49 protein-coding genes (2 of these 49 running past the window's edge) are annotated in these 56,978 nt (G+C 72.2%); 28 read left to right on the forward strand and 21 right to left on the reverse strand.

From position 1 onward, the window contains the following. The 3 genes in view from OG385_RS28890 to OG385_RS28900 are tightly spaced (each overlapping or abutting the next) and all read left to right on the forward strand, a layout consistent with a single transcriptional unit that may run on beyond the window. Positions 1-271 carry the 3' end of an ABC transporter permease gene (locus OG385_RS28890; RefSeq protein WP_266859065.1) on the forward strand. It extends 665 nt beyond the left edge of the window, so the window shows 271 of its 936 coding nt (coding positions 666-936); its start codon lies off the left edge, out of view; its stop codon occupies positions 269-271. Beyond that, positions 268-1,365 carry an ABC transporter ATP-binding protein gene (locus OG385_RS28895; protein WP_266859066.1) on the forward strand — a complete coding sequence of 366 codons (1,098 nt, stop codon included), beginning with the start codon at positions 268-270 and terminating at the stop codon, positions 1,363-1,365. The genes OG385_RS28890 and OG385_RS28895 overlap by 4 nt, the downstream gene beginning before the upstream one ends. Next, complete coding sequence (locus OG385_RS28900; protein ID WP_266859068.1) at positions 1,362-2,381, forward strand: ABC transporter ATP-binding protein; 1,020 nt, start codon at positions 1,362-1,364, stop codon at positions 2,379-2,381. The genes OG385_RS28895 and OG385_RS28900 overlap by 4 nt, the downstream gene beginning before the upstream one ends. 43 nt (positions 2,382-2,424) lie before the next feature. Here the strand turns inward: OG385_RS28900 and OG385_RS28905 are convergent, their stop codons facing one another. From OG385_RS28905 to OG385_RS28915, 3 genes are all read right to left on the reverse strand, one after another. After that, positions 2,425-3,255, reverse strand: a complete 831-nt coding sequence (locus OG385_RS28905) for a right-handed parallel beta-helix repeat-containing protein (protein ID WP_266859070.1) — start codon at positions 3,253-3,255, stop codon at positions 2,425-2,427. A 78-nt stretch (positions 3,256-3,333) separates the two neighbouring features. Beyond that, positions 3,334-3,852: an FHA domain-containing protein gene (locus OG385_RS28910; protein ID WP_266859072.1), complete on the reverse strand. Its 519-nt coding sequence runs from the start codon at positions 3,850-3,852 to the stop codon at positions 3,334-3,336. A 276-nt stretch (positions 3,853-4,128) separates the two neighbouring features. Beyond that, the gene (locus OG385_RS28915) at positions 4,129-6,033 is read right to left on the reverse strand and encodes a serine/threonine-protein kinase (RefSeq protein WP_266859074.1); all 1,905 of its coding nucleotides are present in this window, start codon (positions 6,031-6,033) and stop codon (positions 4,129-4,131) included. Between the two features lie 358 nt (positions 6,034-6,391). Here OG385_RS28915 and OG385_RS28920 point away from each other — a divergent pair, with 358 nt between their 5' ends. Beyond that, the gene (locus OG385_RS28920; protein WP_266859076.1) at positions 6,392-7,033 is read left to right on the forward strand and encodes a TetR/AcrR family transcriptional regulator; all 642 of its coding nucleotides are present in this window, start codon (positions 6,392-6,394) and stop codon (positions 7,031-7,033) included. A 63-nt stretch (positions 7,034-7,096) separates the two neighbouring features. Here OG385_RS28920 and OG385_RS28925 read toward each other — a convergent pair whose 3' ends face one another. After that, complete coding sequence (locus OG385_RS28925; protein ID WP_266859078.1) at positions 7,097-8,374, reverse strand: glycoside hydrolase family 18 protein; 1,278 nt, start codon at positions 8,372-8,374, stop codon at positions 7,097-7,099. 304 nt (positions 8,375-8,678) lie between these two features. On the opposite strand from OG385_RS28925, the gene OG385_RS28930 reads away from it, so the two are divergent. The 3 genes from OG385_RS28930 (at position 8,679) to OG385_RS28940 (ending at position 12,640) form a co-directional block, all read left to right on the forward strand. Beyond that, a complete protein-coding gene (locus OG385_RS28930) occupies positions 8,679-9,851 on the forward strand; it encodes an acyl-CoA dehydrogenase family protein (protein ID WP_266859080.1) in 1,173 nt (390 codons plus the stop codon). 476 nt (positions 9,852-10,327) lie between these two features. Further along, positions 10,328-11,392: a hypothetical protein gene (locus OG385_RS28935; protein ID WP_266861242.1), complete on the forward strand. Its 1,065-nt coding sequence runs from the start codon at positions 10,328-10,330 to the stop codon at positions 11,390-11,392. A 111-nt stretch (positions 11,393-11,503) separates the two neighbouring features. Continuing rightward, on the forward strand, positions 11,504-12,640 hold the full coding sequence (locus OG385_RS28940; protein WP_266859082.1) for a phosphotransferase family protein: 1,137 nt from the start codon (positions 11,504-11,506) through the stop codon (positions 12,638-12,640). Here the strand turns inward: OG385_RS28940 and OG385_RS28945 are convergent. Further along, on the reverse strand, positions 12,596-12,997 hold the full coding sequence (locus OG385_RS28945; RefSeq protein ID WP_266859084.1) for a hypothetical protein: 402 nt from the start codon (positions 12,995-12,997) through the stop codon (positions 12,596-12,598). The genes OG385_RS28940 and OG385_RS28945 overlap by 45 nt on opposite strands. Positions 12,998-13,201: 204 nt before the next feature. Between OG385_RS28945 and OG385_RS28950 the strand changes: the two genes are divergently transcribed. The 4 genes from OG385_RS28950 to fxsA all read left to right on the forward strand — a co-directional run bounded on the left by OG385_RS28950 (position 13,202) and on the right by fxsA (position 17,269). Next, positions 13,202-13,642, forward strand: a complete 441-nt coding sequence (locus tag OG385_RS28950) for an Lrp/AsnC family transcriptional regulator (RefSeq protein ID WP_164266613.1) — start codon at positions 13,202-13,204, stop codon at positions 13,640-13,642. 66 nt (positions 13,643-13,708) lie between these two features. Further along, a complete protein-coding gene (locus OG385_RS28955) occupies positions 13,709-15,349 on the forward strand; it encodes an amidohydrolase (RefSeq protein WP_266859087.1) in 1,641 nt (546 codons plus the stop codon). 533 nt (positions 15,350-15,882) lie between these two features. Continuing rightward, positions 15,883-16,650, forward strand: coding sequence for a polyprenol monophosphomannose synthase (locus tag OG385_RS28960; RefSeq protein ID WP_266859089.1), 768 nt, complete (start codon positions 15,883-15,885; stop codon positions 16,648-16,650). A gap of 46 nt (positions 16,651-16,696) precedes the next feature. Further along, positions 16,697-17,269, forward strand: coding sequence for an FxsA family membrane protein (fxsA, locus tag OG385_RS28965; protein ID WP_266859091.1), 573 nt, complete (start codon positions 16,697-16,699; stop codon positions 17,267-17,269). A gap of 136 nt (positions 17,270-17,405) precedes the next feature. Here fxsA and OG385_RS28970 read toward each other — a convergent pair whose 3' ends face one another. The 4 genes from OG385_RS28970 to OG385_RS28985 all read right to left on the reverse strand — a co-directional run bounded on the left by OG385_RS28970 (position 17,406) and on the right by OG385_RS28985 (position 20,829). Further along, the gene (locus OG385_RS28970) at positions 17,406-17,780 is read right to left on the reverse strand and encodes an RNA polymerase-binding protein RbpA (protein ID WP_161311542.1); all 375 of its coding nucleotides are present in this window, start codon (positions 17,778-17,780) and stop codon (positions 17,406-17,408) included. Positions 17,781-18,035: 255 nt separating this feature from the next. After that, positions 18,036-19,403, reverse strand: coding sequence for an MFS transporter (locus tag OG385_RS28975; RefSeq protein ID WP_266859092.1), 1,368 nt, complete (start codon positions 19,401-19,403; stop codon positions 18,036-18,038). Between the two features lie 17 nt (positions 19,404-19,420). Then, the gene (locus OG385_RS28980; RefSeq protein ID WP_266859094.1) at positions 19,421-20,185 is read right to left on the reverse strand and encodes a glycerophosphodiester phosphodiesterase; all 765 of its coding nucleotides are present in this window, start codon (positions 20,183-20,185) and stop codon (positions 19,421-19,423) included. Beyond that, positions 20,182-20,829 carry a YitT family protein gene (locus OG385_RS28985; RefSeq protein ID WP_266861244.1) on the reverse strand — a complete coding sequence of 216 codons (648 nt, stop codon included), beginning with the start codon at positions 20,827-20,829 and terminating at the stop codon, positions 20,182-20,184. Before OG385_RS28985 ends, OG385_RS28980 begins: the two co-directional genes overlap by 4 nt. 105 nt (positions 20,830-20,934) lie before the next feature. Here OG385_RS28985 and OG385_RS28990 point away from each other — a divergent pair, with 105 nt between their 5' ends. Next, positions 20,935-22,434, forward strand: coding sequence for a PLP-dependent aminotransferase family protein (locus OG385_RS28990; RefSeq protein WP_266859096.1), 1,500 nt, complete (start codon positions 20,935-20,937; stop codon positions 22,432-22,434). A 52-nt stretch (positions 22,435-22,486) separates the two neighbouring features. Here the strand turns inward: OG385_RS28990 and OG385_RS28995 are convergent, their stop codons facing one another. Then, complete coding sequence (locus OG385_RS28995; protein WP_266859098.1) at positions 22,487-24,142, reverse strand: ATP-binding protein; 1,656 nt, start codon at positions 24,140-24,142, stop codon at positions 22,487-22,489. 39 nt (positions 24,143-24,181) lie between these two features. Continuing rightward, positions 24,182-24,376 carry a hypothetical protein gene (locus OG385_RS29000; protein ID WP_266859100.1) on the reverse strand — a complete coding sequence of 65 codons (195 nt, stop codon included), beginning with the start codon at positions 24,374-24,376 and terminating at the stop codon, positions 24,182-24,184. 228 nt (positions 24,377-24,604) lie between these two features. On the opposite strand from OG385_RS29000, the gene OG385_RS29005 reads away from it, so the two are divergent. Together OG385_RS29005 and OG385_RS29010 are read left to right on the forward strand one after the other, a co-directional pair. Beyond that, the gene (locus tag OG385_RS29005) at positions 24,605-24,997 is read left to right on the forward strand and encodes an ankyrin repeat domain-containing protein (RefSeq protein WP_266859102.1); all 393 of its coding nucleotides are present in this window, start codon (positions 24,605-24,607) and stop codon (positions 24,995-24,997) included. 200 nt (positions 24,998-25,197) lie between these two features. Beyond that, complete coding sequence (locus tag OG385_RS29010) at positions 25,198-26,616, forward strand: HEAT repeat domain-containing protein (RefSeq protein ID WP_266859103.1); 1,419 nt, start codon at positions 25,198-25,200, stop codon at positions 26,614-26,616. Between the two features lie 204 nt (positions 26,617-26,820). Here OG385_RS29010 and OG385_RS29015 read toward each other — a convergent pair whose 3' ends face one another. Genes OG385_RS29015 through OG385_RS29025 form a run of 3 tightly spaced genes read right to left on the reverse strand, consistent with a single transcriptional unit; the run spans position 26,821 to position 29,202 of the window. After that, entirely contained in the window at positions 26,821-27,783 is a 963-nt protein-coding gene (locus OG385_RS29015; protein ID WP_266859105.1) for a biotin-dependent carboxyltransferase family protein, read from the reverse strand. Next, on the reverse strand, positions 27,780-28,400 hold the full coding sequence (locus OG385_RS29020; RefSeq protein ID WP_266859107.1) for an allophanate hydrolase subunit 1: 621 nt from the start codon (positions 28,398-28,400) through the stop codon (positions 27,780-27,782). The genes OG385_RS29015 and OG385_RS29020 overlap by 4 nt, the downstream gene beginning before the upstream one ends. A 49-nt stretch (positions 28,401-28,449) precedes the next feature. Beyond that, entirely contained in the window at positions 28,450-29,202 is a 753-nt protein-coding gene (locus OG385_RS29025; RefSeq protein WP_266861246.1) for a LamB/YcsF family protein, read from the reverse strand. A 322-nt stretch (positions 29,203-29,524) separates the two neighbouring features. Here OG385_RS29025 and OG385_RS29030 point away from each other — a divergent pair, with 322 nt between their 5' ends. From OG385_RS29030 to OG385_RS29040, 3 genes are all read left to right on the forward strand, one after another. Then, positions 29,525-31,051, forward strand: a complete 1,527-nt coding sequence (locus OG385_RS29030; protein ID WP_266859109.1) for a hypothetical protein — start codon at positions 29,525-29,527, stop codon at positions 31,049-31,051. 61 nt (positions 31,052-31,112) lie between these two features. After that, on the forward strand, positions 31,113-32,012 hold the full coding sequence (locus OG385_RS29035; protein WP_266859111.1) for a hypothetical protein: 900 nt from the start codon (positions 31,113-31,115) through the stop codon (positions 32,010-32,012). 48 nt (positions 32,013-32,060) lie between these two features. After that, the gene (locus tag OG385_RS29040; protein ID WP_266859113.1) at positions 32,061-36,902 is read left to right on the forward strand and encodes a hypothetical protein; all 4,842 of its coding nucleotides are present in this window, start codon (positions 32,061-32,063) and stop codon (positions 36,900-36,902) included. 110 nt (positions 36,903-37,012) lie between these two features. Here the strand turns inward: OG385_RS29040 and OG385_RS29045 are convergent, their stop codons facing one another. Then, a complete protein-coding gene (locus tag OG385_RS29045; protein WP_266859115.1) occupies positions 37,013-37,441 on the reverse strand; it encodes a hypothetical protein in 429 nt (142 codons plus the stop codon). A gap of 377 nt (positions 37,442-37,818) precedes the next feature. Between OG385_RS29045 and OG385_RS29050 the strand changes: the two genes are divergently transcribed. From OG385_RS29050 to OG385_RS29065, 4 genes are read left to right on the forward strand one after another with little or no spacing between them, the layout of a single operon-like run. Then, on the forward strand, positions 37,819-40,629 hold the full coding sequence (locus tag OG385_RS29050) for a nitrate- and nitrite sensing domain-containing protein (RefSeq protein ID WP_266859117.1): 2,811 nt from the start codon (positions 37,819-37,821) through the stop codon (positions 40,627-40,629). Next, the gene (locus OG385_RS29055) at positions 40,626-41,063 is read left to right on the forward strand and encodes a roadblock/LC7 domain-containing protein (RefSeq protein ID WP_266859119.1); all 438 of its coding nucleotides are present in this window, start codon (positions 40,626-40,628) and stop codon (positions 41,061-41,063) included. Before OG385_RS29050 ends, OG385_RS29055 begins: the two co-directional genes overlap by 4 nt. 10 nt (positions 41,064-41,073) lie before the next feature. Then, positions 41,074-41,472: a DUF742 domain-containing protein gene (locus tag OG385_RS29060; RefSeq protein WP_266859120.1), complete on the forward strand. Its 399-nt coding sequence runs from the start codon at positions 41,074-41,076 to the stop codon at positions 41,470-41,472. Beyond that, positions 41,453-42,058 (forward strand): ATP/GTP-binding protein, encoded by a 606-nt coding sequence (locus tag OG385_RS29065; protein WP_266859122.1) that lies wholly within the window; start codon positions 41,453-41,455, stop codon positions 42,056-42,058. The genes OG385_RS29060 and OG385_RS29065 overlap by 20 nt, the downstream gene beginning before the upstream one ends. Before the next feature lie 68 nt (positions 42,059-42,126). On the opposite strand, the gene OG385_RS29070 is transcribed toward OG385_RS29065, so the two are convergent. Genes OG385_RS29070 through OG385_RS29080 form a run of 3 tightly spaced genes read right to left on the reverse strand, consistent with a single transcriptional unit; the run spans position 42,127 to position 44,181 of the window. Then, entirely contained in the window at positions 42,127-43,317 is a 1,191-nt protein-coding gene (locus OG385_RS29070) for a lipid-transfer protein (RefSeq protein WP_266859123.1), read from the reverse strand. Further along, positions 43,314-43,775 (reverse strand): Zn-ribbon domain-containing OB-fold protein, encoded by a 462-nt coding sequence (locus OG385_RS29075; RefSeq protein ID WP_266859125.1) that lies wholly within the window; start codon positions 43,773-43,775, stop codon positions 43,314-43,316. The genes OG385_RS29070 and OG385_RS29075 overlap by 4 nt, the downstream gene beginning before the upstream one ends. A gap of 58 nt (positions 43,776-43,833) precedes the next feature. Next, a complete protein-coding gene (locus tag OG385_RS29080; RefSeq protein ID WP_266859127.1) occupies positions 43,834-44,181 on the reverse strand; it encodes a DUF962 domain-containing protein in 348 nt (115 codons plus the stop codon). 379 nt (positions 44,182-44,560) lie between these two features. Here OG385_RS29080 and OG385_RS29085 point away from each other — a divergent pair, with 379 nt between their 5' ends. From OG385_RS29085 to OG385_RS29095, 3 genes are read left to right on the forward strand one after another with little or no spacing between them, the layout of a single operon-like run. Next, positions 44,561-45,454, forward strand: a complete 894-nt coding sequence (locus tag OG385_RS29085; protein WP_266859129.1) for an ABC transporter permease — start codon at positions 44,561-44,563, stop codon at positions 45,452-45,454. Next, positions 45,427-46,170 (forward strand): ABC transporter ATP-binding protein, encoded by a 744-nt coding sequence (locus OG385_RS29090; RefSeq protein ID WP_266859131.1) that lies wholly within the window; start codon positions 45,427-45,429, stop codon positions 46,168-46,170. Before OG385_RS29085 ends, OG385_RS29090 begins: the two co-directional genes overlap by 28 nt. A gap of 45 nt (positions 46,171-46,215) precedes the next feature. Continuing rightward, the gene (locus OG385_RS29095; protein ID WP_266859133.1) at positions 46,216-47,208 is read left to right on the forward strand and encodes an ABC transporter substrate-binding protein; all 993 of its coding nucleotides are present in this window, start codon (positions 46,216-46,218) and stop codon (positions 47,206-47,208) included. A gap of 137 nt (positions 47,209-47,345) precedes the next feature. On the opposite strand, the gene OG385_RS29100 is transcribed toward OG385_RS29095, so the two are convergent. Then, the gene (locus tag OG385_RS29100) at positions 47,346-48,155 is read right to left on the reverse strand and encodes a M15 family metallopeptidase (protein WP_266859134.1); all 810 of its coding nucleotides are present in this window, start codon (positions 48,153-48,155) and stop codon (positions 47,346-47,348) included. Between the two features lie 63 nt (positions 48,156-48,218). Between OG385_RS29100 and OG385_RS29105 the strand changes: the two genes are divergently transcribed. Continuing rightward, a complete protein-coding gene (locus OG385_RS29105) occupies positions 48,219-48,755 on the forward strand; it encodes an NUDIX domain-containing protein (protein WP_266859136.1) in 537 nt (178 codons plus the stop codon). Positions 48,756-48,849: 94 nt separating this feature from the next. Here the strand turns inward: OG385_RS29105 and OG385_RS29110 are convergent, their stop codons facing one another. Then, the gene (locus OG385_RS29110; RefSeq protein ID WP_266859138.1) at positions 48,850-51,201 is read right to left on the reverse strand and encodes a glycoside hydrolase family 31 protein; all 2,352 of its coding nucleotides are present in this window, start codon (positions 51,199-51,201) and stop codon (positions 48,850-48,852) included. Between the two features lie 216 nt (positions 51,202-51,417). Between OG385_RS29110 and OG385_RS29115 the strand changes: the two genes are divergently transcribed. Next, positions 51,418-53,391 (forward strand): acetoacetate--CoA ligase, encoded by a 1,974-nt coding sequence (locus tag OG385_RS29115; protein WP_266859140.1) that lies wholly within the window; start codon positions 51,418-51,420, stop codon positions 53,389-53,391. Positions 53,392-53,456: 65 nt separating this feature from the next. Here OG385_RS29115 and OG385_RS29120 read toward each other — a convergent pair whose 3' ends face one another. Next, positions 53,457-54,776 (reverse strand): aminotransferase class I/II-fold pyridoxal phosphate-dependent enzyme, encoded by a 1,320-nt coding sequence (locus OG385_RS29120; protein WP_266859142.1) that lies wholly within the window; start codon positions 54,774-54,776, stop codon positions 53,457-53,459. A 45-nt stretch (positions 54,777-54,821) separates the two neighbouring features. On the opposite strand from OG385_RS29120, the gene OG385_RS29125 reads away from it, so the two are divergent. After that, complete coding sequence (locus OG385_RS29125) at positions 54,822-56,126, forward strand: MFS transporter (RefSeq protein ID WP_266859144.1); 1,305 nt, start codon at positions 54,822-54,824, stop codon at positions 56,124-56,126. Positions 56,127-56,148: 22 nt separating this feature from the next. After that, on the forward strand, positions 56,149-56,978 hold the 5' portion of the coding sequence (locus OG385_RS29130; protein ID WP_266859146.1) for a hypothetical protein. Its footprint extends 55 nt past the window's final position; the window shows 830 of its 885 coding nt (coding positions 1-830); the start codon lies at positions 56,149-56,151; its stop codon lies beyond the right edge, outside the window.

Here is a 56,978-nt window from a genome sequence, read left to right on the forward strand (position 1 = left end):
CGCGGTCAGCTGGGGCACGATGATCCAGCAGGCCAACCAGCAGTCGGCGTTGCTGCGCGGAATGTGGTGGTGGTTCGTGCCGCCGGGAGCTTGCATCGCCCTGCTCGGCCTGGCCGCCGGTCTGGTGAACTTCGGCATCGACGAGATCGCCAACCCCCGTCTCAAGGCAGCACGGCGCAGCCTCGTCCGCCAGGTCGACCGGCGCGCCGGGGCGGCTGCCCGGCCGGGCCCGACACCGGCCGCCCCGCGCACCCAGGAGGTCCCGTCATGACCGGCGCCGTACACCCCGACAGCACGGGCGCGGTCGACCTCGCACAGCGCCCGCACGACCTCCTGCTCGAAGTGAAGGACCTCACCGTCGAGTACGTCAGGCCCGCGCCCGACCCCGGCGTCGTGGCCTGCCGTGAGCTGACCTTCCATCTGCGCCGGGGCGAAATCCTCGGTGTCGCAGGTGAGTCAGGATCGGGCAAGTCGACGCTGATCACCGCGTTGACCCGCTTGCAGCGGATGCCGGCTGTGACCACGAACGGCTCGATCCTCCTGCACCGAGAAGGCTCCGACCCCCTGGACCTGGTGGCGCAGCCGGAGCGCGTGCTGCGCCGCCTGCGGTGGAGCGAGATCGCGATCGTGATGCAGTCCGCCATGGACGCTCTCAACCCGGTGATGCGGCTCGGCGCGCAGTTCGCCGATGTCCTGCGGGCCCACGATCCGACGATGGGCAGGAAGGCGGCGTGGGAGCGGGCAGCCGAACTGGTCGCCCTGGTCGGCATCTCCGCGGACCGCCTTCGCGCCTATCCGCACGAGCTGTCCGGCGGCATGCGCCAGCGCGCCTCGATCGCGCTCGCCCTCGCCTGCGAGCCGTCCCTCATCGTGATGGACGAACCCACCACGGCCGTCGACGTGGTGATGCAGCGCCAGATCCTGTCGCAGGTGCTCCGGATGCGCGAACGGCTCGACTTCGCCGTGGTCTTCGTCACCCACGACCTGTCCCTGCTGCTCGAACTCGCCGACCGGATCGCGATCATGTACGCGGGACGCATCGTGGAAGAGGGCCCGGCGAAGGCTCTCTACGCCGACCCGCAACACCCCTACACCCGTGGTCTGCGGGACTCGTTCCCACCGCTCTTCGCGCCCAAGCGGCAGCTGACCGGAATACCCGGCGTTCCACCGAGCCTGCTGTCTCCTCCTGCGGGATGCGCCTTCCACCCGCGCTGCGATCGGGCGTTCGCACCGTGCGACACCCGCACCCCCGAACTCGTAACGGCGGGAGACCGCCAGGTTGCCTGCCATCTGCATACGAGCGACGCGCCGCCGGTGGCCGAGCGCGCGGAACAGTCCGCCCCACACGAGGAGTTGAACCGGTGACGACCGCCGTTCCCGCGCAGGCCCGTGGGCTGGTGCCCGTACTCGAAGCGGTCGGGGTGAGCCGCCACTTCGACGTCACCCGTGGCCTCGGCCGGCACCAGGTGGTGCGCGCCGTGGAGAATGTCCATCTCACGCTCCACCGGGGTGAGATCGTCGCGCTGGTGGGCGAGAGCGGCAGTGGCAAGACCACACTCGCCCGGCTCCTCGCCCTTTTCCACGGTGCCACCGCGGGGGAGATCCGGCTGAACGGCACTGCCGTGCAACCGGATACCAAGGCTGCGCGGGCCTATCACTCGGCCGTGCAGATGATCTTCCAGGATCCCTTCGGCTCGCTCAACCCGCAGCGCAGGGTCCGGCACAACCTGGAACGAGCACTGCGGCTGCACGGCCATGCGGCGGCCTCGAAGAGCGAACGCAGGCTCCAGGTCCTCGATCTCCTGGAGAAGGTCAACCTTGCACCGGCCGGGCAATTCATCGACAAACTGCCCCACGAACTCTCCGGCGGCCAGCGTCAGCGCGTCGTGATCGCCCGCGCTCTCGCGGTCCGTCCGAGTGTCCTGATCGGTGATGAGCCGATCTCGATGCTCGATGTGTCGATCCGCCTGGACATGCTCAATCTCCTTGCCCGGTTGCGGGACGAGGAAGGGCTCAGCCTGCTGTACATCACCCACGACATCGCCAGCGCCCGCTATCTCGCGGACCGTATTCATGTGATGTACGCGGGACAGGTCGTCGAGTCCGGGCCCACCGAAGACGTCATCCAGCACCCCAAACACCCCTATACGAAGCTCTTGCTGGATTCCTCTCCCGACCCGGAGCGGCTCCTTTTCCCCGACGCGGTCAGCGCCTTCGACATCACCTCGTCGCAGGGGGAACCACCGAGCCTCATCACCCCGCCGTCGGGCTGCCGTTTCCACCCGCGCTGCCCGTTGGCGCATGCCGAGTGCGGGCAGGTCGCACCGCCCCGGGTCACCTTTCCGTCCGGGCAGGAGGTGGACTGCGTCCTGCACGCCTGAGACCGTCCGGCCCCCGGTGACCTCCACCTGCTGCGACGAGTGGTCAGGGGGCGCCGCCCGGCCGCGGGCCCCGGTAGCCCGGCAGGGAAGACCGGTCGATGCCGACTTCGTAGCGGATGCGGGAGCTGACCTTGTTGCCCCTGACCTGGGCGCCCGTGGAATGGATCGCCAGGCCGATGGCATGGTCGGGGGCGGCGGCGAAGACGTTGCCGGTGACGGTGGCGTGCTGGACGTCCTCGAACATCAGGGTCTGTGAGGCCTTCAGGGTCTCGCAGTAGTTGTTCCTGACTCTGATGTCGTACGTGTGGCCGCGGCCGTCGCCCTCGCCGTCGTTGGGGCCCTCGGCCATCAGGCACATGTTGTCGATCCGCTCGCACCGGTTGCCCTCGATCAGGACGTGGTGGCTGGGCGGGGTGTCGCTGGCGAAGGTCTGCATGCAGTCGGCGTGGCCGTACCGGTTGGAGGCGCCGGTGATGGTGTTGTGCTGGATCTTCAGGTCGTCGCCGAAGAAGCGCAGGCCATCACCGTCGCCGCCGTGCGGGCGGGTCACGGTGTTGTTCCGTACGGTGATGTCGTGGCCGGTCATCTCGATGCCGGGGGCCTGCGGGGTGTCGACGGCGTACCCCTCGACCACGACGTGGTCGGCCTCGACGGTGATGCCGTCGACGGTGCGGCCGTTGCCGCGGTGGACAGCCGGGTGCCCGGCGGTGCCGCCTTCGGTGATGACGAGCCGTACGGATCGTGACACCACGGAGTCTGCGGCGGAGGCCGGGGCCAGGGGCTGTGCGGTCGCGGCCGTGAGCGTCGCCAGCAGGGCGGCTCCGGGGAGGAGCCGGCTGCGGATGCCGTTCGGGCGGCGGGTCGTGGTCGTCATGGTGCGTGAGCGTAGGAGCTGTCCCGGGGAGGGGTCCCGAGGAGGGGCGCGGGCCCGGTGGCCGGCGTCAGCGGGGCATCAGGCGGCGTCGATCAGCGACAGGTCCATCGGTACGAGACTGGTCGACACCATCAGGGCGCGGATCAGGTGGTCGTTGAGCGCGTTGCCGACCGGCTCGCCCACCTCCTCGCGGGTCAGCCAGGGCACCCCGTCGCGGGACAGCCGCAGACGTACGGCGTTGACCAGGTGCTCGACGCGTTTGTCGGTCCAGCCCGCCCCCGGCTGCAACTCGGCGAGCTGGGCGGCTGTCTGCTTCCACGTCAGCGGCTGCGGGCGGGGCTCGTGCAACAGGTAACGGCGTCCCAGCGCGATGAGGGCCAACTTCTCCTGTTCAGTGAGCAGCCACACCCGGGGCGGCCGGGTGACGTCACCGTGGCGCGGTACCGGACGCTCGTCCTCGGGACCGGTGACGAAGGCCTCCAGCAGGTGCTCGCGGCCTCGCGAACCACCCGCGAACAACGGGGTGTAGCCGGTCGCGAGGGGAAACGGCTCCTCGCCCCCGAACAGCAGCCGGGTCCCGGCGCAGCGGATCGGCAACCGCCCGTCGTTCCGTACCCACCACTGCCCGGTGGGTGAACGTGCCCTGGTGACGGCTCACCCGGGCATCGTCCTCGCCCAGACAGATGTGCACATCGGGCCGGTTGCGGCCGAACAGCACCTCACGGCCCTCACCCGGGCCCAGTGCCATGCCGCCGGTGAGCGCCAGTGCGTAGAGCGTCCCGGGCACGGGGCCTGAGGCGCCCCTGGCCAGACTGCCGTAACCGGCGGGCAGGGTGCGCCCGTCGGCGGGGCGCGCCGTCGTGGGGGGCACGGTCACTTGCTCTCCGGCAGCTGCTCGGCGAGGTTCTGCACCACGGTGGCCGACAGCTTCTTGGCGGTGTCGCAGAGCCGGCCGGCCGACTGCGGTGCGTATACGGTCAGTTCGACGAACTCGACGATGTCGTCGCCGACGGCGGTCGTATACGTACGGTGCGGGGTGCGCACGACACAGCTGTCGTCGCCGGATTCCCCCGGGGACACATAGCTCTTCCGCCCGGCGACCCGTGCCGGCTTTCCGTTGTCCGACAGTTCGTTGTCCCGGTTGAACAGGACGTCCACGCCCGCGTCGCCGGTGGACGAGGACCACCCGCACTGCCAGTTGCCGAAGCCCCGCTCCGGGTGCTGCGTCTCGACACCGGCCGCCTTCTCGATGGCGGACGCGTCCAGCAGTGAGCATGCGTCGCGACGGGCCAGGGAGGCCGCGGCGGCGGTTGAGGAGCGCCGCGGAACCGCGCCCCGGTCCAGCACACCCACCGCCACGTCGGTGCCCGCGTCGGCCAGTTCGCACGGTTCGGGTGCCCCCGCCGCACGCCGCTTTGCCACGATCACGACCTGTTCGTGGTCAGCGGTCGCGATGTGCCGCTCGCACTCGTCCCCGTCGCGTGCGTACGACCCGACGGTGACGTTGCCGACCCGCCGGGTGGGCACGTCGCCACCGAACTGTGCCGGGGCCCTGTCGAAGGCGAGTTCCAGGTCCGCGAGTTCGTCCCCGTTGCCGGTCTCCACCACGACGTCGCAGCGGTTGAACTCTCCGTAGGCCGGGTCGAGCCGGGTCTCGCCGAACCGGCTCAGCGACGCCGCGTCGAGCAGTCCGCAGGGGGCCGCCGTAGCGGCGTCGCCGATGGTCCCGGCCCTGCCCGCGCCGGCCGTGGCCGAGGACCTGGCACCGTCCGTATGCGTCCGGCTGTCTTCCCCCGCGGTCCACGGGTGCAGGCCGGCGGCCGCGATCGCCGCCGCCGCGACCAGCGCCCCCGACGTGATCGCGAGCGCTCGGCGCCGACGGCGTACGACCCGTGGCAACCGGCGTGTGACGGACAGGAGGGGGCCGATCGGCAGAGTGCGGCCGTCGTTCAGCTTCGCCGTGATCTCCGGCGGAGGCGGGGCGGCCCGGGTCAGCAGCTCGTACGCCCCGGTGGCGTCGGGCCGGTTCCGGGGCTCCAGCTCCAGCAGCGCGGCCAGTGGCCCGGTGAGCAGGCCGGCCCGGACCGCGGGTTCGAGGTGCCCCTCGATCGCCCGGGCCACATACGCCATGGGGTGCTCGGCCTGCCCGTACGGCGACTGGCCCTCGACCGCCGCGTACAGGGTCGCGCCCAGGGAGAACACATCGGACTTCTCGTCTCCCCGCTTCCCCCTGACCAGCTCGGGCGCCAGATAGCGGGGCTTGCCCCGTACGACACCGGTGGTCGTCCGGGTGGCCTCGCTCCACAGCGCCCGGGAGATCCCGAAGTCGGTGAGCCTGGCGATGCCTTCGTCGGTGACCAGGATGTTCTCCGGGGTCACATCGCCGTGCACCACGCCCGCGCTGTGGGACTTCGCGAGCGCGGCCGCGATCTGGCTGCCGATCGCCCCGGCCTCCTGGGGCGGGAGCAGACCCCGCTCGTGGACGATCTGCGCCAGGCTCTGCGCGGGCACGTACTCCATGACGATCCAGCAGGTGTCGGCGTCGTGGTCGTAGTCGAAGACCCCCACGATGTTCGCGTGGTGCAGCCGCCCGGCGTTGCGCGCCTCCTTCATGAGCTGCTGCGTGGACCGGTCGTCGTCCGGGTGGGCGAACTTGACCGCGACCTGCCGCTCCAGCCGTTCGTCCCAGGCCCGCCACACGACGCCCATCCCGCCCTTGCCGATGGTCTCCTGCAACAGATACCGGCCTGCGACCTTGATTCCTGCCTCTGGCGTCATCAGCACCGCCCCGTCCTCACCCCTCGCGCCGCATGACACCACACGGTCCTCCGTCGGTCACGGAGTGTACTCGGCGGTGATCTGTCCAGCAGGGCTTCCGGCGGACCGGCACAGGATCCCCCCAGGGCACGGCGATTACCTCCCCGTTGACCCAACTGGGGCGCGGCGCAGAGCATTTGAGGTGTCGTTTGATGCCGTGCCTCACCTGCTGCCGTCCCTTCGGCGGCGTCGCATCCGGCGGGCCGTTCCCAGGTCAACGGCTCCACGGCCTGAAGAACTTGGCCCTGAGCGGTCTGCCATACTTCGGGCCTACGAGGGCAGTGGCAACCTCCTGAGCAGTGGCGGAACAGGGCCGGACGTGAACCAGAGCGGACCGTACATACATCAGCGCACCCCGACCGAGCGTTCCCAGCTCCGTCGCACGGACCTCATCGCCACCGGGCGGAGACTGTTCGCCGACACGTCGTACGACGCACTGTCGATGGACGACATCGCCCGGCACGCGGGGGTCGCGAAAGGGCTCATCTACTACTACTTCAAGAGCAAACGCGGCTACTACCTCGCCGTCGTCGAGGAGTCGGTGGCCGAGCTGGTCGCCCGCGCGGCCGGCGAGACCGAGCTGCCCAGGGCCGACCGCGTGCACCGCACCGTCGAGGGCTATCTGCTCTACGCCCAGAACAACCGGGCGGCCTTCCGCACCATCGTGACCGGCGGCGTCGGCTTCGACACCCAGGTGCAGGCGCTGCGCGGCGCGGTCCGTGAGGAACTCATCGCCACCATCGCGGATGGCGCCTACGGGCACCGGGACATCCCGCTCCTGGCCAGGCTCGCGCTGCTGGGCTGGCTGAGCGCCGTGGAGGGCATCACGCTCGACTGGCTCGGCCACCAGGAACTCGACCGTGCGCAGATCCGTGAGCTGCTGGTGCGGATGCTGCGCAACACCCTCGACACCATCGGCGAGTTCGTCGCCGAGTGCCCGTCGCCGCCGCCCCCGGAGTGAGACCGGGGGACGCGCTCAGGGGGTGGAGGCCGGCCGGCCTCCACCCCCTGATGCGGACAGGAACTAGCTGACGGCGTGGATCAGTTCACCGTTGGAGGTGTCGCCGCTCAGCTCCCAGAGGAAGGTGCCGCCGAGGCCCTGCTGGTTCTTGTAGGCCATCTTCCCCGCGATGGTGGCCGGGGTGTCGTAACTCCACCAGTTCGAGCCGCACTTGGCGTACGCGGTCCCGGCGACGGTCCCGGTGGCCGGGCAGCTGGTCTTGAGGACCTTGTAGTCCTCGATCCCCTGCTCGTACGTGCCGGGGGCCGGGCCGGTCGCGGTGCCGCCGGGGGCGTCCTGGGTCACACCGGTCCAGCCGCGGCCGTAGAAGCCGATACCCAGCAGCAGCTTGTCCGCGGGCACGCCCAGGCCCTTGAGCTTGGTGATCGTGGCGTCGGTGTTGAAGCCCGCCTTCGGGATGCCGGTGTAGGAGGTGAGCGGGGAGTGCGGGGCGGTCGGCCCCTGTGCGTCCCAGGCCCCGAAGTAGTCGTACGTCATCGGGTTGTACCAGTCGACGTACTGCGCGGCCCCCGCGTAGTCGGCGGAGTCCATCTTGCCGCCGTCCGAGGCGTCGGCCGTGATCGCCGCGGTGACCAGCGACGACGAGCCGAACTTGGCGCGCAGCGCGGCCATCACGTTCTTGAAGGCCTCCGTTCCGCTGGTGTCGCAGGAGAGGCCGCAGTTGTTCGGGTACTCCCAGTCGATGTCGATGCCGTCGAAGACATCCGCCCACCGCGAGTCCTTGACCAGGTCGTAGCAGGACTGCGCGAAGGCGGCCGGGTCCTTCGCGGCCTCACCGAAGCCGCCGGACCAGGTCCAGCCGCCGAAGGACCAGAGGATCTTGAGGTTGGGGTGCAGCTTCTTCAGCTCGCGCAGCTGGTTGAAGTTGCCCGCCACCGGCTGGTCCCAGGTGTCGGCGGTGCCGTCCACGCTGGAGGACGCGTCGTACGTCTTCTGGTAATCGGCGTAGGCGTCGCCGATGGCGCACTTGCCGCCGGTGACGTTGCCGAACGCGTAGTTGATGTGGGTGAGTTTGTCCGCCGAACCCGAGGTCTGGATGTTCTTGACCTGGTAGTTGCGCTGGTAGACGTCCCAGTCTGCGAAGTACCCGACGACCTTGCTGCCCGCGGCCGCAGCGGTGCCCGTCTCGGTACTCGCGGCCGTCCTGGTGGCCGCCCCGGCGCGGTGCTCGCCGGCGGACGCCGTGCCGGCGCCCGCGAGCAGGGAGACGCCGAGGGCTGCCGTACAGGCGGCGGCGAGCAGGGACCGGACCCGGGCCCTTGGGTGGAATCGTCCGAACATGCTGTCTCCTCGTGGGGGAGGGGGGCGGAAGGTGGGGGGAGCTGTCTGGTGCATGTGTTTGGCATGAACGCGGAAAGCCGATAGCGGGAAGATAGAAGGACTAGACCAGTGCGGTCAATGGTTCGGACCAATTTCCGCCCCGTGACGGAAGTCCGCCGATCGGGCATACTCAAGCCGCCACAGCCTCTGGTCAGCCTCTTCCGCGATCCGGGAGGGCAGCATCGGCTGAAGGCGAGATCCGGCGGCGTTGCCACACCCTGGCCACGCGTACGCCGCAGCGCCCGACAGGGAGGAGAGCGTCGCCATGTCCGACCGCGCCCCGCAGTTGGTGGACCGTCAGTTGCCCACCGAGGAGTCCCGGGACCTGCTCGCGCTGGTGCGCGACATCGTCCAGCGGGAGATCGTGCCCGGTGCGGCCGCCGAGGAGGAAGCCGGCCGGTTCCCCCGCGAGGTCTTCACCCTGCTCTCGGATGCCGGACTGCTCGGCCTCCCCTACGACTCCGCGTACGGCGGCGGTGACCAGCCGTACGAGGTCTACCTCCAGGTGCTCGAAGAGCTGGCGGCGGCGCGGCTCACCGTCGGCCTCGGCGTCAGCGTCCACTCGCTCGCCTGCCACGCCCTCGCCGGATACGGCAGCAAGGAGCAGCGGTCCGCGCAGCTGCCCGCGATGCTCGGCGGGGGACTGCTCGGGGCGTACTGCCTCTCCGAACCCGCCTCGGGCTCGGACGCCGCGTCGCTCCGCACGAAGGCCGTGCGGGACGGCGACGACTGGGTCATCACCGGCACCAAGGCGTGGATCACACACGGCGGGATCGCCGATTTCTGCACGGTGCTGGCGCGCACCGGCGGCGAGGGGGCGCGCGGGATCTCGGCGTTCCTGGTGCCGGGCGACGCCGCGGGGCTGTCCGCCGCCGTCCCCGAGAAGAAGATGGGGATGAAGGGCTCGCCCACCGCCCAGCTGCACTTCGACGCCGTACGGGTGTCGGGCGACCGGCTGATCGGGGAGGAGGGCCAGGGCTTCGCCATCGCCCTCTCCGCGCTCGACTCCGGGCGGCTGGGGATCGCCGCCTGCGCCATCGGCGTCGCCCAGGCCGCGCTGGACGAGGCGGTGCGGTACGCCACGGAGCGGCAGCAGTTCGGCCACCCCATCGCGGACTTCCAGGGGCTGCGCTTCATGCTCGCCGACATGGCCACCCAGATCGAGGCGGGCCGGTCCCTCTATCTCGCGGCCGCCCGGCTGCGGGACGCCGGGCGGCCCTTCTCGCGGCAGGCGGCCATGGCCAAACTCTTCTGCACGGACGCGGCGATGCGGGCCACCACCGACGCGGTCCAGGTGCTCGGCGGCTATGGCTACACCGCGGACTTCCCGGTCGAGCGGTTCATGCGGGAGGCCAAGGTGCTGCAGATCGTCGAGGGCACCAATCAGATCCAGCGGATGGTCATCGCCCGCCACCTCGCGGGTCCGGAGTCCCGCTGAACTGACCCGGCTGGACGGTCGTCGCGGTCAGGCGTGCCCACTCCTGGTCGCGGCGGCCCGGGAGGGTCCGGCCGGCCCGTCCCCACTGGCTGACCAGGGCCTGGTAGATCGGCGCTTCCGCGCTCTGCGGAAGGGATTCTTGAGGGGCGGACGGGAGGAGCCGGCGCAGTCCGGTCCCGGTCCGGGTCCCGTAGTGCAGAAGAGTCATGCACGGTCAACGCGGAGCGGCGGCGCGCGGTCACCGCCCCGCGCCGTCGGGCGTCTGTTCGCGCCGTCAAGGGCGGTGCGCACGCCGCCCGTCCGGGGCCGGCCGGATCCCGCCACTCCGCGGGCCGGCCGGATCCGGTGCGATCCGGGTCTGGCAGTACGTGCCATTTCTGACGTACCGTCATCTTCCCTGTCAGCAGGAGGATGCCGTGACCGACGACCGTCCCATCGCGCTCGACGAATACCCCGTCCATCAGGTGCCGTTGTCGATGAAGCATGTCGCGACGGGAGACCGTAACGCCTATGACCGCTGCATCTTCCATGTCTTCGACCACCGGGGCCGGGCGCTGCTCGTGGTGGGACTCGGCGTCTACCCCAACACGGGTGTGATCGACGCGTACGCGACCCTGCGCACCGGCGACCGGCTGCACGCCGTCCGCGCGTCGGACGCACTCACCGACGACCGGATGAACCTCTCCGTCGGCCCCTTGCGTATCACCGTCGACGTCCCGCTCCAACGGCTGACGCTGCACTGTGCGGCCGACCCGGCCGACCCGGACTCGCTCTCGTACGACATCGAGTGGACCGCGGACTTCCCGGCTGTCTGGGAACCGCACCATGTGCAGCGGCGCGGCGAGCGGCTGATGCTCGAAGGCCGCCGCTTCGTGCAGGCCGGCAGCTGTTCCGGGGTCATCCGCGCGGGCGGCGAGGAGATACGGGTCGGGGCGGGGGAGTGGACCGGCACCCGCGACCGGAGCTGGGGTGTGCGGCCCATCCCCGGCGAGGAGGGCGGGCGCGCCGAGGCCGAGTACCGGCCCGAAGGGTTCCACTGGCTCTGGATCCCGGTCCGCTTCGACGACCGCTTCGTCCTGGTGATCGCCCAGGAGGACGCCGACGGCTACCGGACGCTGAACGAGGCGCTGCTGGTCCGCGACGGGGGCCATGACGTCCAACTCGGCTGGCCGCGCACGGAGATCGAGTACCGGCCCGGCACCCGCCACCCCGAACGAGCGGTGATCCACCTCACAGGACCGGACGGGCGGCCGATGGAACTGACCGCCGAAACACTCTGCTCGTCGCCGCTGGCGCTCGGCGCGGGCTACCCGCCGGCCACCGACTGGCAGCACGGCACCTGGCAGGGGCGCGGCTGGACCGACCGGCGCAGCTACGACATGAGCGACCCGGCGGCCCATCCGGCCGCCGCCTACGGCGTCACCGACCACGCCGCCCGCTTCACCCTCGACGGCCAGGTCGGCCACGGCATCTTCGAGCACGGCAGCTTCGGCCGCCACGACCCCAGCGGATTCACCGGATACGCGTCGGTCGCCCCCTGAACGTACGCCCAACGGCCTTGTCCGGCGGCGCTGTACGCCGGCCGGGCGCCGCGGGCAGCCGCGCGTCCGCACTCCCCCTCCGCACGCCCTTCCCGAGCGAGGAGCACCGCCATGACCACGGCACCACGCCCCCGCACCACCACCCGAGACCCGCAGGAACTGGGCCGCAGGCTCGCCGTCTGGCTCGGCACCCGGCTGCCCGGCGCCCGTGTCGGCGACCTCACGACCCCCGCGTCGAACGGCATGTCAAGCGAGACCCTGCTCTTCGGCATCGACGGCCCCGCCGCCCCGGTGGACTCCTGCGCCCTGCGCCTGGCCGCCGACCCCGCCGCGTACACCGTCTTCCCCGCCTACGACATGGAGCGGCAGTACCGGGTGATGAGCCTGGTCGCCGCGCACACCGACATCCCGGTGCCGCGCGTCCTGTGGCTGGAAACGGACCCGGGGCCGCTGGGCGCGCCGTTCTTCGTGATGGAACAGGCCCACGGCAGGGTCCCGCCCGACGTCATGCCCTATACGTACGAAGGGAATTGGCTGTACGCCGCGACCGACGCCGAACGCGCCGCGCTGGAGGAGGGGACCCTGCGCGTCCTGGCGGGGCTGCACCGGCAGTTCCCCGCCACCGAGGCGGAGTTCCTGCTGCCCGCAGGGGAAGGCAGTCCGCTGCGCCGCCATGTGGACGAGCAACGGGCCTACTACGCCTGGGTGGTGGACGGTCTGCCGCCCTCACCGCTCATCGAGGCGGCCTTCGAGCGGCTGGAGGAGCTGTGGCCCGGGGACGAGGGGCCCGCCGTGCTGTGCTGGGGAGACGCCCGGATCGGCAACATCGTGTACGACGGCTTCGAGCCCGCCGCCGTGCTCGACTGGGAGATGGCCGCCTGCGGCCCGTGCGAACTGGACCTCGGCTGGACCGTCTATCTGCACCGCTTCTTCCAGGACCTCACCGAGGGGTCCGGGCTGCCGGGCCTGCCCGGCCTGCTGCGCCGGGAGAACGCCGAGCGGCGGTACGCCGAACTCACCGGCCACACACCGCGCGACATGGACTTCCATCTGCTCTACGCGGCGCTGCGGCACGCGATCGTCATGCTGCGCATCGCCTACCGGCAGGTGCACTTCGGCGAGGTCCGGGTCCCCGCGGACCCGGATGCCATGATCCTGCACCGGGCGTCTCTGGCCGCCCTGGTGGAGGGAACGTACGACTGGTCAGGCGGCTTCGCGCACCGGCCGGGCGGCCTTGACGGGGCGTGAGCCCGGCCCGCCGACGTGCGAGAACGGCTGCTTGCGCCAGTCCAGCCCCTGAGGGAGCGTCAGCAGGAGTGCGGTGTCCTGCTCCTGGGCCTCCAGGGACTCGTCGGCGGGCTTGGCGTCCGACGCCGCACGGCCGGTGCCCACACACGCGGTCAGCCCGAACGGATTCCAGGGGCTCGCGCAGAGCGCGTGCTCGGGCAGGACGACCTCGCCCGCGAGAAGGGCGATCGGCTGCGCGCAGTCCGGGCAGATCACCCGGTACATCTCATAGGTGTCGTAGGCCGCGAGACCTGGATCGTTCTCGATGGCCGCGAGCTCTGCGGGCTCGATGGAATCGACGCTCTTCAGCTTGTGCATGGAGATTCTCCCCCTCGGGTGGGCCGACCAGATAACTGTGGTCTCGACCACAGCAAGCACTTCCCGCCCGGTGTCCGCGGTAACCGCGCGTTCCCCGCGGACACGGCTCCAGGCCTGTGGCCTTCGTCACACGAACGCGTCACGGGACCCTTACCGGCCCTCTCCAGCTGTGCCGGAGAGGGCCGGGGCCATAGGTTGATCCGTATGGAGGAGCTGGATCGCCGCATCGTGGAATTGCTCGTCAAGGACGGGCGGATGAGCTACACCGACCTGGGCAAGGCCACCGGCCTGTCCACATCGGCGGTGCATCAGCGCGTACGCCGTCTCGAACAGCGCGGAGTCATCCGCGGTTACGCCGCCGTGGTCGATCCGGAGGCCGTGGGACTGCCGCTCACCGCGTTCATCTCGGTGAAGCCCTTCGACCCGAGCGCCCCGGACGACATCGCCGAGCGGCTCGCCGGGGTCCCCGAGATCGAGGCCTGCCACAGCGTGGCGGGCGACGAGAACTACATCCTCAAGGTGCGCGTCCCGACACCGCTCGCCCTGGAGAACCTGCTGACCAGGATCCGCTCGCTGGCCGGGGTCTCCACCCGTACCACCGTCGTGCTCTCCACCCCGTACGAGGCACGGCCCCCGGAGATCTGAGCCGCCCCGCCGCCCGGGGTGCCCCCCTGCGCGGACCGGTGCTCCGCAGGCGGGAGACTGTTCTCCATGACCGAGAGCACCGCCCCCCAGGCCGACCACCGCACCGTACTGCTGCGCGGTGGGGACATCCACAGCCCCGCCGACCCCTTCGCCACCGCGATGGTCGTGGAACGCGGGCACGTCGCCTGGGTGGGCTCCGAAGGGGCGGCCGACGCCTTCGCCAAGGGCGTCGACGAGACCGTCGACCTCGAAGGGGCCCTGGTGACCCCGGCGTTCACCGACGCACACGTCCACACGACATCGACGGGACTCGCCCTCACCGGCCTCGACCTGTCGGCCGCGCGGACCGCGCAGGAGACCCTGCGGCTCGTCCGGGAGCACGCGGCGGACCGCCCGGGCGACCGGGTGCTGCTCGGCCACGGCTGGGACGAGTCCGGCTGGCCGGACGGGCAGCCGCTGTCCCGCACCGCGCTCGACGAGGCGGCCGGTGGCCGGCCGGTCTATCTGCCCCGGGTCGACGTCCACTCGGCCGTGGTCTCCAGCGCCCTGCTCGATCTGGTCCCGAGGGTCACCTCGCTGCCCGGCTACCGGGCGGACGCCCCGCTCACCGGCGCGGCGCACCACGCCGTGCGTGCGGCGGCCCACGCGCAGATCACCCCGGAGCAGCGCACCGAGGCGCAGCGCGCCGCCCGCGAGCGGGCCGCCTCGCTCGGTATCGGCTCGCTCCACGAGTGCGGCGGGCCCGACATCTCCGACGAGGACGACTTCACCGGGCTGCTCCGCCTCGCCGCACAGGAGAAGGGGCCGCGCGTCTTCGGCTACTGGGCCGAGCGTGTCGCCGACGCCAAGGACGCCCGGCGCATCAGGGAACTGGGCGCGGTCGGCGCGGCCGGCGACCTCTTCGCCGACGGCTCGCTCGGCTCGCACACCGCCTGCCTGCACGAGCCGTACGCGGACGCGGCGCACACCGGCACCGCGCACCTGGACTCCGCCGACATCGCCGCCCATGTCACCGCCTGCACCGAGGCCGGGCTCCAGGCGGGCTTCCACGCCATCGGGGACGCCGCGCTCACCGCGGTGGTCGACGGGGTGCGGGCCGCCGCGGAGAAGCTCGGCCTCGCCCGGGTCCGCGCCGCCCGGCACCGCGTCGAGCACGCCGAGATGCTCACCCCGGAAACCGTCGCCGCCTTCGCCGAGCTGGGTCTCACCGCCTCCGTGCAGCCCGCCTTCGACGCGGCGTGGGGCGGCGCCGACGGGATGTACGCCCAGCGGCTCGGCGCCGAGCGGGCCGGCACCCTCAACCCGTACGCGGCCCTGCTGCGGGCCGGTGTGCCGCTCGCCTTCGGCTCCGACAGCCCGGTCACCCCGCTCGACCCCTGGGGGAACGTCCGGGCCGCGGCCTTCCACCGGACCCCCGGACACCGGATCTCCGTACGCGCCGCGTTCACCGCCCACACCCGCGGCGGCTGGCGGTCCATCGGCCGGGACGACACCGGCGTCCTGGTGCCCGGCGCCCCCGCCGACTACGCGGTCTGGCGCACCGCCGACCTGGTGGTGCAGGCCCCCGACGACCGGGTGGCCCGCTGGTCGACCGACCCGCGCTCCGGCACCCCGGGGCTGCCGGACCTCACCCCTGGCGCCGAACTCCCGGTCTGCCTGCGGACGGTGGTCTTCGGACAAACTGTCTTCGTGAGGCCGAACGAGTGACATCGCGGCATTTCGTGCGGCCGATCGATGCCGGAAAGTCTCTCCCGCCACCTGCGGCTCTTCCGTACTGACCTGGTCATTCATCAGAACACCGCAGGTCGGGCGAGTATTGACAGGAAGCGGCCACCGGCGGGTAGGTTCGGCCGAGTCCACCACAGGACGTCCGACCGGCAAACCTCCACGCAGTCGTCGAACGCCGCTGGGTCATGGGGCGGTACACCGGAAGGCGTGCCACCACTGGGAGCCAGGTTCAGCGCCCGCGCCTCGGGGGCGAGGGAGGTTTCAGCCGGAAGGGGGTCCGCCCTGCTCCTCAGGAGTTCGCGGGCAGGTGCGACCCGGGTGGGGCCCGGACGTTCAGTAGACAACGGCTCTCGGTCGACCCGCAGCCAGCGGGCCCCAGGTCGGCCCGAAGGACGCCGGGCCCCGATCCGAAGTTCCCCTCCCCTCTCGGGAGTCGGGCCTGCCGATGCGGCTGCGTTCCACCATCCCGGCGCTGGATAGGGTGATGGCTCGGCACACAGTGAGGGGCAGTAGTGAACGACGGCGGTGAGCGGCGATTCGGTCCGCTCGGCAAGGCCTTGGTCATCATTCCGACCTACAACGAGGCCGAGAACATCAAGCCGATCGTTGCCCGGGTTCGCGCCGCGGTGCCGGAGGCGGACATTCTGGTCGCCGACGACAACAGCCCGGACGGCACCGGGAAGATCGTTGATGAGCTGGCGGGGGACGACCCGCAGGTCCAGGTGCTGCACCGGAAGGGCAAGGAAGGCCTCGGCGCCGCGTATCTCGCCGGCTTCCGCTGGGGCATCGAGCACGGGTACGGCGTCCTGGTGGAGATGGACGCCGACGGTTCGCACCAGCCCGAGGAACTTCCCCGCCTGCTCACCGCGTTGAAGGGCGCCGACCTGGTGCTCGGCTCGCGGTGGATGCCGGGCGGACGGGTCGTCAACTGGCCCAAGTCCCGGGAACTGCTCTCGCGGGGCGGCAGTACGTACTCGCGGCTGCTGCTCGGCGTACCGATCCGCGATGTCACCGGTGGTTTCCGGGCGTTCCGCAAGGAGACCCTGCAGGAACTCGGCCTCGACGAGGTGTCGTCCCAGGGGTACTGCTTCCAGGTGGACCTCGCCCGGCGGGCCGTCGAGGCGGGCTGCCATGTCGTGGAGGTCCCGATCACCTTCGTCGAGCGCGAGATCGGCGACTCCAAGATGAGCAAGGACATCGTCGTGGAGGCGCTGTGGCGGGTGACGGCCTGGGGGGTCGGCTCGCGGGCCTCCCGCCTGCTGGGGCGGGAGCCTTCCTGAGCTCCCCAGCACGTCATCCGTGCGCGCCTGCAGGCACACTGGGAGCATGACGACCGGCACACAGCCCCCGACCGCTCCCAAGCGCTCCCGGGCGCGCACCTTCGTACCGCTGGGCATCGCCGTCTGGGTGGTCCTTGAGATCTGGCTGCTGCTCCTGGTGGCCGACGCGGTGGGCGGGCTCACCGTGCTCTTCCTGCTCGTCGGCGGTCTGGTGCTCGGCGCCGCCGTCGTCAAGCGGGCCGGGCGGCGGGCCTTCCGCAATCTGACGGAGACGGTCCAGCGGCAGCAGTCGGGAGCGCCGCCGGCGCAGGAGCGGGAGGGCGGGAACGGCTTCCTGATGCTCTCGGGGCTGCTGATCATGCTCCCCGGGCTGATCACCGATGCGGTGGGGCTCCTGCTGCTGGTGCCGCCCCTGCGGTCGGCGCTGAGCCGGTACACCGAGCGGACCCTGGAGCGCCGGATGGGCAGGGCGGCGCCGGGCACCGTCGGCGACGCCTTCCAGCAGGCGCGGATGCACCGCCCGGACGGCAAGGTCGTCCAGGGCGAGGTCATCAAGAACGACGACCGCCCCGGCTCCCACCGGGACGACGAGGGCCCCCGCCCGCCGCTGACGCCCTGACGCCGCCCCGCAGGACATGCCAGGAGCTGCGGGCCGCGCGCCCCCCATACAAAGAGCTGAGGGCTCCGGCACACCCTGAAGTGTGCCGGAGCCCTCAGCTCCTGATGTGGTCGTGCTGTACGCGAACGCCTGGGCGTTACGCGGACTTGCGGCTGTCCCGCGGATGCACGGCAATGTTCATGGCGCCGGAACGAAGGACGGCCAGCCTCTCGGCCAGCACCTCCTCCAGCTCCTCGCGGGTGCGCCGCTCCATGAGCATGTCCCAGTGCGTGCGCGCGGGCTTGCCCTTCTTCTCCTCAGGGCCGTCCCCGTCTACCAGGAGTGCTTGGGCGCCGCACGCCTTACACTCCCACTCGGGCGGAATGTCCGCCTCTACAGAGAACGGCATCTCAAAGCGATGTCCGTTCTCGCATGCGTACTCCACCGCCTGGCGCGGAGCCAGGTCGATGCCGCGGTCGGTCTCGTAGCTGGTCACCACGAGGCGCGTGCCGCGAAGAGCTCGCTCACTCATGAATCGTGCCTCCCGGGCTTGTCGCCCACAGGACAGGTGTCGCTGTCGTCGTCATCCGGTCAACGTCCGGTCGGCGGTAAAGATTCCCGTTGCGGGTCATACGTCGCCCGTCGTGCCGCCCCTTGTTGTACCCACCAGTGCCCTCTTTGTCACATCTACTCAGAGATGTCACCCTGCGATTTCGGCTGATGATCCCGCAGTAACGGTCCGTCCGGTGAGCCAAAGGCGTACACTACCGGCCTTTCACTTCAATGCCTAAACCCGCTGCGGTGCCGCGTTTCCCGCCGCTGCCACGGCCTCCCTCACAGGTACCCGCGCCAGCAGGAAGAAACCCAGTACGAAGAAGATCACCAGCGAGATGATCGCCGCACGGTAACTGCCGGTCAACTGGTAGGCGAGCCCGAACACCAGGGGGCCGAGCCAGCTCAGGCCGCGGTCGCTCATCTCGTACGCCGAGAAGTACTCGGCCTCTTTGCCCTCCGGCACCAGATGGGAGAAGAGCGAGCGCGAGAGCGCCTGGCTGCCGCCGAGCACCGCGCCGATCGCCGCCGCCAGCACGAAGAACCAGACCGGCGCACGGGCGGGCAGGAAGTACCCGGCACCGAGGATCAGCGTCCACACGGCGAGGGAGCCGAGCACCGTACGCTTCGCGCCGTAGGTCCGCGCCAGCCGCCCCATGCCGAGCGCGCCCGCCACCGCCAGCACCTGCACCAGCAGAATCGCGGTGATCAGGGTGGTCTGGCCGAGGCCCAGCTCTTCGGAGCCGTACACGGACGCCTGCGAGATCACCGTCTGGATGCCGTCGTTGTAGACGAGGTACGCGAGCAGGAACGAGAGAGTCAGCGGATAGCGGCGCATGTCCCGCAGTGTCCGCAGGAGCTGCCGCCACCCGGCACCGACCGCCCCACGGCCCGCTGCCGCGCCCACCCGGCGGTCGCGCAGCCGGCGCAGCGGTATCAGGGTGAAGGCGCCCCACCACACCCCGGCCGTCGCCAGGCAGATCCGTACGGCGGTGGACTCCGACACCCCGAAAGCCGCGTGGCCCGAGTAGAGCACCAGATCCAGCACCAGGACGAAGGCGCCCGATGTGTACCCGAAGGCCCAGCCGCGTGAGGAGACGGTGTCGCGCTCCTCCGGCTCCGCGATCTGCGGGAGGTAGGCGTTGTACAGGACCATGGAGACGGCCAGTGAGGAGTTGGCCACGATCAGCAGCAGCGAGCCCAGCAGATAGCGGTCGCCGTCCAGGAAGAACATCCCGGCTGTGGCCCCGGCGCCGAGATACGCGGCGCCCGCGAGCAGTGGTTTCTTCCGTCCCGTCCGGTCGGCGACGGCGCCCGCCAGCGGCATGACGAGCACCGCCACGACCACGGAAACCGAGACGGTGTACGCGAAGACGGACCCCGCGCGCAGCGGGACGCCGAGCGGATGGACATAGCCGTGGGCGTCCGCCGCTGCCCGGGCGACCGAGGTCAGATACGGGCCGAGGAACACCGTGAGCACGCTGGTCGAGTAGACGGAGGACGCGAAGTCGTAGAAGTACCAGCCGTGCTGCTCGCGCTTCCGGTCGGCCGCGGTGGTCGCTCCGGCCGTACCGACTGTGCCGTTCGCGGTGCCAGCGCTCAAACCGCGCCCCCTGATCGTCAGTTCCACGCCCCCCGCGCGGTGAGGACCGTGCGCAGTGACTCCAGCTGATCGGTCATGATGCCATCCACGCCCAGGTCGAGGAGGGCGGCCATCCGCCGGGGGTCGTTGACCGTCCAGACGTGCACCTGGAGCCCGCGGGCGTGCGCGGTGCGCACGAAGCGCCGGTCGACCACCCGGATCCGGCCGTGGAATTCCGGCACCTGGGCGCAGACAGCTCCCGTGCGCAGAGCGGCCGGGGCCCCGTAGGAGCGCAGCCGCAGCGCCGCGATGCCGCTCATGCCGTACGAGGTGGCGAGCCGCGGACCCGCGAGGCGGGCCGCCGCGGCCACGCGCTTCTCCGAGAACGAGCCGACGCACACCCGGTCCCAGGCGCCCGTGCTGCGGATCAGGCCGATCAGCGGGGCCAGCGCGGGCCCGGCCTTGATGTCGACGTTCCAGCGGGCGTCGGGAAACTCTTCAAGCAGGTCGGCGAAGAGCGGCAGCGGTTCGGTGCCCGCCACCCGCGCCCGCCGGACCTCGCTCCACGGCAGGGAGGCGATGGGGCCTCGCGCGTCCGTCATCCGGTCGAGCGTCGCGTCGTGGAAGGCGACCAGCCGGCCGTCGGCCGTGGTGTGTACATCGGTCTCGAAATAGCGGTAACCGGCGCGGTCCGCCAGCCGGAAGGCGGCCGCGGTGTTCTCCAGGCCGTCCGCCGATCCGCCCCGGTGGGCGAACGGGATCGGGCCCGGGTGGTCCAGATAGGGGTGCTGGGTCCTCGTCACTCGGGAAGTATCGCCTCCGCCGTGGCGCGGGCCAGCGGCGCCCGGTCGGCGGCCGGGTCGGGCAGCGCGAACACCCGCAGGAAGAGCTGGGCGAGCGGCCCGATGGAGAGGGCGTACACCACGGTGCCCACCCCGAGGGTCCCGCCCAGGACGAAGCCGGTGGCCACGACGGCGATCTCGATGGCGGTGCGCGAGAGCCGGATCGAAAGGCCGGTGAGGCGGTGCACCCCGGTCATCAGGCCGTCCCGGGGGCCGGGGCCGAAGCGGGCGGAGATGTACAGGCCGGTGGCCGCGCCGTTGAGCAGGATGCCCGCCGCCATCAGCGCGATCCGGCCGGGCAGGCCGTGCACGGCCGGGACCAGGTCGAGGGTCGAGTCCATGGCGATGCCGATGACGAAGACGTTGGAGACGGTGCCGAGCCCCGGGCGCTGCCTGAGGGGGATCCACAGCAGCAGTACGGCGGCGCCGACGATGATCGAGACGGTGCCGATCGTCAGACCGGTGAGCCTGGCCAGTCCCTGGTGCAGCACACCCCACGGCTCAAGGCCGAGGCCCGCGTCGACGAGGAGGGCGGAGCTGACGCCGTACAGCGCCAGACCGACGTAGAGCTGCACAAGCCTGCGTATGACATTCCTGGACAATATGGTCCTCCATGAGGGTGGGTAGCCGTAGTGGACTGGTACGTGACACTCTGTGGCTTGGGTTACGAGGCCAACCATGGCCAATTCCGGGAAGGTGGACTGAATTCCATGACGCAGTGGACTTCGGCGGTCGGCGCGGCGCAGCTGGCCCGGCAGCTCAGCACCCAGCAGTCACGGCCGGCCGGACCCGGCACGCGCAGGCCGCCCGCCTACCGGGCGCTCGCCGACGGCATCAGGGTGCTCGTCCTCGAAGGCCGCGTCCCGGTGGCCGCACGGCTGCCCGCCGAGCGGGAACTGGCGGTCGCGCTGGCGGTGAGCCGCACCACGGTGGCCGCCGCCTACGAGGCACTGCGTACCGAGGGCTTCCTGGAGTCCCGCCGCGGCGCGGGCAGTTGGACCGCGGTCCCGGCCGGCAACCCGCTGCCCGCCCGGGGTCTGGAACCGCTGCCGCCCGAGACGCTCGGCTCGATGATCGACCTCGGCACCGCCGCGCTGCCCGCGCCGGAGCCCTGGCTCACGCGCTCGGTCCAGGGCGCGCTCGAAGAGCTGGCGCCGTACGCGCACACCCACGGCGACTACCCGGCGGGGCTGCCGGCGCTGCGCCAGAAACTGGCCGACCGCTACACGGAGCAGGGCATCCCGACCATGCCCGAGCAGATCATGGTGACCACCGGGGCGATGGGCGCCATGGACGCCATCTGCCACCTGTTCGCCGGGCGCGGCGAGCGCATCGCCGTCGAGTCGCCCTCGTACGCCAACATCCTCCAGCTGATGCGGGAGGCCGGGGCGCGGCTGGTGCCGGTCGCGATGGCCGAAGGGCTCAGTGGCTGGGATCTGCCCAGGTGGCGGCAGGTGCTGCGCGACGCGGCCCCCCGTATCGCCTATGTGGTGGCCGACTTCCACAACCCGACCGGCGCGCTCGCCGACGAGGACCAGCGGCGCGGTCTTGTGGACGCGGCCCGCTCGGCCGGCACCGTCCTGGTCGTCGACGAGACGATGACCGAGCTGCTCCTCGACGAGGAGACCGAAATGCCCCGCCCGGTCTGCGCCTTCGACCCGGCCGGCAGCACGGTGCTGACGGTGGGCTCGGCGAGCAAGGCGTTCTGGGCCGGTATGCGGATCGGCTGGGTGCGCGCCGCGCCCGACGTGATCCGCAGCCTGGTGTCCGCCCGGGCCTACGCCGACCTGGGCACCCCTGTGCTTGAGCAGCTGGCCGTCAACTGGCTGATGAGCACCGGGGGGTGGGAGCAGGCCGTCGATATCCGCCGCTCGCAGGCCAGGGAGAACCGCGACGCGCTGGTCGGCGCCGTCCGCAGGGAGCTGCCCGACTGGGAGTTCGACGTGCCGCACGGCGGGCTGACGCTCTGGGTGCGGACGGGCGGGCTCTCCGGCTCCCGGCTCGCCGAGGTCGGGGAGCGGGTCGGCGTCCGGGTCCCCTCCGGGCCCCGGTTCGGGGTCGACGGGGCCTTCGAGGGGTATGTGCGGCTGCCGTTCACCGTCGGGGGCCGGGTGGCCGACGAGGCCGCGCTGCGGCTGGCGGCCGCCGCGCGGCTGGTCGGAACCGGCGCGAGCACCGGCACCGAAGCCCCGCGGACGTTCGTGGCCTGAGCCCTTCTCGCCGAACCCCCGTCAGCCCCCCCCCGTCGCCCCGGGGGCCCCGTCAGCCCTCGGCCGCCACCGGCGCCGCCTCCATGGGGCGCGGCCCGGTCTCCAGCCGGTCGGCCTCCAGCGGAGTCGCCTCCACCGGGGCCTTCTCCATCGGCGCGGGCTCCGCGGTGGCCTGCTGCGTCACCGGTGCCGGCTCCGGCGCGCCCTGCCGGCCGGGGAGCAGATCCAGTACGGCCTTGCGGTGCGCCTCACTGGTCGCGTCGTCGTACGGGTCGGGGGTGGCCGGGACCTGGAGCCGGAGGACCGGCCCGGACCCGAGCCGCGCATAGCCGCGTCCCGGCGGGGTGCCGGGCGTCGGCGTGGTGTGGGGCGGCGTGCCGAGCAGGGCCTCGATCTGGTCCTCGGGCGCCGATCCGAGCACGACGCGGGCGCGGGTGTGGCGCCGGACGGCGTCGCTCAGCGCGTCCACCGTGTCGGACTGGTCGGCCACCACCACCGTGACGCCGGCCGCCCTGCCGTGCCGCAGGGGGACCTGCAGCAGCTCCTGGGGGTCGGTGCGCCCGTCGGCCGCCGCCAGATGCCCGAAGACGCTGGGCCGGTCGAGCAGGATCCACAGCGGGCGCCTGGTGTCCTCGGGCGTGGGATGCCCGGACTGCCTGGCGCGGTTGGCCGCGATCAGCCGCCGCTCGGTCTCGTGCGCCGCCCATTCCAGGGTGCTCAGGGCCCCGGCGAGTCCGCACTCGACGGCGAGCACCCCGTCGCGGCCGGTGAGGCAGGCGTACTCCCCGGTCCCGCTGCCCTCGATGATCACCACGTCGCCGTACCGCAGCGCCTGGAGCGCGATCGAGCGCAGCAGTGTGGTGGTCCCGCTGCCCGGCTCGCCCACGACGAGCAGATGCGGTTCCGTCGAGCGCGCGCCGGTCCGCCAGACGACGGGCGGTGCGTCGGCCTGCTCCTCGCCGTCCCGCACCGGCACCGTGCGCCGCACCGCGTCCGGGTCGGTGAAGCCGAGGACGGTCTCGCCGGGTCCGGTGACGAAGGGCTGCGCCGCGATCGTGGTGGACAGAGCGGGCAGCACGCTCATCGCGAGCCGGTTGTTCTCCTCGTCCCAGTCGAAGCGGTATTCGCGCCCGCGCCCTGACTTGGCGTGCAGGAGCTGCTCGATCCGGGTGCGGGACGCGGCTTCGCCGTCGGTGAAGTGCGCCGGATACGCGACGTGCAGCGCGGTGAGCCGTCCGTCGCCGTCGAAGGTGTAGTCGCTGAACGCCTCGTCCCACGCGCCTCCGTGGCAGAAGAGGGGAGCCGGGTCGTCGGGGACGGAGAAGTACGGCACCAGGGCCTCGTACAGCGCCTGGAGCCGGGCGGTCTCCGCCTCGTCGGGCCCGGTCTTCACCACGGTCCGCTCGTGCCCCTGCCAGGCGGCCGCGGCCATCACCGTGATCAGGGCGAGCAGCGGCCCGTACGGGATGAGCGCGACCACCAGGACGCAGGCCGCGACGAGGAACAGCACGGGACCGCGCCGGTCCTTGGGTGTCGCGGCCCACCGCTGTCGCCCGGCCGAGGCCAGCTTGCGCAGGCCACGCCCGATGGTGATCAGTGGATGGAGCACGTCGGTGGCGCTGTCGGCGGCCGTCCGCGCGATCTCGCGGCTGCGGGTGATCGATGCGCTGCTGCTGCTCAGAATGCGGGGAAGTGGTCGCCGGGCCACGTCTGTCTCCTGGGGTGGGTGGGAAACGGTTACCGAGGGTCAGAACTTGATTCCGCCCAGCATGCTGGCCAGGCTCGCACCGCCGGCCGTGATGCTCGGTGCGATGGCGGTACCCGCGACGTAGAAGCCGAAGAGGGCACAGACGAGCCCGTGGGAGGCCTTGAGTCCGTCCTTCTTGAAGAAGAGGAAGGAGATGATGCCCAGCAGTACGACGCCTGAGATGGAAAGGATCATGAGTGTTCTCCTGGTTGGGGGGACAGTCACCATGAGTTCTTCCAGGTTCACAGAAAGTATCTATGCGATAAAAGGTGCAAATGGGTTAAATATCAGGTAATTCACCTGACTGGCCGATGGGGATGTACGGGCCGTGCCAGGCTCCCGGGGCGGGCAGTAATCTGTCGGTTCACTCGTACGGCTCACCTGCCGTACCCCGAGGTCACGGCATGGAAGGCGGTACGCGCGATGAGCGAGGCTCCGGACCCCGAGGTGGTCGAGCTGGCGACGAAGGTCTTCGACCTCGCCAGGCAGGGGGAGGCCGACGCGCTCGCCGCGTACGTCGACGCGGGGGTCCCGGCGAACCTCACCAACGACCGCGGCGACACCCTGGTGATGCTCGCCGCCTACCACGGCCACGCGGCGACGGTGGAGGCCCTCATCACCCGCGGCGCCGAGGCCGACCGGGCCAACGACCGGGGCCAGACCCCGCTGGCCGGTGCGGTCTTCAAGGGCGAGGACGCGGTGATCCGCGCACTGCTCGCCGGCGGCGCCGATCCGGAGGCCGGGACTCCGTCCGCCGTGGATACCGCGCGGATGTTTGGGAAGACGGAGCTGGTGGAGCTGTTCGGCGCCCGCTGACCGGCCTGTCGTAAATGTGGTCGCGGTGGCGATTTGGCTGGGTCATCATGACGTCGCGGGTCCACATCGGACCACCGACGAGAGGCAGAGGAAGATGAACTGCACCAAGCAGATGGCAACGGGCGGCCGGACATGTTGTTGCGCGGCCAGGTAGTCCACGTATCCCGGTTGCGTCTACAGCTTGATGTGAGGCCTCTTCCATGAACGATCCAGTCATAGCGCCGAGCGGCACCTTGCTCGGCCTCCTCCAGCGGGGCCGCGGCGACGGCACGCTGCACGCGCTCGCCGCACCGCGCAAGGAAGCGCTGGCCGCCCTGAACCACTGCGTCCTGAGCGACCCCCGCCACGACTGGCAGGTCGAGAACCGCTCGCTCTACTACGCGCGCCTCTACCTCGACCTCGACGGCGGGCTCGGCGAGATCGAGCGGCACCTCTTCGTCCCGGACGACCACTTCGTCACCGAGGACAGCAGGACCGGGCTCGCCCTCGCGGTACTGGGTCACCTCGCCTCGTACGACAGGGACGACGCGCTCGCGCTGCTGCGGCGGTACGCGGCGACCGGCTCCAACTGGGCCTGGGCGCTCGACGAACTCGCCCTGCGTGACGACGACGCGGGGCTGCGCGCTCTGGCCGTGCCCGTACTTGGCCGGTTCCCCGCCACCCCGCAGGGCGAGGCCGAGCTGGCCGCCGCCGTGCGCGACGCCTACGAACCCCGGCCCTGGTGGCTGTGGGCCGATGATCCGCGGGATTCGGTGGGCGCCCGGGTCAGGGCCGCCGCGGAGCAGGGGTCCTTCGACCGCTGGCAGCGGCAGATGCGCCCGACGGGCCCCCGCCCCGGCTGGAGCGTGCAGGCCGTCTTCGACTGGGCGCAGCAGGGACTGAAGCGCGGCAGCGAACTGCATCTGCCCGCCGCCCGCTGCCTCACCGCCGTGGCCGGTCCCGGGGACCGCGCCGCGATCGTCGAGGCCGCCCGCAGCGGTACGGACGGAGCCCGCTGCGCGGCGCTGCACTATCTCGCCGAGGCGCGGGACCCCGCCGTGCTGGACCTCATCGAAGCCGCGGTGGACAGCCCCTCCCGTACCGTCGCGGAGACGGCCGTGGCCGCCTTCGAGCGGATGTGCGGAGACGAGGCGGTGGACCGCGCGCGCTGCTGGGTGCAGCGGCCCGACGCGCTGGGTGCGTCGGCCGCCGGTGTGCTCGCCGGGCGCGGCGGGGTGCAGGACGCACACCTGGTGCTCGGCGCGCTGCGCGAGACCGTCCGGGCCGACGGCCCCGACGCGGCCCTGCTCTGGACGCTCGTCGACGGGGCCGGCCGGCTCGGCATCGCCTGTGCGGCGCCCGTCCTGCGCCATGTGTACCGCGAGACGGCCTCCTCGCATCTGCGCGGCAGCGCGGCCCGCGCGCTCGCCGCCACCGACCCGTCCTTCGGCGCCGGATTCGCCGTCGAGTGCCTGTGGGACTGCGAGGAGACCACCCGGGAGGTGGCCGCCCTGCACGCCGAGACCGGCGACGTCCGGGTGGTCGACCGGCTCCGCCGGCTGGCCGCCGATCCCGCGGAGGAGGCCGAGGTGCAGACCGCGGTCCGCAACCGGATCGGCACCGAGGGGACCGCGGTCTGACGCGGCCACGCCGCCCGCTCCACCACCGGGCGGGCCCCCGGCCGCCGGATCACCCGACGTCCGGCTGCGAACACGCCGGGAAGGAACTGGCGTACGCCGTGGGGCTGTTGGGACATGGGTTGTGCGCTGAACACCTCGGCCGGAAGCTGTGACAGCCTCGTCCACCCTGTACACCCGACGGGCGGGCCAATGCAGCCGGCAGGATCAAACGGGCGTCCGGTCCGGGGCGCCGGGCGACGGCGGCGCCGGACGGCCGTGTACGGGAACGAACACCACCGGAGTCCCCGGCACCGCCTGCGCCGCAGCCCCGAGCCGGTCCTCGGGGACGACACCGATCACCGGGTAGCCCCCGGTCACCGGATGATCGGCGAGGAAGAGCACCGGCAGCCCGTCGGGCGGCACCTGCACCGCGCCCAGAACCATTCCCTCACTGGGGAGTTCGGCGCCGTCCGCGCGTTCCAGGGGCGGGCCCTCGGTGCGCAGGCCGATGCGGTTGCTCGCGGCCGAGACCCGGTAGCCGGCCTCCGGCAGGGCCCGCAGTGCCGCATCCGTGAACCGGTCCGCACGGGGGCCAAGCACCAGCGGGAGCACCAGCTCGTCCGGGGGAGCAGGCAGCGGGACCGCGTCCACCGGGCCCGGCGGCGGTTCACCCGGGACCCCCAGCGGCAGCAACTGCCCGGCCTCCAGCGGTGCGGGGCCCAGGCCGGAGAGCAGATCGGTGGCCCGGCTGCCCAGCACCGGCCGCACGGCGACGCCACCGCCGAACGCCACATAACTGCGCAGCCCCCCGACCGCCCCGCCCACGTCGAGCACGGCACCCGCCGGCACCCTTACCGGCGCGCCCCAGGCGGCGGGGCGGCCGTCGATCCGTACCGGACAGGGCGCACCGGTCACGGCCGCCGTGACATCCGTACGGACCCGCACCGCGGTGCCGTCGAGTGTGGTCTCCAGGGTGGCGGCGCCCGCCGCGTTACCGGCGAGAAGGTTCGCCAGCCGGTGCGCGGCCGGGTCCAGGGCGCCCGAGCGCGGAACGCCGAGATGCGCGTGGCCCGGACGCCCGAGGTCCTGCACGGTGGTGAGCGCCCCGGCACGCACGACCTCCAGCGCATCCGGAACTCCCGCATCCGGCACCCCGGCGCCCGGATCTCCCGGGCCGGTCGCCCTCATGCCGCCTCCTCCGTCGTGAACCGCACCCGCGCGCCCGGGACCAGCAGCGCCGCGGGCTCGCGGTCCTGGTCCCACAGCACCGCGCCGGTGGTGCCGATCAGCTGCCAGCCGCCGGGGGACGAGCGGGGGTAGATGCCCGCGTAGGTGTCGGCGAGAGCGACCGAACCGGCGGGCACAGCCGTACGGGGCGTGGCCCTGCGCGGCAGCCGGAGCCGGTCGGGAAGCCCGGACAGATAGCCGAAGCCGGGCACGAAACCGCAGAAGGCGACCCGGAACCGGAGGCCGCCGACGATTCCCGGGACGTCCTCAGGCGCCACCTGCCAGTGGTCCGCCACCTCCGCCAGATCGGGGCCGTCGTAGCGCACGGCGATCTCGATCTCAGGACCGCCGGTCCCGGCGGACGGCGGCACGGTCCAGGTGGTGAGCCGGGCGGCGAGCTCCCGGGGGCGGGCCAGACCGTCCAGCAGTACGGTCCGGGCGGCCGGCACGATCTCCGTCACCGGGGGAAGCTCACCGGCGTCGCGCCTGCGCAGCAGCTCGGCGTGGAACGCCTCCGTCTCCGGCGCCGACTCCAGCTCGACGAGCAGGGCGTGTTCGCCCACCGGCAGCACCCTCACCGGCACGGCCCCTCGTGCGGCCGGCGCCCTCCGCCGCGTGGCCGGGCCGTCATGCGAAGGGCTCCAGCACCACACCGGCGGCGAGCAGTTCCCGGCGGACCCGCAGTGCGATGTCCGCCGCCCCCGGGGTGTCGCCGTGCAGACAGAGCGACCGCGCGTCGACGGTGACGGGCTCCCCGGTGACCGCGGCCACCGAGTGGTCGCGCACCATGGCCAGCGCCCGGGCGACCACCGCGTCCGGCTCGTGCACCACCGCCCCGGGCCTGCTGCGCGGAACGAGTGTGGCCTGCGCGGTGTACGCGCGGTCGGCGAAGGCCTCCGGCACCGAGGCCAGCCCCGCGTCCGCTGCTGCCGCCAGCAGCCGGGAGCCGGGCAGCCCGAGCACCGGCAGCGCGCCCCCGGCGAGCCGCACGCCCGCGACGACCGCGCCCGCCTGCTCCTCGTCGTGGACGGTGCGGTTGTAGAGCGCGCCGTGCGGTTTGACATACGACACCCGGCTGCCGGCGGCCCGCGCGAAGAGCTCCAACGCGCCGATCTGATAGGCGACTTCGTCGGCCAGCTCACCGGCGGGGACATCCATGGCGCGCCTCCCGAAACCCGCCAGGTCGCGGTACGAGACCTGGGCGCCGATCCGTACACCGCGAGCGGCGGCCAGTTCGCAGACCCGGCGCATGGTCGACGGGTCGCCCGCGTGGAAACCGCAGGCGACATTGGCACTGGTGACGACGGACAGCAGCGCCTCGTCGTCGGTGAGCGTCCAGCGGCCGAACCCCTCACCGAGGTCGGCGTTGAGATCGACCACGGCCGGGGCGGCGGCGGTCGGGGCGGTCGTGCTCATACGGCTCCCTCCGGGAGCGGGACGGGGTTCGCACCGGGGCGGGATCCGGGGCGGGATCCGGGGCGGACCGAAGGTGGTTGCTGGGTGCACCGGACGGTGGACAGGGCGTGGTCCGGGGGTGGTTCACGGGGTGGACAGTCGTGGCCCCGGAGGTGCGTACGGGCGGATCCGGGCCCGGTCCGGGGAGCACGAAGCCTAGCCGCCGCAGGCCGAGCGGGCCCGGTGGACAGGCGCCCCATCCGCGCCGTTTCGACCGTTGTCAGTGCGAGGACCTAATCTGTGCAACGTGACTTCGCCTGCCCCGACGGAATTCGTTCCGCCCCAGCTCAGCGCGGGGCCGCGCCCCGCACCGGGCCCGGCCGCCGACGAAGGGCTGGCGCGGCGGCTGCGCGCGCTCGCGTGCACCGCCCCACTGCACGACCTCGATGTGCGCAAGGCCAATCTGGCCGGCGAGTACACGGTCTACGCCATGGCCGAGGTGGCGCTCGCCGCGATCGACCTGGTCACGCTCAACATGGACTTCGACACCGGGGCCGACCACGACCAGATAGTGGCCAGGCTGCTGCCGCGCGTCGCGGCCCAGGCCCCGCGCCGCCCGGCGGAGGAGCACGAGCGGGTGGCCCGCTGGGTGCTGGAGAACCTGATCAATGTCGGCAGCGTGGACCGCGGGTTCCGCGCGGTCTACGGCACGTTCGGTCCCGACGGGGAGTACGTCCGCCGCGACTACGACTTCAAGCTGGTCGAGGAGGTGCCGGGTCACGGCGGCACCGTCTATCTGCGCACCACCGACGAAGCGGTCAACGTCCTGGTGGGCGCCCTCGACACGGACGTCACCAGCGCACAGATCGCCGCCGAGGTGAAGCTGGAGGTGCTGATCAGCCGGGGCAGGCTCGCCGACGCCCAGCTCGCGGCGGAGCAGGCCCGCTACCGGACCGTGCAGTACGCCGAGACGCTGCGCAGGACCCTGGAAGCGACCCGGCGCAACGTCCGCGCGGTCGACTGGCTGCGCACCGTGCCCGACATGATCGACGAAGCCCTGGACCACGTGGCCGACCGCTACCGCCATGAGAACGCGATCCTCACCAACATCCGCAAGGCCAGGGACGAGACGGAGGAGCCCGAGCACAAGCGGCGCGCCGCCGAGCTCGTCGACATCGTCAAGGACTGCATCCGCCGCCACACCCAGCTCCAGTCCCGGCTGCTGGAGGCCGGGCCGCTCTTCCGCGCCGAGCAGGACCGGCAGGCCTTCGCCCCGCCGACGGCGAGTTCCGGACTGGATCTGTACGGACAGCTGGTCGCCCCCGTACTGCCACTGCCGCTGGAGCAGGCCATCCGGGTCACCGACGCGTTCTTCGCCCGGGGCACCGGGCTGCGTACCCCCGTGTCGGTACGGGTCGGGGACCTGGTCGACATTCTGCTGACGCCGCCGGCCGAGCGGGAGCACCTGGGCGCCGAGATGCCCGAGCCCGACCTCATCGCGACACCGGACGACAGCCGGTTCAGCGAGGAGCAGCTGGCAGCCGCGATGGAGCTGCTCGACCTGGAGCACGACGCCCCGCGCCGGCTCTCCGGTCTGCTGGCCGAAGCCCGGCTGCGGGATCCGGAACTGCCGTATCTGGTCGCCCTGCTGGCCATCCACGCGGCCAGCCCGCCGGTCGGCACCGCGTACCGACAGGGTGAGGAACGCCTGCTCTTCGCCGTGGACGACGGCACCGATCTGGACGACTCCGAGTTCGGCGGTGCGGATCTGATAGTGGGGACGGCCCTCCTGGACACCGTCGGAATGGCCGCGGGCCGTACGGAGTCCGCATGAACCTCCGGCAGCCAGGGCCCGGGGAGCAGTACAGAACGACACCGACCGAGGAGCAGCAGCTGTGAGCGAGACCCACGCCGAGCACACCGCGTGGAGCGAGCCCGACCAGGGCGGCGCCGCCGTGCCGTCGGCCGGCCCGGCGGTGACCCCGGCCGACGCCGCCGACGCGGCGCGCCTCGTCGCCTTCGGACTCCAGCCGAAGCTGCTGCCCGCCCGTGACGCCGAGTACGCGGAGCTGCTCCGCCGCTACCGCGAGGCGCCCGCCTTCGCCCGGCTCGCCGACGCTGTCGCCACCGGGCTCGGCCTGGTCGTCCTGGAGGTATCGACCCGGGCGGGCATGGCCGTCGCCGCCGGGGAGGACTCGGTCTTCGCCGTACGCATGGGCGACTACGCGCGCCGCGCCGCCGCCGACTCCGCCGACCGCTTCCTGCATGGGCTGGCCCATCTCGCCGTCGCCGCCATGTCCTTCCCGCGCCCCGAAGACCTCGCCGACGACGGGTACATCGGCCGGATCACGGTCAATGGCGTCGACGCGTTCGTCCGCCAGGCCTGCCGCCGGCTGGAGGAGCGGGCCGATGAGCAGGGCGAGAACAGCGACCCGGCCACCGATGCCCCCGGGCTCGAAGCCGCCTGGCGGATCTACGCGAGGCGCAGCTCCACCGGAGCGACCAAGGACGCCAGGCGGCTGGCCGGTTCCACCACCGGGATCGTCGCCAAGGCCGTTGTCTTCCTCACGGATTCGGGGTTCCTGCAGCGCACCGGCGACGACGCCGGAGGCGCGTACCGCACCACCGCCCGCTACCAGCTCCAGGTCCGTGACATGGCGGGCAGCGCCGCCATGGCCGAGCTGCTCGACCTGGGCGTCGTGCCGGTGACCGACGGAACGGCCACGCTGCTGCCGCCCTCCGGGACCGACGACCTCGAACTGACCGCCGACGCGGGACTCCCCTTCCACTCCTGACCAGCCCCAGAGCCAGATCCCGCACCACAACGACGAGAGTCCGCCGCCATGTACGAGCTGTCCCGGGTCCGCCTCTACTCCATCGGCCCTGCCGGTGCGCGCTACGCCGACACCGTGCTCGACCTGCGGGGAGTGGGCGCCCCCGTGCCCCACCCGGCTCCGGCCCAGGCGGAGTTCTTCGAGGAGGAACCGGTCGGCCCGCCGCGCCGCCCCGCGCCCGCGGGTGTCCTCTTCCTGGAGAACGGCGGCGGCAAGTCGGTCCTGCTGAAGCTGATCTTCTCGGTGATGCTGCCGGGCCACCGCAACACACTCGGCGGCGCCAGCTCCGGCGTTCTGCGCAAGTTCCTGCTCGCCGACGACTGCGGCCATGTCGCCCTGGAGTGGCAGCACACCCTCACCGGTGAGCTCGTCGTGGTCGGCAAGGCCAGCGAGTGGCGCGGCCGGCAGGTCTCCAACGACCCGCGGAAGTTCGCCGAGGCCTGGTACTCGTTCAGGCCCGGCCCCGGGCTGAGCCTCGACTCCCTTCCGGTCGCCGAAGCCACCACCGTACGGCCGCCGGTGGAGGGTGTCTCCGGGGCGCGGGGCAGGCGCCGCACCATGAAGGGCTTCCGCGACGCGATCACCGAGGCCGGCAAGTTCTATCCCCATCTGGACGTCCACTGGGAGGAGATCCACGACCGCTGGAACGAACACCTCGGCGATCTGGGCCTCGACCCCGAACTCTTCCGCTACCAGCGAGAGATGAACGCCGACGAGGGCGAGGCAGCCGGTCTCTTCGCGGTCAAGAAGGACTCCGATTTCACGGATCTGCTGCTGCGGGCCGTCACCGACACCCGGGACACGGACGGACTGGCCGATCTCGTCGGCAGTTTCGGCAGCAAGCTCGGCCGCCGCGCCGAACTCACCGCGGAGCGTGACTTCACCGCGGGCTCGGTCGATCTGCTCGGCCGCATCGTCGACGCCGCGGCGGCGCGCTCGCGGTCCAGGGACGTCCACGCGGGGGCCGAGCGCCGTACGCGCACCCTCGCCCGCAGGCTCTCCGCCCGCGCCGCCGACGAGCGGGGCCGCGCGTCCGACCTCGCCCAGCAGGTCACCTCCGCCGCCCACACCGTCACGCAGGCCGAGGACGCCCGCGGCCGCAGCGCGCTGATCGCCGCCGAACTGGCCTACCGGCACGCCTCATTGGCGCTCACCGTCGCCGAGAAGTCCGCAGCGGCGCAGCGCAGGGAGCTGGCCGACGCGCGGACGTTCCACTCGGCCTGGCAGGCCGCCGAGGCGGTGCTGCGGCACCGCGCGGCAGCCGACCGGTCCGCCCGGGTCGCGGTGGCCATCCGTGAGGCCGAGCGGGACGCCGCCCCGGCCCTGGCCGCCCGGGCCACCGCGGCGGCCGACCTGGTCCGCGCACTCCACTCGGCGGCCGAGAGCGGCGAGCAGCTCGCCAACGAGGAGGAGGAGCGCGCTGCCGTGCTCCAGACGGCGGGCGAGGCCGCCCACCGCGACGCCACCGCCGCGGCGACCGAGGCACAGCGCGCCCGCAGCGAGGCCGGGCACCTGCGCCAGCGCCTCACCGAGGTCGGCCAGGAGACCTCCGAGGCCGTTCGCGCGGGCTGGCTGGACGACACCGCGCCCGACGCGGATCCTGCGCGCGCCGCACTGGCGGCCAGCGACGCGGAGAAGACAGCGGTCGCCGCCTGGGACACGGCTCGCGAGCAGGCGCGCACCACGGCGGACGAGGCCAGGGAGGCCGCCTCCCGGGAGAGCCGGGCCGACCTCGCCGCGGCCCGGGCCGCGGACGCTGCGCGGGCCGCCGAGCAGGCGTACGAGGCGGAGCTGCGCACCGCCGACTCCATCGCGGCGGAGCCCCGGCTGGCCGAACTGCTGAGCTTGCCCCCGGCATCAACACCCGTATCCGCATGGGTATCTGCACCGGCATCAACACCGGCATCGGTCACGACTGCGGGGCTGCCCCAGCCCCGCAGCGGATCCACGCCGCAGGAAGCGGACCGGCCCCGGAGAGGGACCGGCGCAGGCCAGGCCGACGAGACCGGGGCAGGGGCCTCCGGAACCGCCGGGCCGCAGGACGCACAGGCCGCCGCAGCCGCCCGCGCACCGGAGAGTCATGCCGGCACCCTGACCAGCGGCCGGCTCACCGCAGCCGAGCTGGACCGCAACGCGGAAGAGCTCAAGGAACTTCTCGACGGGGGCGTCGCATCGGCCGAACGCCAGCTCTTCGAGCTGCGCACCGCCGCCGCGGACGACTCCCGCATCCTCGGCGCACTGGGTGACGGCGGGCTGCTGCCGCCGGGACCCGATGTCCTTGCCACCGTCGAATTCCTGGGCGAGCACGGTATCCCCGCACTGCCCGGCTGGCGCTATCTCGCCCAGGCGGTGGACCCCGCCGACCACGCGGCGGTGCTGGCCGCCCGCCCGGAGCTGGTCGACGGTGTGGTGATCACCGACCCGGCCGCACACAGCCGGGCCCGCTCCGTGCTGAGCGGGGCCGCCCTGCTCCCGCGCTCCGCGGTCGCCGTCGGCACCGCGTCCGCGCTGCTGGCACCGGTACCGGGCCCCGGCCCGTCCGGAACAGGCGACGGTGACGTGTTCCTCGTACCGCCGAACCCGGCCATGCACGACGAGCACGCCGCCGACGAGGAACGGCAGGCGCTGCGCTCCCGTGCGGGCCGGCGCGACGAGGAGATCCGCACGCTCGCTGCCCGGCTGGGCGGCGACCGGACGCTCGCCGCCCGGCTCGGCTCCTGGCGGTCCGCCTGCGCGCCCGGGACGCTCGACGAACTGGCCGCTGCCGCGAGCAGCGCGGAGGAAGCGGCCGGGACCGCCACCGCCGCACTTGAGGAAGCCCGTACGGCCCGGGCCGAGGCGGACGAGGCTGCCGCCGACGCCGCCCGGGTGCGCGACGAACGCCAGGACGCCGCACAGCGCGCCCGGCGGGTGGCCGACGCGCTCTCCGGACTGGCCTTCCGGCTCCGCGAACGGGCGGGCTGGCAGGTCACCCTGCGCGAACTGGGCGACGAGGCGGCCGAGTCGGAAACCCGGGCCGCGGCCTGCCTGGAGCGTGCCAGGGCCGCCGACGAGGACCGCAGGGCCGCCCAGCGGGCCGCCGACGACGCGCGCCGCACCGCCCGCGCGCTGCGGGCCGAACGGTCCGAAATCGCCGGAGTGCCCGAGGACCTGCCCGAACCGGAAGCGGGCGCACAGCGCTCCGCACTGCCGGCCCTGCGGGAGGCCTACCGGGCCGCATCGCAGCTGTACGAGAAGGTCGGCGTCGGAGCCGACCTCCGGGCCGAGCAGGCCAGGGCCGAGAGCGACGAGAGCGCGGCCCGCGCCGAGCTCGACCGGCTCTCCAACAAGGTCCGTACCCGCGCCTCCCAGCTGCTCGAATCGACCGACGGCGCCGACGGCCCGTCCCGGCAGGCAGCCGCGGCCCGCGCGGAGTCGCTCGTCCAGATGCTGGAGACACGCGCGTCGACCGCCAGCGAACAGCTCGGCCGGCTGCGGGGCGAGGCCGAACGGCTCGCGCCCGCGGACGGTGCGGACGCCCACACCGAGCTGCCCGACGCACTGGTACCGGCCGACGCGGACGCCGCACAGACCCTGCTGCGGACCGCCACGGCAGAACTGGGCTCCCGCACCGACGCGTTGGAGACCTCCCGCGCGGCCCACGCCGAACTGCTGCGCGCCCACCGGGCGTCGGAGGACGCGGCGGGCGGATTCGACGAGTCGGCCGCCCTGCTGCGGGACCTGCTCCGCGACCCGCACCAGGACGACGAGAGCGCCGAATCCGCACCGCCCGAGCCGTATCCCGGCAGCCAGGAGGAGGCCAGGGAGTCGGCAGCTGAGGCCCGCCGCTCACTGCGCGCCTGCGCCGGCGACCTGTCGGCGGCCGAGTCGGCCGTGCGGGAGGCGAGTGACATCCTCGTACGGCATGCCAACGCCACCCGCTACGAGCAGGTCCGCACCCCGGCACGCCAGCAGATCCGTGAACTGCCCGCCGCCGCGCTCCCGGAGCACGCCGAGAAGTGGGCGGCGGCCTTCGCGCCCCGGCTGCGGGTGCTCACCGACGAACTGGAGCAGCTGGAGCGCAACCGGGACTCGATCGTCGACCGGCTGCGCGGCCTGGTGGAGTCCGCGCTCACCACACTGCGCTCCGCCCAGCGGCTCTCCCGGCTGCCCGAAGGCCTCGGGGAGTGGTCGGGCCAGGAGTTCCTGCGCATCCGTTTCGAGGAGCCCGACCAGGCCACCCTTGCCGAACGGCTCGGTGAGGTCGTCGACGAGGCGACCAGGGCGGCCCTGAAGAAGAACTCCGATCTGCGCAGGGACGGGATGTCACTGCTGCTGCGGGCCGTCCAGGCGGCGCTCGAACCCAGGGGCGTGGCCGTCGAGATCCTCAAGCCGGACGCGGTGCTCCGGGCCGAGCGGGTCCCGGTGGGGCAGATGGGAGATGTGTTCTCCGGCGGACAGCTGCTCACCGCGGCCATCGCCCTCTACTGCACGATGGCCGCCCTGCGCAGCAACGACCGTGGCCGGGACAGGCACCGGCACGCGGGCACGCTCTTCCTCGACAACCCGATCGGCCGGGCGAACGCCACCTATTTGCTGGAGCTCCAGCGCGCCGTCTCCGATGCTCTCGGCGTCCAGCTGCTCTATACGACGGGGCTTTTCGACACCACGGCGCTCGCCGAATTCCCGCTGGTCATCAGGTTGCGCAATGACGCGGATCTCAGGGCGGGGCTGAAGTACATCAGCGTGGAGGAGCATCTGCGGCCGGGTCTCCCGCAGCAGGACCCCGGTGGGGGGCAGGTGCACGGCGAGATCACCGCGACCCGGATGTTCAAACGGGCCCAGGCGGCACAGAGCGCCCAGCCGTCCTAGCCGTCTCAGCCGTCCTGGCCGTCTCAGCCGTCCTGGCCCTCCGGGCCGGTTCAGGGCCGGCCGGCTCAGGGCGGTTCGGCTCAGGGCCGGCTGGTTCAGGACCGGCCGGCTCAGGGCTGGGGCGACAGCCGGGCGGAGCGTTTCGTACGTATCCGCTCGGCGTCCCCCTCCTGCCGAGGGGCCGAACGCCGCGCCGAACGCCGGGCCGCCCGCCGCTCCTTGCGGAGTCGGCGGGCGGTGCTGCTGGGAACGGACGTCACACCATGGCGCTGGTTCCACACCTGCCGGGTGATCCAGACGTCCAGTACCGCCCAGGTCGCGACGACCGTACTCGCCACACTGCTCAGCACCATCGGGAAGGCCAGCCAGGAGCCCGCCACGGTGGAGAGGAAGGCCGTCACCGCCTGGATCAGCGTCACGGACACGATGAGCACGGCACGCACCGCGCTTCCGCGCACCGGATCCGGCAGCCGGTACCGTCCGACCGGCTCCTCGACCCACAGCGTCCGCAGGGGGGCCTCGCCCTCTTCGATGGTCATGCTCTCTTCACCCTCGACCTTCACGCCTCGGCGCTGTCCGACTCCAGAACGGATGCCCGGCTTGGGTCGGTTCAAGCGTCCCCGCCCGTGGTGCGCCCCTCGTACGGAAGGACGAAGAACTGCCGTCAAAGATTCCCGCAACCCATAGAATTCCAGCCATCTGAGAAGGTGTGGAAAGTGCTGTCCTGTCAGGGTTATCTGACCGGATCAGGGAAGACGATCTGCTGGGATACCAGGACATGGCATGATCAACTCCCCTACGGGCGGCCGAAAATAGTCCGGACGTCCCTTCGAGTTGCTTGTGCGGCAGTAGTAGGCTCACGCCGTTTGTTGACGGAACACCACCCCCGCCGGGCGGGGTTGAGCTGGGGGAGGCCATGCGCTTTCGCGGGAAGTCCATCCGCAGGAAGATCGTGGCGCTGTTGCTGGTCCCACTTGTCGCGTTGACGGCGATCTGGACGTTCTCCGTCTACGTCACCGGCCGGGACGCCCTGCAACTGATGCGCACGGGAACCGTCTACAAGAGCGTGGCGCACCCGCTCACCGCTTCCCTCCAGTCGGTCGAGAAGGAACGTTCCCTGACCCTGCGCCAGCTGGTCGATCCGGGAGCCTCGGACATCCAGTCCGAACTGCGCACCCAGCGCGCCGACACCGATGCGGCCGTCGCCCAGCTGCGCCGCGGCGCAGCGCGGAGCGACGCCCGTTCCGCGCTGGGCGGGAACTCCGAACGGCAGCTGCGTACGGTGCTGGACGGGTTCGCCGGACTCGGCTCGCTGCGGCAGAACGCCGGCGACCACGAGGTGACCCGCCGCGAGGCGTACGACCAGTACAACCGGCTCTGCGATCAGGCGCTCGACTTCCTGGCCGGCCTGCCCACCCTGCAGAACTCCGGCCTCGACAAGGAGGCGCGCGGCCTCGTCGGTGTCACCCGGGCCCGTGAGTCCCTCTCGCGGGAGGACGCGCTCCTCGGCTCCGCCCTGACATCCGGACGGCTCGACTCCAGGGACCTGCGTGACATCTCGGACCTCGTCACCGCCCGCAAGATGTACTACACGGTCAGCCTGCCCTCGCTGCCGGGCGGGGCGAGCGACGCGTTCAACGCCTACTGGAGCGGACCCGCGACCATCCCGGTACGCACCGCCGAATCCACGGCGATCGACAAGAACCCCGGCAGCTCCACCATCACCGGATCAGCGTCCCGCTGGAGCACGGACGCCGACCGCACGCTCAGCCATCTCGACACGCTGGCAACCGACGCCCGCAAGGACTTCCTGGGCCGGGTGAGGCCCGCCGCCGTCGGCGTCTTCGCCAAGGCCGCGATCGCCGCGCTGCTCGGCATCGGCGGACTGCTGGTGTCCCTGGTGGTGTCCGTGCGCATCGGGCGTGAACTGATCCGCGACCTCAGCCGGCTGCGCAAGGAGGCCCATGAGGTCTCCGGGGTGCGGCTGCCCGCTGTGATGCGCCGGCTCGCCGCCGGGGAGCAGGTCGACATCGACACCGAGGCGCCGCGCCTGGAGTACGCGAAGGACGAGGTCGGCCAGGTCGGCCTGGCCCTCAACACCGTCCAGCGGGCCGCCGTAGAAGCAGCCGTGCGCCAGGCGGACCTGCGCCGCGGGGTCTCCGACGTCTTCGTCAACCTGGCCCGCCGCAACCAGGTCCTGCTGCACCGCCAGCTGACGCTGCTGGACGCCATGGAGCGCCGTACGGAGGACACCGAGGAACTCGCCGATCTGTTCCGGCTCGATCACCTCACCACCCGGATGCGGCGGCACGCCGAGGGCCTGGTGATCCTCTCCGGAGCTTCCCCGTCCCGGCAGTGGCGCAAGCCGGTCCAGCTGATGGACGTGGTACGTGCGGCGGTCGCCGAGGTCGAGGACTACGAGCGGGTCGAGGTACGGCGGCTGCCGAGGATCGGGGTCGGCGGCCCGGCCGTCGCCGACCTCACGCACCTCATCGCCGAACTCCTGGAGAACGCCACGGTGTTCTCACCTCCGCACACAGCGGTGCAGGTGCTGGGCGAGCGGGTCGCCAACGGCTTCACCCTGGAGATCCACGACCGCGGGCTGGGGATCGCGCCCGACGCGCTGCTCGACGCCAACCTCCGTCTCGCCGAGACCCCCGAGTTCGAGCTGTCGGACACCGACCGCCTCGGCCTCTTCGTGGTGAGCAGGCTCGCGCAGCGGCAGAACGTGCGGGTCTCGCTCCAGCCCTCACCGTACGGCGGCACCACCGCCGTCATCTTCATCCCGGTGGCGCTGCTCACCGATGCCCCGGACACCGATGCCCCGGACGCCGACGGCACGGCCGCCGGATCCGGGGCCGATGGCGCCGGATTCCGCTCCGACCGCCGGTCCGCCCACCGGTCCGGATCGCGCTCCGGGCTCGCGCCGGTGCCGGCCGCGGGGCGTACACCGGTGTCCGTGATCGACGGGCCGGTCGAACTGGAGCCGCCCGTCGACGCGTTGACCTTCGACGACACGGCGGACCTGGACGACGAGGACAGCGTGCCGGGCGGGATCTTCCGCAACCGCGCAGTGGCCCCGGCGCCCGACCAGCACCAGCAGACCCCCGACGAAGGAGCGGCGCCGCAGAGCGCGACACGCCCCGCAGGCCCGGTCGGACTGCCCCGGCGCCGCAAACCCGGACAGCCGACTCTGGTCTCGGACCACGGGCGCAGGGTCGACATCCCGGAACCGTCACGGACCGAACCGTCACGGACCGAGCCCCGGCGGGCCGAACTCCCACAGCGCGAGCCCCGGCGGGCCGAACCGCGCCGGACCGAACTCCCGCAGCGCCGGACCGAACCGCGCCGGGCCGAACCGTCGAGGGCTGAGACCGACCGCCCACAGTCCGACCGCCCGCAGTCCGACCGCCCGCAGTCCCGGCCCCCGCAGCCCCAGCCCCCGCGTACCGGCCCCCCGGTGGCAGGCCCCGGCGGGTTGCCGCGCCGGGTGCGCCAGGCGAATCTGGCCCCGCAGCTGAGGGGTGTGCCCGCAGTCGAGCCGGATGCCGCGGACGACGACGAACGCGACGCGGACGAGGTACGCAGCCGGATGGCATCGCTCCAGCGTGGCTGGCAGCGGGGCCGCCGCGACAACTCCGCACAGGACTCGGCAGAATCAGCCGCAGTCGGCACCGGACCGGCCGACACAGCACCAGGAACCACATCGGAGGGGACCGGTCGATGACCGTACCGAACGCAGCAGCACATAACGCCGCAGGGGGCCCCGGCGAGCTCAACTGGCTCCTCGACGAGCTCGTCGACCGGGTCGGCAGCATCCGCAAGGCGCTGGTCCTCTCGGGAGACGGCCTGGCGACCGGCACTTCGAAGGACCTGACCCGGGAGGACGGCGAGCACCTGGCGGCCGTCGCCTCCGGCTTCCACAGCCTGGCCAAGGGCGTCGGACGCCACTTCGAGGCCGGCAAGGTCCGCCAGACCGTGGTGGAGCTGGACGAGGCCTTCCTCTTCATCACGGCGGCCGGCGACGGCAGCTGCCTGGCCGTGCTGTCCGACGCGGACTCCGACGTCGGCCTGGTGGCGTACGAGATGACGCTGATGGTGAAGCGGGTCGGCGCCCACCTCGCGACGGCCCCGCGGAGCGGGCTCACCGCAGGAGGGTGAGGAGAACGCCATGAGCGACGCGGGCCGGCCACCGGCGCACCACTGGTTCGACGACGACGCGGGCCCCGTGGTCCGGCCGTACGCCATGACGCGCGGCCGTACCGGCTCGGACGGCGGCCACCGCCTCGACCTGATCGCGCTGGTCATCCCCGAGCCGGCCGCCGAGGATACGGGCAGGGACCAGACGCTCTCGCCCGAGCATGTGGACATCGTCGAACGGTGCAGCACCGCACCGCAGTCCATCGCCGAACTCGCCGCCGACTTCGACCTGCCCGTAGGGGTGGTGCGGGTCCTGGTCGGCGACCTCGTCGACGATGAACTCGTCCGTGTCACCCAGCCAGTACCGCCGGCGGAACTGCCGGACGTCAGCATTCTTCGCGAGGTAATCAATGGCCTTCGGGCGCTCTAGCCGCAACCAGCAGTTCGTCGAGCCGGTGACCCTCAAGATCCTGGTGGCGGGCGGCTTCGGCGTGGGGAAGACCACCCTGGTGGGCGCGGTCAGCGAGATCAGACCGCTGCGCACCGAGGAGACCCTGAGCGAGGCGGGCCGCCCGGTGGACTCCACCGACGGTGTGGAGCAGAAGACCACCACCACGGTCGCCATGGACTTCGGCCGCATCACGCTCAAGGAGGACCTCGTCCTCTATCTGTTCGGCACACCGGGCCAGGACCGCTTCTGGTTCCTCTGGGACGAGCTGGCGCAGGGCGCGCTGGGGGCGGTCGTCCTCGCCGACACCCGCCGCTTAGAGGACTGCTTCGCGGCCGTCGACTACTTCGAGCGGCGCTCCATCCCGTTCACCGTGGCGGTCAACTGCTTCGACGATGCGGACCGTTACCCGGGGGAGACCGTACGGTCGGCGCTCGACCTCGACCCCGAAGTGCCCGTCCTGATGTGTGACGCGCGGGAGCGCGAGACGGTCAAGGAGGTCCTGGTGGCCGTCGTGGAGCACGCCATGGCCCTCGCCTCCGGAGCCCGCGCGCACGCCGTCACCTGAGCCGTACGCCCCGGCCCGGTTCAGTTCTGGTTCAGCTGGTTCCGTCCTGGTTTCAGCACGACAGCCGCTCAGCGGACGGCGATCACCGACGATCCGTGCCCGAACAGCCCCTGGTTGGCGGTGATCGCGGCCCGCGCCCCCGGCACCTGACGCGTGCCGGCCCGGCCGCGCAGCTGCCAGGTCACTTCGCAGACCTGCGCGATGGCCTGGGCGGGGACCGCCTCACCGAAGGAGGCCAGACCGCCGCTGGTGTTGACCGGTACGCGCCCGCCGAGCGCGGTGGCACCCTCCCGTACGAGCTTCGCGCCCTCGCCCGGTGCGCAGAGCCCGATGTCCTCGTACCACTCCAGCTCCAGGGCGGTCGACAGGTCGTAGACCTCGGCCAGCGAGATGTCCTCGGGGCCGATGCCCGCTTCCTCGTACGCCGCCCGTGCGATGGAGGCGCGGAAGGACTCCGCGGGGGCCGCCACTGCGGTGGACGAGTCGGTGGCGATGTCCGGCAGGTCGAGGACGGTCCTCGGGTAGGTCGGGGTGACGGTGGACACCGCACGGATACGGACGGGGTCGGCCACCCCGTGCCGGCGCGCGAACGCCATGCTGGTGAGTACGAGAGCGGCCGCGCCGTCGGAGGTCGCACAGATGTCGAGCAGCCGCAGCGGGTCGGCGACCACCGGGGACGCGGCCACGTCGTCGAGACTGACCGGCCTGCGGTAACGGGCGCTGGGGTTGAGCACACCCGCCGCCGCGTTCTTGACCTTCACCCGTGCGAAGTCTTCGAGGGTGTCGCCGTGCACAGCCATCCGGCGGCGGGCGTACAGCGCGAAGTACGCCGGGTTGGTGGCGCCCAGCACCCGGAACCGCAGCCAGTCCGGGTCGTCGGGCCGCTCACCGCCCGCAGGGGCGAAGAACCCCTTCGGCGCGGAGTCCGCGCCGACCACCAGCGCCACATCCGCCATCCCGGCGAGGATCTGGGCCCTGGCCGTGCTGATGGCCTGCGCCCCGGAGGCGCAGGCCGCGTACACGCTGGTGACACGCGCTCCCTGCCACCCGAGCGCCCGCGCGAAGGTCGCCCCCGCCACGTACCCGGGATAGCCGCAGCGCACCGTGTCCGCGCCGACCACCGACTGCACGTCCTGCCAGTCGATCCCGGCGTCCGCCAGCGCAGTACGGGCCGCTGCGGTCCCGTACTCGACGAAGCTCCGCCCCCACTTGCCCCACGGGTGCATCCCGGCACCCAGGACCGCTATGTCGCCGCTCATGAGCGCGCCTCCGGTGTCCGCACCGGTCGCCAGTGCCAGGTGGTCCAGGTGGTGTCCGTGTCCTCGTTGAGCACGCCGGGTACGGCTTCGACGACGGCGCCGACCGCCAGATCCGTGAGTGCCACGCCCGGTGCGGCCTGCCCGAGCACGACCATGCCCTCCGCTTCGAGCTCGACGGCGACCAGGGTGTACGGCTCCCACTCCACGCCGGGATCCGAGACGTACGGCGCGGGCGGCCGGTACCGGCCGTCGGTGTACGACCAGACGCGGCCACGCTTGGAGAGCGGCACCTCCGCCAACTCCCCGCCCTGACAGCCGGGATTACGGCAGAAGGTGTCCTCGCGCGGGAAGAAGACGGCGGAACAGGCCGAGCACCGGGTGCCCAGCAGCCGGAAGTCGTCCTCCCCGGCATCGGCCGTGAACCATCCGGCCACCACGGGTGTGCGGGTGCGCGTCAAAACCCCTCCCGGCATCAGCTATCTGACGGAACGTCAGAAGTGTTCAGTGTGGCACGGGTCAGCCGTTCTCCGCGAGCCACTTGGCGGCGGTGGCGGCCAGTTCGTGGTCCCGGCCCGCCAGCATCGTCCGGATCATCCGCACGTCTCCGCGGAGCGACCAGGCCGGGTGGCCGAACGAAGCCGGGTTGTTCCCCTCGATGAGGAAGTGCGCGGACCAGGCGGTCCCGTACCCGATGAGCGGCAGCGCGGCCGCATACCGCTTCCGGCCGCGCGCCAGCCCGTAGGTGCTCAGCGCGAGCCCGGTCAGCGTGCCGGTCAGATGCACCCACCGGGTCGCCGCACGGGAGTGCATCGCTACGTAGTAGGGCCAGAATTCCTCGTACGAATCAAACGTCCGCTGCGTCATGGGGAGACGGTAGGCCCCGGCGATGTGCCGGGGAAGAAGCGGGCGGCTCACCAACGGCCCGGCGGGCCGGGCTGCCGGTCAGGACCGTCCGGCGCGCACGGGGCGACGTCCGATGGGCGAGACGCCGGTTGACCGCCCGAGGGTCCCACCTGCTAGCTTCTGCCCCGTGTTCATGTCGCATTTACCAGAAGTCCGCTCCGTGAGGTCACCTTGACCCGCTGATCGTGACCTCTACCGCTACCGCACGCTGCCTGGACTGCCGACGCCTTCAGGCTTCCCACCGCTCCCCGTCTCGCGCCCGGCGCCGTGACGGCGCTCCGCCGTCGGCACCACCGACAGCCGCGCGCCCGCGCCCTCTCGCCCCGACGTGGAGCCCCTGATGAGTACCAATGACACATCCCCCCAACCGGGCATATGCGGCGCTTCGGCCACGGGCCCTGAGGGGGTGGGCCCATCCGGCGCGGCGGGCGTCGACCTGGAACCCATCGTCTCCGCGTCGTCCCGGCGCCGCAGCGTGCCGCGCTGGCTCCGACGCGCCTCCGGGCCCTTGCTGCTGCTGGCCCTGTGGCAGGTGTTCAGCGCCACCGGGGCACTCCAGCCGGACATCCTTGCCTCCCCGGGCACCATCGCCCGTACCGCGGGCGGGCTGATCGCCGACGGCACGCTGCCGTCAGCGATGGCGGTCTCCGTGCAACGCGTCGCCGTCGGACTGGCGCTGGGCGCGACGGCCGGGGTCGGTCTTGGGCTGCTGTCCGGGCTGCTGCGGATCGGCGAGGACCTGATCGACGCTGTGGTGCAGATGCTGCGCGCGGTGCCGTTCGCCGGGCTCATCCCGCTGCTGATCGTCTGGCTGGGCATCGGTGAGACGGTCAAGGCGACGCTGATCGCCTTCGCCGTGGCCTTCCCGCTGTACATGAACACCTACGCCGGGATCCGTGGCGTGGACCAGCAGTTGATCGAGGCCGGCGCCACGCTGGGACTGGGCCGGTGGGGCCTGATCCGCCATGTCGTGCTGCCCGGGGCGCTGCCCGGCGCCCTGACCGGGCTGAGGTTCGCGCTGGGCTCGGCGTGGCTGGCCCTGGTCTTCGGCGAGACGGTCAACGCCGGCGACGGCATCGGCTTCCTGATGGATCAGGCCCGTGAGTACTACCGCACCGACGTCATCGTGGTCTGCCTGATCGTCTACGCCTGCCTCGGCCTGGCCGCCGATGTCGTCGTCCGCACGCTGGAAAGGCTGTTGCTGCAATGGCGACCGACGTTCACGGGGAAGTGACCGCCGACCGGGCGGTCGTCGAGATCGCCGGTCTGGCCCGGGCCTTCGACGGCCGGGCCGTCCTCGACGGGCTGGAGCTCACGGTACGGCCGGGCGAGTTCGTGGCCCTGCTGGGACGCAGCGGCTGCGGCAAGAGCACGCTGCTGCGGATACTCGCCGGGCTCGACCGGGACATCGACGGCACCGTGCTCGTGCCTCGCCGCCGGGCGGTGGCCTTCCAGTCGCCCCGCCTGATGCCGTGGAAACGCGTGTGGCGCAACGTGGTGCTGGGCCTGCCGGGCCGCCCCTCGCGGGAGACCGCGGTACGGGCGCTGGCCGAGGTCGGCCTGGAGCACCGGGCGGATGCCTGGCCCAAGACACTCTCCGGCGGTGAGGCCCAACGCGCCTCGCTGGCACGGGCGCTGGTCCGCGAACCGGACCTGCTGCTGCTCGACGAGCCGTTCGGCGCACTCGACGCGCTCACCCGGATCAGGGCCCAGCAGCAGGTCGCCGAGGTGTGGCAGCGCAGAGGCTGCGCCGTCCTGCTCGTCACGCATGACGTGGAGGAAGCGCTGCTGCTGGCCGACCGGGTCCTGGTGATGCAGGACGGCGTCATCGCCCATGAGCAACCGGTGGACCTGCCACGCCCGCGCGACGTGGGCGCGCCGGAGTTCACCCTGCTGCGCGCCGGGCTGCTGGCCGAACTCGGCGTAGCGGCGGCCCAGGCCCCCTTCTGACCGTCCCCGCGACACATCTCCACTCAACCCGAAGAAAGACTCCCCATGAAACGACGCTGCCTCGGCGCCCTGCTCATCCCGTTCGCTCTGCTGACCACGGCATGCGGAGGGAAGTCCGCGGACACCCACACCAGGACCACGCTCAACGTCGGTGACCAGACGGGCGGCGACCGGGCCATGCTGGAAGCCTCCGGCGAGCTCGACAACATGCCGTACAAGATCAACTGGTCGAACTTCGCCTCCGGGCCGCTGCTGCTGGAAGCCGTCAACGCCAAGGCGGTCGACCTCGGCTGGACCGGCAACACCCCGCCGGTGTTCGCCGCCGCGTCCAAATCGAAGATCACCGTTGTGGGCGCGATGCACAGCTCGGTGGCGGGCACGGCCATCCTGGTGCCGAAGAACTCGCCGCTGAAGAGCGTCCACGATCTCAAGGGCAAGAAGATCGCGGTGATGCAGGGCACCACCGGGCACGACCTGCTGCTCGGCGTGCTCAGGAAGGCCGGAATGTCGATCAAGGACGTCAAGGTCGACTACCTCCAGTCCGCCGAGGCGAAGACCGCCTTCAAGCGGGGAGACGTCGATGCCTGGGCGGCGGCAGACCCGACCACCACCCAGGCGCTGGACGGCGGGAACGCCCGGGTCCTGGTGAGCGGACAGGGGCTGGTCAACGGCCTCACCTTCGATATCGCCTCGCCCTCCGCGCTGGCGGACAAGGGGAAGTCGGCAGCCATGAAGGACTACATGCAGCGGCTGCAGCGCGCCCGGAAGTGGGTCTACCAGCACCCGCAGCAGTGGGCGAAGGTGTGGGCCAAGGACACCGGCGTGCCGTACAAGGTGGCGCTGGACGCGGTGCGGCGTACGTCGGGCACGACGGTGCGGGTCGCCGTGGACCGGGCCGCCGTCGCATCGGAGCAGCAGATCGCCGACGAGTTCGCGGGCCTGAAGCTGATACCCGAGCGGTTCACCTTCTCCGACTTCGTCGACACCCGGTTCAACGCCGGTGTGCCGCCGTCCACCACCCCGCCCCACGCGTTCTGAAAGGCGGGGCCGGACGACACGCCCGTACCGCCGTCACCGCCCCTGCCCGCGGGCGGTGGCGGCCGGAGGGCACGAGGCGCCCTCACGAAGGTGAGCCGGAACCCGAGCCCATGGAGGGCACTCCGGAACCGGCGGTGTCAGCGGTGCCCGGCCACCGAACGCCACGCGACCGGGAAGTCGAAGTAGCGGTCGGGGTACACCTCCGGCTGGTAGGTGAAGTGCCACCATTCCTCGGGGAGGTTGACGAAGCCGACGGCGCCGAGCGCGGTCCGCAGCATGTCGCGGTTGGTGCGCTGGACGCCCTTGATCCGCGGGTCGTCGGTGTGCGCGAGGGTGTCGAAGCAGTCGAACCCGGTCCCCATGTCGATGGAGTTGTCCGGGAAGCGCTGCGCCTTCGGCGCGTAGCAGGGAGCCAGCGGCTGCCCGTGGCGGTACGGGCGGGTCGGCAGCGCCGGGAGTTTCACCAGCGTGAGATCCATGGTGCTGCCCCGGCTGTGGCCGGACTTCGCCGCGATGTAACCGTCCGCGAAGAGCCGCGACTTGTCGACCTGCGGATAGAACTCGGCCTTCATCGCCAGGGCATTCGGGTCCTCGGCCCAGCGCACGAAGCGGTCGACGGCGCGCTGCGGCCGGTAGCAGTCGTAGACCTTGAGCGAGTAGCCCCGGCGCAGTAGCTCCGTCTGGGCCCGGTGCAGGGCCTGCGCTGCGGGGCGGGTGAGGATGCACAGGGGCTGGTCGTAGCCGTCGACCGGTGCGCCCGTGAAGTTGTGCTCGTACGGGTAGCGCATCTCCTGGATGATCGTCGGGTCCACGGAGCGCAGCGCGACGAAGTCCCGGGGCGCCCGCGGCTCCCGCTGCGCCCCGGCGGCCGGTGTGACGGAGGAGAGGGCGAGCAGGGCGGCGGCGGCCACGGCCAGGGACCGTGCGGCGGATGTCAGTCGTGTCATGGGCATTCCATCTATCAGGTGAACGGCCCGCAGGGGAAGCACGATCGGCTACAGTCCGCGCTCATGAACGAGCCTGCCGACGAGCATCGCGACGAGCCTGTCAGGGATTCCCACTGTTCGAGCTGTGGCGCTCCGTTCGTCGCCGCCGCCGGATGGCCCCGCACCTGCCCGTCCTGCGGGACCACGGCCTACCGCAACCCACTGCCCGTCGCCGTGGCGCTGCTGCCGGTACGCGACGGGCAGGGCACCGGACTCGCCGTCATCACCCGGACCAACGAGCCGCAGGCCGGCGGGATCGCCCTGCCCGGCGGCTTCATCGACGGCGTCGAAACGTGGCAGCACGCGGTCGTGCGTGAGCTGCGGGAGGAGACGGGCATCACCGCCCGGCAGCAGGACGTACGGCTGGCCGACGCGCGCAGCTCGCCGGACGGCCATCTGCTGCTCTTCGGCCTGCTCCCGGAACGTGCGGCGGCCGGCCTTCCGCTGTCCGAACCCACCGACGAGACAACAGGCTGGCACATCCTGCGGGTCCCCACGGACCTCTGCTTCCCGTTGCAGACCGCGGTAGTCCGGGGCTGGTTCGCCGGACGGTACAGCTGAATCCGGGCCGGGGTCCGGCCCTGGCCGGTCCAGGACACACGACTCTCCGCACCAGGCCCGGACCACGCTGAACCTGCCGTCCGGACGACAGCCCCTACGTCCCGAGCCCCCGCACCCGCACCCGGCACCCCGGCTCCACCGCGCCCTCCGCCACCACGCGCCCCACCACTACCCGGCCGTCCTCCAGCGCCGTGGTGTAGCGCTCGACCTCCGGCTCCTCCCACCCGTCACCGGCGTCCCGTACGACCACCCCGCCCCCCGTACGCCCGGCGGCCGGCGCCCAGACCTCCAGCTCCGTACCGCCGTCGTCACCCCGTACCGGAATCACCGAACCGGCCCGCGCCAGCACCGGTACGCGCGACAGCGGCGCGTCCAGCACCACCTGCCCCGGCCCCTCGTGGGCCGCGCCGGTCGCCGTGTCGTACCACCGGCCCCGCGGCAGCCGCACCGCCCGCCGGTCGCCGCCGGGGTCGAGGACCGGCGCCACCAGAAGGCAGTCCCCGAGCAGGAAGGCGTCCTCGCACTCCCGCAGCGCGCGGTCCCCCGGCGAACTCCACCAGACCGGCCGCACATACGGGGCCCCGGTCAGCCGTGACACGTGCGCCAGCGTCACGAAGTACGGGTGCAGCCGCTCCCGTTCCACCAGTGCCGCCTTCGCGTGCACCAGCGTCTCCGGGCCGAACTCCCACGGCTCCCTGCGCCCGGCCCGGATCGCCGAGTGGGTGCGCAGCAGCGGCAGGAAGGACGCCAGCTGGAGCCAGCGCAGATACAGCTCGGGGGAAGGGCTGCCGTCGAAGCCGCCCACGTCGGGGCCCGAGTACGGCACCCCGCACAGCCCGAGACCCAGCACCAGCGACAGCGAGGCCCGCAGCCCCGGCCAGCCCGTCGTCACATCGCCCGACCAGGTCCCGCCGTACCGCTGCATCCCCGCCCACCCGGAGCGCGAGAACAGAAAGGGGCGCTCATCGGGGCGCAGCGCCCGCAGCCCCTCGTAACCGGCCCGCGCCATCGTCAGACCGTAGACGTTGTGGGCCTCCCGGTGGTCGCCGCCGCGGCCCTCCAGAGCGTGCTGTGACGAGAGCGGCAGCGTCGGATCCCCGAACGGGACGATGGAGGCCGGCTCGTTCATGTCGTGCCAGAAACCGGCGAAGCCCTGCGCGAGCCGCTCCGCGTACAGCTCGCCCCACCAGGCACGTACCTGCGGCGCGGTGAAGTCGGGGAAGACGCACTCACCCGGCCAGACGACCCCGCGCGCCGCGCCGCCCCGCGCGTCCCCGACGAAGGCGTCCGCGGCCAGCCCCTCCTCGTACACGCGATTGCCCGGCTCGGCCGGCACCGCCGGATCGACGATCGAGACCAGCCGTATGCCGTCCCTGAGGAGCTCTCCCGCGAGGCCGGGAAGGTCCGGGAAGTGCTCGCGGTCGACGGTGAAGACCTGATGCCGGTCGAAGTGGTCGATGTCCAGATGCAGTGCCGTCAGGGGCAGCCCGTGCTCCCGGTATCCGGCGACGACCCTGCGGACCTCCCGCGCACTGCCGAAACCCCACCGCGCGTGCTGCGGTCCCAGCGCCCAGGACGGCGGGAGCGCGGGCCGGCCGGTCAGCGCCGTCCAGCCCAGCAGGACCCGCGCCGGGGTGCCGGCCACCACCCAGCAGCGCAGCGGACCGCCGCCCATCCGCACCTCGCTGGAACCCGGCCTGTCATGCCCGGAGCCCGCGCCCTCCTGACCCTCGGCCAGCACCACCCGGCCCTCCCGGGTGTTGTCGTGGAAGACCAGATGAGTCCCGGCGTCGGCCACCACCAGCTGCACCGGCATCGTGATGTACAGCGGGTCGTCACCAGGTCCGAAGCCACCGCGCGGGTCGGTGTTCCACAGGTGGTACGTGCCGTCGCGCAGCCGGGGCCCCGACGCCCGCCCGCCGAGCCCGAAGAAGCGCGCGTCGGCCGGGACCTCGGCCCGCTGCACCCAGCGCGCCGCACCACCCGACACCGGCTCCCACCAGCGCGGCGGCAGCTCACGGCGGATCCGCACACCGCCCGGAGTCAGGATCTCCACGGCCCCCTGCCGGGACACCGTGACGGTCACCCGCTCCGACACCACCCGCCACCCGCCGTCCTTGTCCGGTTCGAGGACGGCCCGGGGGTCCGCATCCGGGCAGCCGGCCAGCGCGTACGAGGGAGTCGGCTCCGCGCCGTCCCACCCCCAGAAGACCGCGCCGCCCACCGCGACCCGTACCAGCAGCTCCGAGCGGGCGAAACGGATGACACCGCCGCCCGGCCGGTGCTCCACACCGGTCACCGCGCCGGGCACCCGCGCCCGCTCGGGGCCGGGCGGCGCGAGCGCCGCCGCGTCCGTGCGCCGTCTGCGCAGGGCGGTGCGCAGGGCCAGCCGCCCCCGAGCCGAACCGAACGCCTTCACCGAGCGAACCAGGCCGCGACCGTCCATGCTGATCACACTGCCATCCCGGTACCGGGACGCGAGGGCCGTTCAGCCGTCGTTCACCTCGCCCTTGACCAGATGTTCACCATGCCGATGCCGGTCGGCCCGCCCTGGTGCGCAGGACGATCACATGGCATCGTCGCTGCCAGCCGTGTCACGCGCACACCCCTCGCACGTGCGCGCCCACACGCGACACCACGCGTACAGCCCGGGAGCCGCCCCATGAACCCATCGAACACCGCGCCCCTCTGGCAGCCCAGCCAGGAACGGATCGACGGTGCCAGGATCACCCGCTTCCAGGCGTGGGCCGCCGAACGGTACGGCGCACCCGCGGACGGCGGGTACGCGGCACTGCACCGCTGGTCGGTCGAGGAGCTCGCCACCTTCTGGGAAGCGGTCGCCGACTGGTTCGGCATCCGGTTCACGACCCCGTACGAGAGCGTGCTCGCCGACCGCTCCATGCCGGGCGCCCGGTGGTTCCCCGGAGCCACCGTCAACTACGCGGAACACGCCCTGCGGACCGCCACCGACCCGGGCCGCGCGCAGGAGCCCGCCCTGCTGCACGTCGACGAGAACCAGGATCCGCAGGCCGTCAGCTGGTCCGAACTGCGCCGCCAAGTAGGAGCGCTCGCCGCCGAACTGCGCGCACTGGGCGTACGCCCCGGCGACCGCGTCAGCGGCTACCTGCCCAACATCCCGCAGGCCGTCACCGCGCTGCTCGCCACCGCCGCGGTCGGCGCGGTGTGGACCTCCTGCGCCCCCGACTTCGGCGCCCGCAGCGTCCTCGACCGTTTCCAGCAGGTCGAACCGGTCGTCCTGTTCGCCGTCGACGGCTACCGCTACGGCGGCAAGTCCCACGACCGGCGCGACACCGTCGCCGAACTCCGCGCCGAACTGCCCACCCTGCGCGCCGTGATCCATGTGCCGCTGCTCCGCACCCCGGCCCCGGACGGCGCGCTCGACTGGTCCACCGTCACCTCCGGCGACGTGGAGCCGGTGTTCGAGCAGGTCCCGTTCGACCACCCGCTCTGGGTGCTCTACTCATCGGGCACGACCGGACTCCCCAAGGCCATCGTGCAGTCCCAGGGCGGCATCCTGATCGAGCACCTCAAACAGCTCGGCCTGCACTGCGACCTCGGTCCCGGCGACCGCTTCTTCTGGTACACCTCCACCGGCTGGATGATGTGGAACTTCCTCGTCTCCGGTCTGCTCACCGGGACCACGATCGTCCTGTACGACGGCAGCCCCGGCTTCCCGGGCACCGACGCGCAGTGGCGCATCGCCGAAACCACCGGGACAACACTGTTCGGCACGTCCGCCGCCTACGTCATGGCCTGCCGCAAGGCGGGCGTCCGGCCCGCCCGCGACCACGACCTCTCCCGCGTCAAGTGCGTAGCGACGACCGGCTCCCCGCTGCCGCCCGACGGCTTCCGCTGGCTCCACGAAGCGGCGGGCGAGGATCTCTGGATCGCCTCGGTCAGCGGCGGTACGGACGTGTGCAGCTGCTTCGCGGGCGCCGTGCCCACCCTCCCGGTCCACATCGGGGAACTCCAGGCGGCCTGCCTCGGGACCGACCTCCAGGCCTGGGACCCGCAGGGCAGGCCGCTCATCGACGAGGTCGGCGAACTCGTCGTCACCAACCCCATGCCGTCCATGCCGATCCGCTTCTGGAACGACCCCGACGGCAGCCGCTATCTGAGCAGTTACTTCGAGACGTACCCCGGAGTCTGGCGGCACGGCGACTGGATCACGATCACCGGACACGGCTCCGTGATCATCCACGGACGCTCGGACTCCACTCTCAACCGGCAGGGCGTCCGGATGGGATCCGCCGACATCTACGAAGCGGTCGAGCGGCTCCCCGAGATCCGCGAGTCACTGGTCATCGGGGTCGAAGAGCCCGACGGCGGCTACTGGATGCCGCTCTTCGTCCACCTCGCGCCGGGCACCCCGCTCGACGACGGCCTGCGGCTGCGCATCAAGCAGACGATCCGCGAGCAGCTGTCGCCGCGCCATGTACCCGACGACATCATCGAGGTCCCCGGCGTCCCGCACACCCTCACCGGCAAGCGCATCGAGGTCCCGGTCAAACGGCTGCTCCAGGGCGCGGCGCTCGACAAGGCGGTCAACCCCGGCTCGGTCGACAACCTCGAACTGCTGCACTTCTACGAGAAGCTGGCCCGCGACCGCGGCTGACCACTGCGGCTCACGACGGTGCCGCCGGCCCAGGGACGCTCTGCGAACACGGCACGACCGAACCCTCAGCCCCCGTACGTGGCCTCGGACTCGCCCAGCACCTCCGCGAAGTCCGAGGCCAGCGCGGCCGCTCCGGCCTCGGTCAGGGTGGCCACCGTGATCCGTACGGCCGGGGGAGCCGCGATACGGAACCGCGCCCCCGCCGCGATCCACCAGCCGCGCGACCGCATACCGTTGACCACCGCGGACTCGTCCCGCACCGGCACCCAGACATTGAGCCCGCTCGCCCCGTGCGCCGGGATCCCCAGTTCCGCGAGGTGCGCGACCAGGGCCTCCCTGCGCTCCGTGTACGTCCGTCCGGCCCGTTCGACCAGTGTGCGCACCGGCGCATCGGACATCGCCCGCGCGACCGTCTCCTGCAGCAGATGGCTGACCCACCCGGACGTCAGCAGCATCCGGCCGTCATGGCGGGCCAGCGTCGTCGCATCGCAGGCCACCGCTGCCCAGCGCAGATCGATCCCCAGATGCTTGGAGACGGTCCGCACCTGCGCCCAGCGGGCCAGACCGCCCGAAGCCAGCGGGAACGGCGCCACGCCCGCGACATCGGCGTTGTGGTCGTCCTCGACGACCAGCACATCGGGAAACCCCGCCAGCACATCGAGGAGTGCCGCCCGGCGCGCAGCCGAGAAGCAGCCGCCGACCGGACTCTGCCCCCGCGGACTGCACACCACGGCGCGCGCACCGGCCCGCAGCGCGGCGCGCAGGGCGTCCGGGCGGATGCCCTCGTCGTCCACCGCGACCGGAGCGATCCGCAGCCCCAACGCCGGTACGAGATCGAGGAGATGGTGAAATCCCGGATCCTCGACGGCGACCGTGTCACCCGGTTTCAGCTCCACCGAGAGCAGCCGGGCCATGCAGTCGAGCGCCCCGTGCGAGAACGTCACCCGCTCGTGCGGCACCCCGTCCCGCGCGAACCACTCCCGCGACAGCTCCTCCAGGGCGGGCAGCCGCGGCGAACCCCGGTGCGAACCCTGTACGGGGTCGACCCGCCCGGGCGGCAGCAGTACGGGGAGCAGCGCCGGGTCCGGATACCCGCCCGCCAGGTCACGTACCCCCGGCGGCACCTTCGGCGGCCGCCGCGAACCCACCGCCGGGGCCTGCGCCACCACCGTGCCGCCCCGCCCGCGCGTGATCACGATGCCGCGCTGCCGCAGCTCCCGGTACGCCATCGCGACCGTGCCCGGGCTCACGCCGAGCCCCTCGGCAAGCCTGCGCACCGGAGGCAGGGCATCTCCCGGGCCCAACAGGCCCTCGGTCACGCCCTGTTCGACCGAGGCCGAAATGTCCCTGGCCGTCGTACCACTGATCCCATATTGTGTTACCACGTAGATGAGTATGTATCAGTACATAGGTCTGGTCAAGGGGGAACAATGAAAACGAGCCGGCGCCGAGCCGCACTGTACGAACGGATCCCGGGCGGCGAGGACGGCCGCCGGATGCTCTGGATCGCCCTCATCAACAAAGCGGGCACCGGACTCTGGATGGGCGCCGCCGCGCTCTACTTCACTCTTGTCGCCGGCCTCTCGGTCGCCCAGGTCGGCATCCTCATGGGGGTCTCGGGGGCCGCCGGCATCGCGGGCGCACCGCTCGCCGGCCATCTCGCCGACCGGTTCCCCCTCACCCGCGTCCTGGTGGCCGCCCAGGTCCAGCAGGCACTGGCCCTGCTCGCGCTGCTCACCACACACAGCTTCACGCTGATGCTCCTCTACTCCGCCGTCGGCAGCCTCGGCGACCGCGGGTCCAACGTCCTCACCAAGCTCTACTCGGCCCGGGTGGGCGGAGCCGACCGCATCCGCTACCAGGCGGTCCAGCGCACAGTCTCCAACGCGGGCTGGGCCATCGGCGGCCTCGCCGCGGCCGTCACCCTCGGCGTCGGGACCACTCACGCCTACTACGCCCTGCTCATCGGCAACGCCGTGTCGTATGCCGTGGTCGCGGCCCTCACCGTGCGCTGCGCCGAACCGCCGGCTCCCTCCCGGGTCGTCACGGGTTCGGCCGGTACGGGTCCGGTCGTCACGGGTTCGGAGGGACCGGCCCTCGCCGCCCCGCCGCCCAACCCCTGGCGCGACCGCACGTACCTCCTCTTCACCGCGACCGAGACGATGCTCTTCCTGGACGACGCCGTGCTGCAGGTCGGGATGCCGCTGTGGATCGTCCACGCCACCACGGCCCCGCACGGTCTGGCGCCCCTGCTGATGGTCCTCAACTGCGTCATGGTCGTCTTCTGCCAGGTGCCGCTCAGCCGGTTCGCCTCCACCCCGCAGACGGCCCGCACCCTCCTGATGCCGCTCGCCGGCTCCTTCACGGCCGGCTGCCTCGCGATGACCGCTTCGTCGCACGGCGGCACCTGGGCAGCCGTCACCGCGCTGATCCTCGCCGCGATCGCGCTGACCGTCGCCGAGATGCTGCACGCCACGGCCTCCTGGGAACTCTCGGTCACCCTCGCCGACGACGAGGCGCAGGGCGCCTACCTCGGGGTGCACGGGCTCGCCCAGTCCGCCCAGCGCAGCGGCGGGCCCCTGCTCGTCACCGCGGTGATCGCCGCAGGTCCGCTGGGATGGCCCGTACTCGCCGCAGGTGTCGTAGCGACCTGCGCGGCGCAGAGCCGTCTGGTGCGGACCCGGCTGTCCGCAACGGCGTTGTCAGTGCCCCCGGTTACTGTGAGTGAGCACTGATCGAGCGCGCTCAGGGGGAGTCATGGCGCAGACACACCGGACCGGATCCATGCGGCACGCACTGCGCCGCGAAGCACCGAGCACCGTCGGCCTGCTGGCCGACGAGCAGGACTTCGCGGTGATGCGGCGCTACCGCACCTTCACCTTCGACGACCACACGGCCTACCTCCAGCAGGTCGAGGGCCTGCTGCGGGCCCTCACCGCCGAGGAGGTGCACACGACGGTCGCCCTCTTCGACCCCGAGGAGTACGAGGAGTTCTGCACGGCGGCCGGGCTCGACCCGGACTCGGCAGACAGCCGGACGCGCTTCACCGCGGGCATCGCGGCGGACGGGGCGACCGTCCAGTACACCGGACAGCCCATCGACCGGCTGGTCCCGCTCCTCATCAACGCCGCAGTGTGCCGGGCCACTCTGGAGTACGCGACGATGGTGCTGGCCGAAGCGGGGGAGTGCGCCGACTGCGGCCAGGACATCGGCGCGACATCGTTCGACCGGGCCTCCCGCGCACTGAAGAGCCTGCTGGACGGGGCGGGCCCCGGGGTCCACCATCTCGTCTGCAGCATTCCCGCCGAGGACGAACCGCTCCTCGCCGTCCTGCACGCCGAGAGGGGCGAAGGCCCCCGCACCCGGCTCGACCGCGCGGAAGGCATGGCCTTCGTGACCGTGCTCGCCGCCGGTATGGCTCTGGAAAGCCCCGGCGGGATTGTCATCCGTACGACGGTGCCGGGCCAGGACGACACGGTCCGCGGCTGGCGGCTCCACCGAGGCCGACTGCAACCGCTCACCGCGGGCGAGGTGTTCAGCGCCTACTGCACCGACGCCGACACCGGCGACCCGGTGGCCCCGGAACC

Origin of the sequence: Streptomyces sp. NBC_01306, from assembly GCF_026340465.1 — a bacterium.
GTDB lineage: Bacteria > Actinomycetota > Actinomycetes > Streptomycetales > Streptomycetaceae > Streptomyces.

Excerpts from the sequence above, each read along its gene's own strand:
- OG385_RS28895 (WP_266859066.1), top strand. The coding sequence starts at position 268 with ATGACCGGCGCCGTACACCCCGACAGCACGGGCGCGGTCGACCTCGCA.
- OG385_RS28905 (WP_266859070.1), bottom strand. The coding sequence starts at position 3,255 with ATGACGACCACGACCCGCCGCCCGAACGGCATCCGCAGCCGGCTCCTC.
- OG385_RS28915 (WP_266859074.1), bottom strand. The coding sequence starts at position 6,033 with ATGACGCCAGAGGCAGGAATCAAGGTCGCAGGCCGGTATCTGTTGCAG.
- OG385_RS28925 (WP_266859078.1), bottom strand. The coding sequence starts at position 8,374 with ATGTTCGGACGATTCCACCCAAGGGCCCGGGTCCGGTCCCTGCTCGCC.
- OG385_RS28930 (WP_266859080.1), top strand. The coding sequence starts at position 8,679 with ATGTCCGACCGCGCCCCGCAGTTGGTGGACCGTCAGTTGCCCACCGAG.
- OG385_RS28935 (WP_266861242.1), top strand. The coding sequence starts at position 10,328 with ATGAAGCATGTCGCGACGGGAGACCGTAACGCCTATGACCGCTGCATC.
- OG385_RS28940 (WP_266859082.1), top strand. The coding sequence starts at position 11,504 with ATGACCACGGCACCACGCCCCCGCACCACCACCCGAGACCCGCAGGAA.
- OG385_RS28945 (WP_266859084.1), bottom strand. The coding sequence starts at position 12,997 with ATGCACAAGCTGAAGAGCGTCGATTCCATCGAGCCCGCAGAGCTCGCG.
- OG385_RS28950 (WP_164266613.1), top strand. The coding sequence starts at position 13,202 with ATGGAGGAGCTGGATCGCCGCATCGTGGAATTGCTCGTCAAGGACGGG.
- OG385_RS28955 (WP_266859087.1), top strand. The coding sequence starts at position 13,709 with ATGACCGAGAGCACCGCCCCCCAGGCCGACCACCGCACCGTACTGCTG.
- fxsA (WP_266859091.1), top strand. The coding sequence starts at position 16,697 with ATGACGACCGGCACACAGCCCCCGACCGCTCCCAAGCGCTCCCGGGCG.
- OG385_RS28970 (WP_161311542.1), bottom strand. The coding sequence starts at position 17,780 with ATGAGTGAGCGAGCTCTTCGCGGCACGCGCCTCGTGGTGACCAGCTAC.
- OG385_RS28990 (WP_266859096.1), top strand. The coding sequence starts at position 20,935 with ATGACGCAGTGGACTTCGGCGGTCGGCGCGGCGCAGCTGGCCCGGCAG.
- OG385_RS29000 (WP_266859100.1), bottom strand. The coding sequence starts at position 24,376 with ATGATCCTTTCCATCTCAGGCGTCGTACTGCTGGGCATCATCTCCTTC.
- OG385_RS29005 (WP_266859102.1), top strand. The coding sequence starts at position 24,605 with ATGAGCGAGGCTCCGGACCCCGAGGTGGTCGAGCTGGCGACGAAGGTC.
- OG385_RS29010 (WP_266859103.1), top strand. The coding sequence starts at position 25,198 with ATGAACGATCCAGTCATAGCGCCGAGCGGCACCTTGCTCGGCCTCCTC.
- OG385_RS29015 (WP_266859105.1), bottom strand. The coding sequence starts at position 27,783 with ATGAGGGCGACCGGCCCGGGAGATCCGGGCGCCGGGGTGCCGGATGCG.
- OG385_RS29040 (WP_266859113.1), top strand. The coding sequence starts at position 32,061 with ATGTACGAGCTGTCCCGGGTCCGCCTCTACTCCATCGGCCCTGCCGGT.
- OG385_RS29045 (WP_266859115.1), bottom strand. The coding sequence starts at position 37,441 with ATGACCATCGAAGAGGGCGAGGCCCCCCTGCGGACGCTGTGGGTCGAG.
- OG385_RS29050 (WP_266859117.1), top strand. The coding sequence starts at position 37,819 with ATGCGCTTTCGCGGGAAGTCCATCCGCAGGAAGATCGTGGCGCTGTTG.
- OG385_RS29055 (WP_266859119.1), top strand. The coding sequence starts at position 40,626 with ATGACCGTACCGAACGCAGCAGCACATAACGCCGCAGGGGGCCCCGGC.
- OG385_RS29060 (WP_266859120.1), top strand. The coding sequence starts at position 41,074 with ATGAGCGACGCGGGCCGGCCACCGGCGCACCACTGGTTCGACGACGAC.
- OG385_RS29065 (WP_266859122.1), top strand. The coding sequence starts at position 41,453 with ATGGCCTTCGGGCGCTCTAGCCGCAACCAGCAGTTCGTCGAGCCGGTG.
- OG385_RS29070 (WP_266859123.1), bottom strand. The coding sequence starts at position 43,317 with ATGAGCGGCGACATAGCGGTCCTGGGTGCCGGGATGCACCCGTGGGGC.
- OG385_RS29080 (WP_266859127.1), bottom strand. The coding sequence starts at position 44,181 with ATGACGCAGCGGACGTTTGATTCGTACGAGGAATTCTGGCCCTACTAC.
- OG385_RS29085 (WP_266859129.1), top strand. The coding sequence starts at position 44,561 with ATGAGTACCAATGACACATCCCCCCAACCGGGCATATGCGGCGCTTCG.
- OG385_RS29090 (WP_266859131.1), top strand. The coding sequence starts at position 45,427 with ATGGCGACCGACGTTCACGGGGAAGTGACCGCCGACCGGGCGGTCGTC.
- OG385_RS29095 (WP_266859133.1), top strand. The coding sequence starts at position 46,216 with ATGAAACGACGCTGCCTCGGCGCCCTGCTCATCCCGTTCGCTCTGCTG.
- OG385_RS29100 (WP_266859134.1), bottom strand. The coding sequence starts at position 48,155 with ATGACACGACTGACATCCGCCGCACGGTCCCTGGCCGTGGCCGCCGCC.
- OG385_RS29105 (WP_266859136.1), top strand. The coding sequence starts at position 48,219 with ATGAACGAGCCTGCCGACGAGCATCGCGACGAGCCTGTCAGGGATTCC.
- OG385_RS29110 (WP_266859138.1), bottom strand. The coding sequence starts at position 51,201 with ATGGACGGTCGCGGCCTGGTTCGCTCGGTGAAGGCGTTCGGTTCGGCT.
- OG385_RS29115 (WP_266859140.1), top strand. The coding sequence starts at position 51,418 with ATGAACCCATCGAACACCGCGCCCCTCTGGCAGCCCAGCCAGGAACGG.
- OG385_RS29125 (WP_266859144.1), top strand. The coding sequence starts at position 54,822 with ATGAAAACGAGCCGGCGCCGAGCCGCACTGTACGAACGGATCCCGGGC.